The sequence below is a fragment of the Epibacterium ulvae genome, assembly GCF_018678075.1.
GTDB lineage: Bacteria > Pseudomonadota > Alphaproteobacteria > Rhodobacterales > Rhodobacteraceae > Epibacterium > Epibacterium ulvae_A.
The window spans coordinates 57,155-110,437 of sequence record NZ_JAHHIR010000037.1; the positions used below are offsets into that span (position 1 = coordinate 57,155).

The window sequence follows — 53,283 nt, forward strand, 5'->3', positions numbered from 1 at the left end:
AACGCGTTAGAGAAGGGTTAAACCTACTCCCCGTAGCCCGTCATCTCCAGATATCCGCGCCCGTTGTGGCTGCCAGTTACCTTTACTGGACCTTCCCAATAGGAAAACGAGGTCTCCATCCAGGCGTCAGGGTTCAGGGCGGTGACGGTGATGTCAACGGATCGCTCAGGTAACGTCACCTTCCAAGACGTTGGAATGTCGCCCGAAATCGAACTGTCGAACGCAACCGGAGCGGCCTGAAACGCGCCGGGTGGAAGCGGTGACACGCTGCCCTCGGGGTTAATCCAACTGCCGGAAGTGAAGGGGCCAGATGCGCCGCGCAAGACAAAACCCATCAGCTTGCTGTTGTCGTCAAAGTTCAATGAGAACCAGTCCCAACCGCTTTGATCATCTGCAAGGGGTTGGCTGGACCATTCGCGGTCAAGCCAGCCTGAGCCGTTCACATCGAAAACCTGTTCGTCCAGAGTGACTTGGCCCGTGATCTTGTAGTGCGGTTGCGAGTAGTAATAGCTCGCTTGTCCCGCCTCAGACTTTACGGAATACCCCAGATCGCCGTGAAAGACCAACTGCCCGTCGGCGCGAAGTTGCAGATCATAGGCAAAACCATCGCCAGATGCAGTCAACGACAGGTGATCGAGGCTGGCGTTTGTGCCCGCCATGCGCCAATCATCGATCCAAGCTTCAAACGGGGTTGCGATGACACCCGCTTGACCAATGCCTCCGCGAGACAGCTTTTCGGCGAAACGGTGGGTGTCGGCGGTGGTGACGGCTGCATGCGCGAGCCAGAGCTGTGGGCTTTGCCAATCATGTGTCTCTTGGGGTTCGCTGGCAGAGCGGAACAAGGTCCATTGAATTCCCAAATCTTGACCATCGTTGTCTTTAAGGTTGGCCGTTAAATACCACCACTCAATGCGAAAATCAGGATGCGCAGAATGGTCACGCGGGAACGAAAGGGATGTTCCGCGTTCTGGGACCTGAAACCCATCTGCTGCGCTTTGCCCCAGGCCGGCATACCCTTGGGCTTGCGTGATTGCCGGTGCCAGCAAGATGAGCGCGGTGAAGATCTGTTTAACGTTCATTGGCGAACACCTTGAGCAATTCTGAAGGAGCGATACGCAGCAGTCGAAATGCCGATGGTGCACAGGCCAAAAGTGCGGCCAACAGTGCCAAAAGAACGGTGCGCAACCAGCTGACAGGAAAGAGATAAAGCGGCAGTTTCCACCCGAACGCCAGGACATTGGTCACCGATAACAACACCCAAGCCAGCGCCAGGCCCAACGGTATGGCAAATAGGGCAGTCAGAAACGCCAGACCAAGACTGCGCGCCACCTCAAGCCGGGCGATCTGGTGCAGCGGTAATCCCATCGCCCAAATCGGCGCAATCTGCGGTAAACGCTGGTTCCACAGCGCTGCAAAGCTGGTGAGCAAAGCAAAACCAGCGATAGCGAGGGTCAATACGTTTAACGCGGCCGTGACCACAAAGGTTTGATCGAAGATCTTTAGCGATTGGTCGCGCAACTGAGGCTGGTCTAAAATCGCGCTGTCATCTAGATTGAATTGGTCCCGCAATGCGTTGCGAAGGCTGACTTTATCGGAAACGGCGACCGCGATATTGGTGAGCTGCGCGTCCACGGAGCTGCGCTCCAAAAGACCGTTGGACATTATGATCTGGTGATTTGGATTGCCGTAGTCCGAATAGGCGCCCAGGATCGGCACGGCCCCGATATTCTGCAAAGACAGCGTATCACCGGGCCACAGATCACGGGCCCGCGCCATTTGTTCGTTGATGACAACCCCGTCGCCTGCATGAAGGTTCGGCCAGGTCTCGTGCGCTTGCGCAACCATTGGCCAGTGGGTTTGGTAATAAGGATCATCCACAACGCCCCAAACTCGGGTCGGATGCGCCGCGCTCGGCAGATCAGCGGTTCGAAGAGGGCGCGCGGTGTGTCCTTGGCTTGATAAGTAGTCCAATATCGCAGGCGCCTGCGAAGGGTCATCCACACGAATATAAAGATCAGCTGCAAACCGCTGATTGATCCAATCGATAAACGTGAGCCTGAAGCTGGATGTCATTGTTTCAACGCCGATATTTGTCGCAATGGCCAGCGCCAAAGCCATCAGTGGGACGCCAAGCGTGTGCAACTGAACCCGCATGTCAGACCAGAGCCACTGCTGCAATCCGGGCCGTGCGGCCCCTTCGGCGAAACCAATAATCCACGAGGCAACGGCGGGCAGCAATAACACGCTTCCCAACATCAAGGAGCCCATCAACGCAAAGCCTGCAATCAAGTGCGGCACCAAGAGGAGGAGCGGGGTGACAATCAACAATAAGCCACCGACAATTAACCCTCGTTTGCGCATCCGTGCAGAGGTTGCTCCGCGCGCAGATGTTGCCGGCCCTTGCAGGATGGGCAAGCGATAGACTTGGAATAGGGAGCTTCCACCGGCAATCGCGGTGCCCAGCACAGTCATCGCGAGGCCGAGGAGCGCCCATGACAGCTCCATACTCAAAGCGCCGGAAACCTTTGCCCCGTAAAGCCCGCTCAAAGTGGCGTTGACCCCGGGCAGCAAAGCGCCGGCGACAAAAAAACCGAGTCCTAATCCCAGGCTACCCGCAAACAAAGCCAGCAACAGAAGTTCCGCGGCACAGAGAGATACGAGGGCGGTCAATGTCAAGCCAAGGCTGCGCAGCGTTCGCATCAATCCGCGCCGTTGTTCTACCGCCAATTTGATGGTGCTTTGCACGATGAAAAGGCCCACCACAAAGGCAAGCAGGCCAAAGGCTGTCAGGTTCAGGTGAAAGCTATCGGTTAATTGCCCAGGCGAGATTTGCGCCGCTTGGGCCCACCGAAACTTTGGCGGCAACGCAACGATTTCTTTCGCGTTCTCTTGTAAAACAACAAGGTACGAGAGGTTTTTCAAGTCAACGCTCAGGTCTAGCGCCACGGCAAAATCAGTCACCACAATGCCAATGGGAAGGTTGGGCACGACAGTAGTGCGTGTCGCCGGTATTTCCATCTCGTCCAGAGTTTGAGGGTGCGCAAAGAACGGCAGTTGATCCAGTTTCGGAGCCGCACTGGATGACGTGTCGGACGCGGACGCGTCGTTTGAGTTCAAAAGAGTGTCGACCATCGGGTGAGACAGAACATCGATGGCCATCAACGTCACCGCGCGGCCGCCCAGTGTCACTGTGCCTTCCCAAACTGGCGACACTAGCCACCCTTGGCGTCTGAGTGCGACGTAATCCGCCAGCGAAAGGTCTCCGTCAGCGACTGTAATACGGTCCGTCCCAAAGAGCGTGAGTTGGGATTCCGCCGTGGCATAGCTGCTGCGCGCGGTTGCATTGATTGCCTGCACCGCCGACCACAGCGCTGTCGACAACGCCAACCCGAAGACAATTGCCACCAATTGAACGGGTGCGTGGCGCCAATGAGACAGGAGCGCCAGGAGGCCCCAGTACATCATTCTATGCGCCCTTGGCTTAAATGAAGTCGCCGATCCGTGCGTGCCGCGATCGCTTGTGAATGGGTGACCAGCAACAGCGACGTTCCTTCCTGACGTGCGAGATCCAGGAGCAAATCCAGTACCTTATGGCTGGTCTCTTCATCCAGATTTCCGGTGGGCTCATCGGCGAGCAAAAGTTGCGGGCGCACCGCCATGGCCCGCGCAATCGCGACCCGTTGTTGTTGGCCGCCGGACAGTTGATCCGGATATCGTTCGCGCAGCTCATCCAAGCCGAGGTGCTGACACAGGTGCGTGGCCCAATCGGTCTCAAAGCGTTCAGCCAATCGAGCGTGCAGCGCGATGTTCTGCCAAACCGTGAGCGAGGGCACCAAGTTAAATTGCTGAAAGATCACCGCCACAGTATCACGCCGTAGTGCGGACCGTTTGGTTTCAGACATGTCTGTAACGGTTTGTCCGGCCACATAAATCTCTCCAACGTCGCAGTGATCCAGCGCGGCTGCCAGATGCAGAAGCGTGCTTTTCCCTGATCCGCTTTCACCGGTGAGCGCCAGCGTCTCACCCGCGTTCAGCTTTAGGGACACACCACGCAGGATTTCGCGCCGTCGCCCTTGTGCAACAAAGGCTTTGTCTACATTTTTCATCACCAGGGTCACAGTGGATCTCCCAAAGCGCGCGCCTGCAAAGGTCAGCAGCGTCACAGTTTCGATGTGATATACAACAGGGATAAGGCGTTGGTTTTGAAAAGAAAGCACGAATTTGCGAGCGACCCTGTTTTGCCGCAGGGATCGCTCAGCTGTGACGCGGTAGTGCAGAGGGACATCTGAATGGCGGTTCACATTTTTTTCAAAGCGCTAGTCCTGGCCACTAAGCAGTTCCGACTGAAAAACGGTTGGGTGTTGAGTTCCCATATTGCGATGTCGATGATGTTGGCGCTGTTTCCCTTTGCGCTGTTTACGGTCTCTTTAGCGGGGGCGGTTACGGAGGTTTCGGCGCAATCCATTGATATTGAATATGTTCTGGACCTGCTGTTCGGATCTTGGCCTGCGGCCGTTGCTGATCCGATCAAAGGAGAGGTGGTTGCGGTGCTGCAAAACTCGGGCCTGCGCTTGGTGACCTTCAGCGGTATCGTGACGCTTTATTTTGCCTCCAACGGTGTTGACGCGGTACGGTTGGCGATGGTCTCCGCCTATCGGGAGGAGGATCGCCGCCCGTATTGGAAAGCGCGCCTGATCTGCGTGGTTTTGGTGATCCTCGGCGGGCTTGGCCTTTTGGCAGCTGCCTTGTTCGAGGTGCTTTTGCCGCTGTCCATTCGATATCTTGCGGAGCAAATTCCGGGAATGAATGAGTGCTTTGTTGCGACTTGGGAAAATGGGTTGAACGGTATTTTGGTGCTGACCGTGCCTCTGGCCGCCGTTTTCGTCAGTCATCTGGCGTTACCGGATCGATTGCACAGGTTGACTGAGATCGGGGCAGGGGCCGTTTTTACCGTTGTTCTGTGGTGGGCTGCGGGCCTTGGCTTTGCCTATTATGTCGCGAGTTTTGCGCAGTATTCGGCGACCTATGCAGGCTTGGCTGGCGCTATGGTCGCGCTGGTGTTTCTGTATCTGAACGCGGCAATTCTGATCCTTGGAGCGGAATTGAACGGTGCTTTGATGTCGTTGCGCGAGGAGGCGCAGGGCTAGCTACTGTTTCCAAATTAACAACAATAAGGCAGCTATGCCACAATTGGGCCATAACTGGTCCACACTCGCCGCTTATCCCAGAAGCAGAGGCAAAAAAAAGCAGTTGGGATAAACCATGTCAATTCTCGCGCAGACCATCAAAGTCATCAAGACCGCCAAGGTCATCCGCAGTAAATCGCCATCCGAACAGGTCCGCATTTTACGCCTGACCGAAGATGAAGACATGCTGCCGCGCATCCAGCGTGAGATTGCCAGCCAGTCGCTTCAGGCGCGCGCGCCACTTTAAGTGCATCGCACGTGCAGATGGGGTGTAGCGTCAGCCGCGATACCCCATGGCCACCACAAATTTTTCAGAGCTGTCCGACCGGGAGGAGGGCGGCTTGACGTTCAGGACCTTGTCAAATTTGGTCTTGAGCAGTTTTTGCAATTCGCCTTCCGCGCCGCCAGCCAGAACTTTAGCAACGAATGTTCCACCAACTTCCAGAACATCGAATGCAAAATAAGCTGCTGTTTCACATAGCGAAATGATGCGCATGTGATCGGTCTGCTTGTGGCCTGAACTGGACGCGGCCATATCCGACATCACGACGTCCGCTTTGCCGCCAAGCCACTCTTTGACCTGATCGTCAGCGCCATCATCCATGAAGTCCAACTGGTGAAATTCAGCACCAGCAAGCGGCTCAATTTCTTGCAAATCCACGCCGACGATGCGGCCGACGGACTTGCCCTTTTTCTCACCCAATGAATTGACGCGTTTTACCGCGACTTGGCTCCAGCCACCGGGCGCGCAACCCAGATCGACAATAAGAGCACCAGGCACAAGGAACCGGAATTTGTCGTCGAGTTCCATGATCTTATACGCCGCGCGGCCGCGGTACCCTTCTAGCTGGGCACGCCGCACATAGGGGTCGTTCAATTGCCGCTGCAGCCAGCGAGTCGAGCTGAGCCGACGTCCGCGCGCGGATTTCACTTTGACCTTCAGGTCCCGTTGTCCACGGCCAGAAGTGTTTTTTCCAGTTGGCGTCTTTGCCATTTCATCACCATCACGAAAGCAGCGTCTTGGGCTACTTTATCACATCTATTTCAATATTGGAGCTTGGGTCAGAACGGCCCGTCTTCCAGAACACCATCCGCGCTCATCTGGGCATAAAGCAGCCCCTCGCGCAGTCCCCGATCCGCAACAGACAGGCGATCCGTGGGCCAGCACCGCAGTAACGTCTGCAAAATAGCTGAGCCTGACATGATCAACGCCTGCCGGTCATCGCCGATCCGGGGATCATGGCGGCGTCCGTTGGGACCGAGGTCTAGATACCCTCGTATCACTTTGTCAATCTGATCCGACGTCATCCGCAGCCCATCGACCTTGGTCCGGTCATAGCGTTTCAGCCCCAAATGGGATGCAGCCACGGTTGTTACGGTGCCGGATGTTCCAACGATCTGAAACCCTTCGCGAGTTTGTTCGTCCTTGTAGGGGGCAAATGTCGCCAGGTTTTCTTCGAAAAACCAGCTCATCAGGGCAAAGCGCGCGGAATCATCTTCGACGTCATTAAACTGATCGCGCAGGGTTGCCACGCCGAGGGGGACGCTGATCCAATCGACCACTTTTGCGGCCGGAAATGGGCTGTCCCCGGTGTGAAATCCGGCCTGCAACCGCATGATCGCGGTCGGGCGGTCGCGACGGCGCACGGATGAGAGGTCGATCCAGACCAGCTCGGTCGACCCACCACCGATATCGACCACCAACAATTGTTCGGTTTTTGTCGAGACCAAGGGCGCGCAAGAAATGACGGCCAGACGGGCTTCTTCTTCTGGTTTGATAATCTCCAGCTTCAACCCGGTTTCGCGCCGCACCTGATGGATGAAATCACGTGCGTTTTTCGCACGCCGACAGGCTTCGGTCGCAACCAGTCGCATGTTTTTGACGCGATGGCGTTTCAGCTTTTTCTGACAGATCCGCAGCGCTTGTATCGTGCGACTCATGGAGCTACGCGACAATCGGCCAGACTTCTCTAGGCCGGCGCCCAATTGCACCGACTTGGAGAAACTATCGACCACATGAAACCCGCTGCCCTTGGGTTGGGCAATGAGCATCCTGCAACTGTTTGTTCCCAAATCCAAAGCCGCATACAACGCGTCAGGATCTGGGCGGGCCGGTGCTGTCGTCTCTACCGCGACGGGAAACGTATGGGCACCTTTTGAACGCCTGGGCGCCATGATTCACGCCCTCCGATTATCGTGTTAAGTTTAGGATATGTCGCGCGTACCTCCGGCGCAAGCTTCCCGAGACAGAATGTGAGTAAATCTCAGGCAATTGTTCCAATCATGCTCATGAAGAGTGTGAATATTATGAGCGCCGCTTGTGCTGGATTTTTATGTGTGTTCCGCGTATCCCATGTTCCGCCAAAAGGTCGCTGAAAACGCATGTGGCGTCGAAAACCGACGAACGTGCCACACATGCTGCCAGTACAAACCATAAAGACCCAGACAATGAGGGGATCAGGAAAATGCCTGACGTCACAATCGTATATTGGCGAGATATTCCGGCTCAGGTCATTGTTGGCAAAGGCCGCCGTGGCAGCAAAAAAGTCCTGGATGAACGTTTTGAACAAGCGATCGACCGGGCTGCCATGAAAGTCGGTGCCAAGGATGCAGATGCCTATCTGGCTGAGTGGCGCAAAGCAGATCCTTATCCCGTGGACGGCGCGGCAGACGAGATCGTCGTGTCGGAAGCTCAACGTCTGGAACAGGAGTATGATCAGGACCGCCTAAAGGCGCTGATCGCGAATGACGGATGGGCGTAAGCCTTGGGATCTTTATGGGAGGCCGCGATGGCTTTGCTGAACTTTAAAAAACGGGACAATGGCGCGCAGCCTGTAAACCCAGAAGTCGAAGCCTTTCTAGAGGGTTATTCGATTGAAGTGATGCCGCGCACCGCGGCCAAAGTCGACGACTTTCGTGACCTTCTGCCCGCAGGCACGCGTGTGTACATTGCCCATATCGAGGGCACGCCAATCGAGGAAATGGTGGAAACAGCCAAGCGTATCAACGCCGAAGGCTATCCCGTCATGCCGCATTTCCCGGCCCGGATTATCAAGGACCAGGCGACGCTTGCCGATTGGATTGCCCGCTATCAGGGTGAGGCCGATGTCAAACAAGCGCTGCTGCTGGCCGGCGGTGTGAACACGCCGCATGGCGATTTCCACAGCTCGATGCAGTTGTTGGAAACCGGTCTTTTTGACAAAGCCGGGTTCACCAGCCTTCATGTGGCCGGTCACCCCGAGGGGAACAAAGATATCGACCCCGATGGGTCTGACAAGAACGTCTCCGAAGCGCTTTTGTGGAAGCAGAAATTCTCGGAAACCACCGATGCGCAGATGGCGCTGGCAACCCAGTTTGCCTTTGACGCCAAGCCGATCATTGCTTGGGCCGATGCGATCAAGGACGCGGGCGTGGACATTCCGGTTCATATTGGCATCGCAGGCCCAGCCAAGCTGCAGACGTTGATCAAATTCGCCATCGCATGTGGGGTAGGGCCGTCGCTGAAAGTGCTGCAGAAACGCGCGATGGATGTGAGCAAGCTGCTGCTGCCCTATGAGCCGACTGATGTTGTGGCCGAACTTGCCGCGCATAAAGCCGCGAACCCCGATTTCAACGTCACCAACGTGCATTTCTTCCCGCTGGGCGGGATCAAGACCAACGCGACTTGGGCCATTAACAATGGCGGTAAGTCGGCGAAACCTGTGAACACCTAAAGGATCAAGTATGACCCGTACTATTATTGAATCTAAATCGAAAACCACGATTATCGGGTTCGATCAGCCGTTCACAGTTATTGGTGAGCGCATTAACCCAACCGGTCGTAAGATTCTGAACGAAGAGCTGGAGCGCGGTGACTTTTCCCGCGTTGAAGCCGACGCACTGGCGCAGGTCGCGGCAGGTGCCACGGTGCTTGACATCAACTCTGGTGCGGTGTTTTCCAACAAAATGGCCGAAGACCCGCGTTACGCCGACAACAACTTTGTTGAGCCTGACCTGATGCGTCAGCTGGTGAAAACGGTTCAAGCTGTCACCGACACGCCGCTGTGTATCGACTCATCGGTGCCTGGCGCGCTGGAAGCCGGTCTGGAAGCGGCCGAAGGGCGTCCGTTGTTGAATTCGGTCACCGGTGAAGAAGAACGGCTCGAGCTTGTGCTGCCATTGGTCAAGAAATACAACGTGCCGGTGGTTGCGATCTCAAACGATGATACGGGCATTTCTGAGGACCCCGAAGTCCGCTTTGCTGTGGCGAAAAAGATCGTTGAACGTGCCGCCGATTTTGGCATTCCAGCGCATGACATCGTCGTTGATCCGCTGGTGATGCCAATTGGTGCGATGGGAACGGCTGGGCTGCAAGTCTTTGAATTGAATAACCGTTTGCGCAATGAGTTGGGTGTGAACACCACTTGTGGTGCATCCAATATTTCGTTCGGCCTGCCAAACCGTCACGGCATCAACAACGCGTTCTTGCCGATGGCGATGGCGACAGGGATGACCTCTGCGATTATGAACCCGATCGCGCTGCCGGTTGGCCCCAAAAAGATCGCTGCCAAAAAGGAAGAGATCGCGGCGGCCGGTATCATCCTGCCGGATGACATCGACGATGAGGTCTTTGTGAAACTCTTTGGCATGGGCTCGACCAAACCGCGGGCTGGCAAAGAGATGGAAGCGATCCGGGCTGCGAACTTTCTGACCAACAACGATGAAGGCGGCGCAGAATGGATCCGTTTCAATAAATCCGATGAGGATGGCGCGGCAGGCCGTGGGCGTCGTGGCGGTGGGCGTCGCCGTCGGGGCTAATTATACGGCTGACTGAGTTGAGATATGAGAAATTCGGGTCTTTGACCTGGCGGCGATGGGCAACATCATCCGGGCGGAACAGGATGCTTACATCACGGTCGAACTTAGGCTTCTAGCGCTTTCTGACCCGACGTGGACGACGCGCTTTGCGATGCTCGGGCAGATACCACCGCAGCTCTTGGTTCATGCCTTCCTTGGAGTAGTTGTAGCGATAGATCGTTTTCGGGCAGACACGCAGCGCCTTGTTAGATCATGCGGTTGCCGATCTGCTCGGGCGTCCATCCCAGTTTGATCTTCGCCACAACTGTCTTGCACAGCTCAGGATACCGGATCAGTTTGCGCTGCACAGATCGGCGCTTGCCCGTTTGCAGTTGAGCAGCATGACCGAAGTCGCCAGCATACTTCTTTGGGAATGCGTCATTCGCCCAGAAATTGCGTTTGATCTCGCGAATGATCGTGGTTGTATGGCGCTTGAGGACACGCGCCATCTCTCTGACGGGCACTTTTGCGTGCCACCAGTTCTCAATCTTGCGGGGTTCAGACAGTGATGGTTGCGTGTAAATGGCTCCTATGCCATGACCTCCTAGTAGATAACTCTTTGTTTTCTAAAAGGAGTTGCACTTCAGTGTAGCGCGTTCCTCTGTTAACTCAAATTAGGTTGCGGCATTTCTCTATCCCAGTTTTCTTAGTTCTTCGGCGAATGCCTCAGTCGGCGTTCTCCATCCCAAGCACTTCCTCGGTGTTCCATTCAAGCGGTCGCAAATCGCCTTCATGTCGCGCTCGCTTGTTCATGTTTTCGACGGATCCTTTTTGCCACGGAGCTTGCGGACCACAAAACCAAGCCTCGGTTCCGATCTCAGGTTTGAGTTTTCACCAACCTGAGAACTCAATCCCGTGGTCAAAGGTGATTGACTGACGTGCTGTCTGGGGCAGGGATATCCATGATATTCATCAGTCGTGTCATGAAGTGGTTCGAGCTGCGGTCATTGTTACGGAACAGCACCGCGTAGCGGGTCTTGCGTTCGACCAAAGATGTCACATTAGTCTTGCCGTGTTCACGCCGAAAGATCATAAGATCACCTTGCCATGCGCCAAAGGTCTCTCGGGTTTTGATATGCTCCGGCCTATTGTGAATTGATCTCTCCGGCGGAAAAGTCATGCCAGGCGGGGTTCGAGCATAGCTCGGTTTTCTCTTTTTGCAGCGATCTGGTAGGTACCGGGCCAACGCCTGCGACTCGCCATCTGGGCTGTAGGCATAGGCATAAATCGTCTCATGGCTGACAGTGGTTGCATGGCCTTCGAACTTCAACCGACCTGCAATCTGCTCTGGTGACCAGCCTTCTTGAAGCCGATCAATCACAGCTTCTCGGAGTTCTGGAATGCGCACTAGCTTGCGCCGTCTCGCACGTCGTTCAGCCGCGGACTTATGGGCGGTCATTCCGTAATAACCATTCAACTGCGGCAGTTCTTGGATTTGTGAAAGCATTGCATTTGGTTTCACGATACGCAGTGGCGCGGTGGCGATTGATCTGACGCGCAATCTCAGTCACTTTGATCTTACGACGCAAATGATCCTCAATGATACGGCGTTCGGTTAGATTCAACTCTCTGTGTTTCGTAAACTGTTCTCCTGACTTTCCAGTAGAATAGTGGAAAAGTCGCTTCACAGATTAGAAAATGCCAGCGGCTACGGCGTTTAGATGTGTAATATGTATTATGTTAATTATTTATGTTTAAACAGCCCGTAACAAGTGCTTTTAGCTCGGAACGCGACGGATATGCGCTGGATGGTAGAAGCTGCGTGAAGAATATCACCGATAGCTTTTGAACTGGATCGATCCAAAAATACGTCGACGCAATGCCACCCCAACTGAAATCCCCAACGGAACCCGCAGTTTGTGCACGTGTCTGGTCGAGCAGTACAGATCCTCCAAGTCCAAATCCCATTCCTTTCATCGGTTGTTCGGCAAAACTTGTTGGGCCCATGTCGGCAATCTCACCTGGCAAATGGTTCGCTCGCATCGCACGTGCTGTCGCAGGTGAGACCAAACTGTCACCGTCAACTTGACCATCGGCCAGCAACATGTTGGTAAACTTGGCATAATCGTCAATTGTTCCGACCAGACCACCGCCGCCGGAAAATAACGTCGTTCTGCTAAATGCCGAGTCTGCGCCCGTTTCCATTTCGTTTAGCTTTACCGCGCCCTTGTGGATTGGTGCGACATTGAACCCGGTATCGTCATGCGCTGAATACAACGTAGAGAGCTGCGGCTTTTGATCGTCACGCAGGCAGAAGCCGGTTTCTTGCATGTCGAGGACATCCAAAATCTCAGCCCGAAGAAACTGATCGAGGCTTTGACCTGTGACCTGTTCAATCACTGCGCCCAGTACATCAGTGGCTACTGAGTATTCCCATTTTCGACCGGGTTTGAAGGCCAGCGGCAATTCGGACAATTCGGACATACGCTGCTTGAGTGTTCCTTGGTCAGGTTTCATGCTGAAGTCGCGTACATTCATTTCATCCGGTAATAGACCGGAATTAAAGGAATAACTGAATCCAGCTTGATGCGTCAGAAGGTGTAGAATTGTAGGCGCATGGCAGGTTTCGGCCTGGTCGATACGCTCTGCATTTGGCGCCAGAGCCTGCATCCTATCAAAGTACGACAGAACCGCGTTCAATGGCGTATCAAGCGCCAAAAGCCCGCGTTCGATCAACATCAAGACCGCAAGTGACGTCACCGGTTTGGTCATTGAGTAGAGCCGCACCACGGTGTCGCGATTGAATTTTGCACCCGTTTCAATGTCACGCAGACCCACGGCCGAAAAGAACCGCTCCTCACAGTTTTGATGGATCAGAACAGAGCTGCCCGCATATCGGCCAGATTCGACATAGGAATTCTGCCATTTGGCGATCTGTTCAAATGGCGTCTTATCCAATGCCGTCGTCCTGTTATCTCGGTTTAGCCGCAGGCCGCCCGCATGGTTTCAAGGGTTTGCGCGCGCACCTTGGTCTTGGTCCGGGCGTAGTTTTCTGGTGAAATTGCGCAGAGCGCCTTTGCCTCGCGCAAGGCATACATCCACAAATCTTCCTGATCTTCCGCGACAATATCAATGATGCCATAATTTCGGGCAGCGACTGGTCCGATAGTCTGCCCAGTCAGGAACATGCGGCGCACCACATGGGACTCCAGCGTGTTTTTGATCAGAACGATCTCGGCCGCACTCAGCTCCAATGCGGTTTCGACGCCATTGAAGCTATAGCCGGATTTTGCAACACCGATGCGCGTGTCACAGGCCAGGATCAGGCTGAGGCCCGGCCCATGGATGTCACCGTTCACAACGGCCATGATTGGCGTTTTGCAGGCAAATATGGCAATGAGCGCGTGATCCAAAGCCTGCATGAAGTCCGCAGTGTTCTGCTCCGCCCCAGTACCGGTTGAAAAGTCATGGAACGGGCTTCCCAGAAGGATCACTTCTACGGCTTCCTCCTGATCCAGCGCAGTAACTTGAGCCGCGAGAGCGTCCAGAAATGGAGCGGATAGGGCGTTTGAGGGCCCATTTCCCAGCTGCAGTTCAACGATCCCTGCCCCGTGTTCTCTGCGATTTAGCCATTCTTGCGCAGTCATTGCGTCGTTCTCCGCTGATAGATCCATCTAGCGTGGCGCCGCCCCCTGGGTCGAGGATTTTGCGTTACGTAAAACCACGCTGCGGCATCAACATGCCTGTATAAAATGTTCAAAGCCTTACAGATTGCGCAAATCCTTCTGGAAATTTTCGGATTTATTCTAGTTTGATCAGACAATTGTCGCGCTACTATTCAAAGAAAGATCGTCGCGAGACTGGGCGTAGCTTTTCTTACGTGGTTAAACTTTGTAAGAGGTCACATTCTGCTGCAACTTGAAGGTGCACGTGACGTACCGCCTGCCGCAGAGACACAGATTGAAAGAACGGAAATACCCTATGACAAAGCTTCTGATCTTAAACGGTCCTAACCTCAATCTGTTGGGGACACGTCAGCCTGAGGTGTATGGAAGCGAAACTTTGGCCATGGTCGAAGAGAAGTGCCTGCAACACGCGACGAAGCTGGGTGCGAACGTCAGCTGCTTTCAGTCCAATCATGAGGGCGTGTTGATCGATCAAATCCACGCCGCCAAAGGCGCATATGATGGGATCATTCTGAACGCAGGTGCCTATACCCACACGTCGATTTCACTGATGGATGCGATTTTCTCGGTTGAGCTACCAGCGGTTGAAGTTCACCTGTCAAACATCCACGCCCGCGAGGAATTTCGGCACAGATCCTATATTTCTCGCGCAGTGATTGGCCAGGTTTGTGGCTTTGGCTCGTTGGGGTATCTCATGGCAATCGATGCCCTGTTGGCGCATTTGGGAGCCGAATAGACAATGGATTTGGTGGAATTCCTGGCCTTTGTCGCGGGATGTCGCAACCTTGAGCATTTGTGGAAAGCCTATCAGGAAAAAATGGCGGAATACGGTTTCGACCGGGTTCTATATGGGTATACCCGCCACAAGGTTGCCAATTCCCTTGGCGATCCCGATGATTTCCTGATCCTGTCCAATCACGGTCAGGCCTATATGGAAGGCTTCATTCGCAGCGGTCTCTACTTTCATGCGCCTATGGTGCGTTGGGCGCTGGAGAATGAAGGTGCCTGCAGTTGGAGCCACATTCAGGCGCTCTCGGATACGGGCGCGCTGGATGAACGGGCGTTGCAGGTGATTGAGTTCAATCGCAAAATGGCGATGACCGCAGGCTACACCATCAGCTTTTTTTCGTTCTCACCGCGCTTCAAAGGCGCAGTATCCTTGGCTGCGGCCGATATGACGCAGGACCAAGTTGACGCGCTGTGGCTGGCCCATGGCAGCGATATCGAGCTGATCAACAACATCGTCCACCTCAAGATCCTGACCCTGCCCTACGTGCAGCCAAATCGCAGCTTGACCAATCGCCAGCGTGAGGCATTGCAATGGGTTGGCGATGGCAAGACAACCCAGGATATCGCAACGATTATGGATCTTACCACTGCGACGATAGAAAAGCACCTGCGACTCGCTCGCGAAGCACTGGCGGTTGACACCAGTGCCCAAGCCGTTTTGAAGGCGGCAATGAGCAATCAGATTTATCAAATGGAATCCTGACGCCTCTGCAAGGCGTTAAAACCAAAGCAAAATTCGATTTCACTAAGGAATTGGCAAGGAATAGCCAATGGTACGGAAAACACTACTACAGCCCACGGTGATATAGTAACATACTATCCGTGTTCCGTGAGTGGTGGCTTTGGCCTAGGAGCATCGAGCTATAATCCCGGCAATTTCTGGGCTCTATGGCTTTTCTGGTCGTGGGTGCTTATTGATCCGTATTCCATCCAGAATTTATGAGGGGTCCCATACATCCCCATCAATGGGGCCCCTCTTTTTATTTCCCTGTATCATGTGCTGTTCCCCGCCTGCGATAACGTTTGACGTCTCTGTACAAACGTTGAGACCGCAGAATTCCGTCGGAAAAACAAAAAAAATCCGGCGCACCATGTTTCAGGTGCCCCGGATCTAAACAACTTGCGCCGTTTGGACGATTAACCGCCTTGTGCTGCTTTCGCAACTTCAGCTGCAAAGTCTTCTTTTTCGACTTCGATGCCTTCGCCAACTTCCAGACGCACAAACCCGGTGATGGTCGCGCCAGCTTCTTTTGCAGCGGCTTCAACAGTCAGGTCAGGGTTCACAACGAAGGATTGGTTCAGCAGAGTTGCTTCTGCAACAAACTTCTTCATGCGACCAACGATCATTTTTTCGATCACTTGCTCAGGCTTGCCGGACTCGCGCGCAATATCCATTTGGACTTGCTTTTCTTTTTCGACAACGGCCTGATCCAAATCGGCCTCGGACAGCGCGGCTGGGTTAACGGCTGCAATGTGCATTGCGACCTGTTTGCCGATTGTCTCGTCGCCGCCGTTCATGGCAACCAGAACACCGATTTTGCCCATGCCAGCGGTGGCCGCGTTGTGAACGTAAGCGACAACAGTTTCGCCTTCGATCTTTGCCATGCGACGCAGGTTCATGTTTTCGCCGATGGTGGCGATTTTGTCGGTGATCACGGTGGACACTGCTTTGCCGTCGATTTCAGCGGCTGCCAGTGCTTCGGTGTCTGCAACGCCCAATGCGGTGGTTGCGATGCTGGATACCATTTCCTGGAAATCCGCGTTTTTCGCAACAAAGTCGGTCTCGGAGTTGATTTCAACAGCAACACCGGTGCCGCCGTCAACAACAACAGCCACCAGGCCTTCTGCTGCGGTACGGCCGGATTTCTTGGCCGCTTTCGCCAGGCCTTTGGTGCGCAGCCAGTCGATAGCCGCTTCCATGTCGCCGTCAGTTTCGGTCAGCGCTTTTTTGGCGTCCATCATGCCGGCGCCGGTGCTGTCGCGCAGTTCTTTCACGAGTGCTGCTGTGATTGCCATCTTTGGCTCTCCTCAATTCGAAAGGGATTTGGGGCAGGTCTACCCTGCCCCATATGTCAATCATGTGACATGCGGGAAGATTAGGCTTGGACTTCCTCAGCCACAGCTTCTTCAACCGGAGCTTCTTCGAACTCGCCCAGATCAACACCTGCCGCGCCCAGTTGAGCGGACATGCCGTCCAGTGCCGCACGTGATACCAGGTCACAGTAAAGCGAGATCGCACGGGATGCATCGTCGTTGCCCGGGATGATGTAGTCAACGCCATCAGGGGAGCAGTTGGTATCGACGATTGCAACAACTGGGATACCCAGTTTGTTGGCTTCGGCGATGGCCAGTGCTTCTTTTTTCACGTCGATTACGAACAGCAGGTCAGGAACGCCGCCCATTTCGCGGATGCCGCCCAAAGATGCGTTCAGCTTCAGCTGGTCACGCTCCATGCCCAGACGCTCTTTCTTGGTCAGGCCTTCGGCGCCGGTTTCCATGCGCTCGTCAATTTCTTTCAGACGCTGGATCGACTGGGAAACGGTTTTCCAGTTGGTCAGCGTGCCACCCAGCCAGCGGTGGTTCATGTAGTATTGCGCGGATTTCTCAGCGGCGTCTGCGATCGGTTGGGCCGCTTGACGCTTAGTGCCAACGAACAGAACGCGGCCACCTTTGGCAACAGTTTCACGAACAGCCTGCAGAGCCTGGTCCAACAGAGGAACAGTCTGGGTCAGGTCCATGATGTGGATGCCGTTACGCGCGCCGTAAATGTATGGACCCATACGTGGGTTCCAGCGCTGTGTCTGGTGACCAAAGTGAACGCCAGCTTCTAGCAGCTGACGCATGGTGAACTCGGGAAGAGCCATGCTTGTATTCCTTTTCCGGTTTTAATCCTCAGCGGGGGTCTCAGACGCAATTGCGTCCAACCGGCGGTCTCTCAGGGATGTCTCCCCTGATCAGACCAAACCCCGCCTGCGGGTTCGAATGGCGCGCGTATAGTTGACTTGTCGGAGAATCACAACCACCCACGTGGCCAATTGTTGGATTTCTTTGGCCATCAGCCGGATCTATTTGCGGGCCTCAAATCCACCGCGCACCGCAGCTTCACAGGCCGCAGCCAGCGTTTTGCGGTTTTTGAAATCCTTGGCCATCAGGGGGTCGTGAAACACCACCTCGATCTGGCCCTGTTTAGAGGTTGCCAGAATTTTCAAAAGGTTCTCACCAAAGCTCATCGCAGCCCACCAACCATAGTAGCGATCAGCCTCGCCCGCGGGGGAATGATAGACAACCGTGACCGGTTGTATCGCAAGGGTGTCGCGGAGTTCGTCGCTCATAAAGGGTTGAAAGAGCGTGCTTTTAAACGGCAAGATCCGGCAGCCATCCGTCGAGGTCCCTTCGGGAAAGAACAACAGCTTATGTCCCGCCTGCAAACGATCTTTGATCAATTGCGTCTGTTCTTGGGCCTGGGCGCGGTCGCGTTCAATGAAAACCGTCCCCGTGGCTTTGGCAAGCCAGCCAATGGCGGGCCAGCTGGCCACTTCGGCTTTGGACACAAATGTAACGCGGTTGGCGGCATGCAACGTGAAGATATCGATCCAGGTTGAATGGTTCCCCACAACGGCGCCTGGAGTCTTCATGCTTTTTCCGGTGGTCTTATATTGAAACCCGATGACCCACAGCGAAAGTCGCCCGATCGTTTTGGCAATATGTCCGCTGACCGGCCGTTTGGCCCCGACCAACGGGCGCTCAACGACACGGACTAGCCATAGCAGAAGCAGGCAAGAGATATTGAGCGCCATCAAAGGCGGAACACGAAGCGCAATCAGCACCCACCCTTGGAAGGAAATGTGCACCGGATCGGGTGCGGTCTCGCTTTGCCAGCTCATCGACATAAATTAACGCTCACCTGTATAGATTTTTCGTTGTCGTTCGTTCATTCGCGCGGTGTCCAGGATCAAACAGACATCGGTGGTGTTAAAGGCGTCATCGACATAAGCGCCCTGCCCAACAAAGCCGCCCAGACGCAAATAGGCCTTTATTAGAGCCGGAATCTGCACCATGGCGGCCCGGCGATCCAAGTCTTCCAAGGGGATCAAATCCATGGATTGGTAAGTCTTGGCGCGCACCCGCAAGTCTTGTGGCGCAAGATGGTTGTGGTGCAGCATCGACAGAGGCGCCGCCAGCGCCGCGATGTCTGTTCCGTGAAAGCTCGCGGTGCCAAACAGGATCTCGATCTCATGCGTCAGGACGTATTGCGACAGGCCTTTCCACAAATGGTACATCGCCATGCCGCCGCGATAATCCGGATGCAGGCATGACCGTCCCAGTTCCAGAACCTTGCGGCCCGAGCTTTGCAAAACGCTCAGATCATATTCATCGTCTGAATAGAACTGGCCGACTTTGGTGGCCTGTTCACTGCGCAACAACCGGTAAACCCCCACGACCCGCCCCGTGGACGTGTCACTGGCAATCATATGGTCGAAATAGGGGTCAAACCGGTCGCGTTCCAAGCCAGCCACGTGGTCGACCAGCTCCCCGTCACCGCCCAATTCACGCACAAAAACCTCATATCGAAGCGCTTGTGCGGCGCGCAGTTCCTCCGCCGTTTCGGCGATTTTTACAGTAAAGTCTTGCGTGAGGGTGGCCATTGATCATCCGGGTCGGTTCTTACTTGCGCGCAGATATCCCATGAGGCACAGGTTGAGCAAGTTTAAGTCAAATCTTCTTGATAAAGTTAACGGTTCATCAACCGTTTTCACTGATCAAAAACGGGGATTAATGCGATCCGCGCACCGTCAAACACCAGCTTTCCCTGATCGGGAAAATTTACGGTGATTTTGCCGCCTGCGTTGGATTGGACCTGCCCCAAGCCCCAATCGGGGTGATCTGGATGTTTCACCAACATGCCAGGAGCAAGAACAGAGTTGAGGTCATTCATAACGGGTGGCTCACATCGGAGGAAAACATGGCCGTAGATAACGTTAATCTCGCCACTTTGATAGGGTCTCGTATCTGCCACGATCTGATTAGCCCTGTGGGCGCAATCAACAATGGGTTGGAGCTGTTGGGCATGGCGGGTGCCGTCGATGGGCCAGAGCTGGAATTGATTTCAGACAGTGTTGGCAACGCCAACGCGCGCATCCGGTTCTTTCGCATCGCATTTGGCGCCGCCGGCGAACAAGGGCTTGGAAAGGCTGAAGTTACCTCTGTTCTGGATGACCTGAGCAAGGGCGGACGTCTAAAGTACCAATGGCACCCGGCCGAGGCGATCCCGCGGGCAGAGGTGCGTGCGGTCTTCCTCGCCGCGCTCTGTCTGGAAAGCGCCCTGCCCTATGGTGGCGAAGTTGAAATGCGCAAAACCGGCGAAAGCTGGACGATCTCTGGCACCGGGCGCAAAGTGAACCTGGATCCCGGGTTGTGGAACTGGTTGACCGGTGTCGAAGGGGCAACAAAGATTTCCCCCGCATCGGTTCAATTTGCGCTTTTGCCTGAGCTCGCGAAAGAGCTTGCTCGCAATATTGCATATACGCATAGCGAAACCGGCGTTTCACTCAGTTTCTAAATGCAGGCCAAGGGAATGAGGAAAAAGCGCCGGTTGTCCCGGCGCTTTTTGTTTAGCTGCGTACGGTGCCGTTGCCGCGCACCAGATATTTGAAGCTGGTCAGCTGCGCCGCGCCCACGGGTCCGCGCGCATGCATTTTACCGGTCGCAATGCCGATCTCTGCACCCATGCCAAACTCACCACCATCGGCAAACTGGGTTGAAGCATTGTGCATCAGGATCGCGCTGTCCAATTGACCAAAGAACTGGGCAACCGCCGCGTCATCCTCGGTGATGATACAATCGGTGTGTTGCGAGTGATGGGCGCGCACAAAGGCAATCGCCTCATCAATGTCGGCCACGGGACGGGCGGCGATGATGGCGTCCAGATATTCCTTGCCCCAATCCTCATCCGTGGCGGTGACCATGCCCCGCGGACCTTTCAGCCCTTCGGCGGCATGAATTTCAATGCCGGCCTCTGACAATGCAGTCAGAATATCCGAGCCCAGACCATCAACGATATCCTGGTGGATCAGCAAACATTCCGCAGCGCCACAAATGCCGGTGCGGCGGGTTTTTGCATTCAAAACAACATCCAACGCCTTTTGGGGATCGGCGGATTTGTCGACATAGACGTGCACGATCCCTTCAAGGTGGGCAAAAACAGGCACCCGCGCTTCGCGTTGCACCAAGCCAACTAGCCCTTTGCCGCCACGCGGTACGATCACATCCACATAGTCGGTCATGGTCAGCAGTTCTTGCACCGCTGCGCGATCGCGCGTGGGGACCAGCTGCACTGCGTCTTTGGGCAGATCGGCGGCCTGCAGCCCTTCGACCAGGCAAGCATGGATCGCTTGTGAAGAATGGAAGCTTTCAGAGCCACCGCGCAGGATCACCGCATTGCCGGACTTCAGACACAGCGCCCCGGCATCTGCCGTGACATTGGGGCGGCTTTCATAGATCACGCCGATCACACCCAGCGGCGTGCGTACACGTTGGATATTGATACCCGAGGGTTGGTCCCATTCGGTCAAAACTTCGCCCACAGGGTCGTCTTGACCTGAGATTGCGCGCAGACCATCCGCGATGCTTTGGATGCGATCTTCGTTCAATTCCAGACGGTCCATCATCGCGGCTGTCAGGCCTTTTTCGCGACCAAACTCCAGATCCTTGGCATTGGCTTCGAAAATTGTCGCGCGATTGGCCCAGACGGCATCTGCTGCGGTCAGCAGGGCTTTGGTTTTGCATTCTGCACTGGCTGTGGCCAGGAGACCTGCTGCTGCCTTTGCGCGTTTGCCCAGATCATGCATCAGGGCGGGAATGTTTTCCAAGTCTTTCATATCTGCGGTGCCTTCTTCTGTGGCATGCCAGAGGGGCTCTGGCGAAAATTCGGAAATGGGCGCGAGGTGTTCTCCCCCTCAAAGCGCCATATCATCACGGTGGATCAGAGCCGCGCGGGCAGCATAGCCCAAGATGTCTTCGATCTCAGCAGATTTTCTACCCTGGATCGCTTTCGCCTCGGCTGCGGTGTAGCGCGCCAAACCCTGTCCCAATTTACGCCCGTCCGGGCCGCGGATGGCCAGCGGTTCCCCGCGACCAAAGTCACCCTCCACATGACGCACGCCTGCAGGCAGCAGGCTTTTCCCAGAGTTCAGGGCGCGCACGGCACCATCATCCACGGTGATTTCACCCTGGGGTTTCATCGTCGCAATCCAGCGTTTGCGCGCCGTATGCGGGTCACCATCAGCGGTGAACCAAGTGCAATTGGCACCGTTTTCCAATGATTTCAGCGGGTTCATAGCGGACCCTTCCGAAATCACCATGGCGCAACCCTCTGCTGTGGCCATTTTCGCCGCCAGCAATTTGGTGATCATACCGCCCTTTGACAGGCCAGAGATGCCCTCACCGGCCATTGCCTCAATCTCCGGCGTGATTTCGGTGATGGTCTCAAACCGTTTTGCGGTGGGATCAATGCCGGGGTTGGCGCTGTAAAACCCATCGACATCCGACAACAGCACCAGACAATCGGCCCCAACGGTCACGGCAACCTGCGCACCAAGGCGGTCGTTGTCACCATAGCGGATCTCATCCGTGGCGATCGTGTCGTTCTCATTCACAATGGGCACGACCCCCATGCGCAACAAGGTGCGCAGAGTCGAACGGGAATTGAGGTAACGACGACGGTTTGCACTGTCCTCGAGCGTCACCAAAACCTGCGCGGTAGTGATCTGATGCGGTGTCAACGCCTCTTCATAAGCGCGCGCCAGTTGGATTTGTCCAACGGCAGCAGCAGCTTGCGACTGTTCCAATGCAAGATCAGCCGCTGGCAGGCCCAGGACCCCACGCCCCAGCGCAATCGAGCCCGAGGACACAAGGATCACGTCCTTCCCCTGCCCTTTAAGCCAGGCGACGTCATCGGCCAGCGATTTTAACCAGTCAGATTTCAGCTTTCCAGTTGCGCGGTCGACCAAAAGAGCCGAGCCGATTTTGACCACAACCCGGTTGGCTGTGGTCAGGGTTGCCACGGCTTGGGTTCCTCAACAGGTTTTTGGCGGATGCGGTCGTCGTTGATCTCACCGCGCACGGCGCGCAGAACCTCATTCAGACCTTCGCGACTGACACCGGACATTGTCATGACCGGGCCACCAACCTCAGCCTCGAGCGTGGCTTGCGCCTCGGCGCGTTCTTCATCGTCCAAAGCGTCGATCTTGTTCAACGCGGTGATGCGTGGCTTGCCTCCGAGTTCGCCGCCATAAGCTTCCAACTCGTTGATAATGGTACGGTAATCCTCGGCAATGGTCTCTGACGTGCCGTCAATGAGGTGCAACAGGACCGAGCAACGCTCAACGTGACCAAGGAACAGATCGCCAAGGCCGCGCCCTTCATGGGCGCCTTCGATCAGGCCAGGAATATCGGCCATGACAAATTCCGCATTGTCGACACCCACAACGCCAAGGTTCGGGTGCAGCGTGGTGAACGGATAATCGGCGATTTTGGGACGCGCATTGGATGTCGCCGCCAGGAACGTCGATTTACCCGCATTGGGCAGACCCAGAAGCCCGGCGTCCGCAATCAGTTTCAGCCGCAGCCAGATGGTGCGGTCGATGCCTTCTTGCCCGGAATTCGCACGACGCGGTGCCTGGTTAGTGGCTGATTTGAAGTGAAGGTTGCCAAAGCCGCCGTTGCCGCCCTTGGCGAGCAGGACTTTTTCACCCAACTCCGTCATATCGGCCAAAACGGTTTCCTGATCCTCGTCGAGGATTTCGGTGCCAACTGGCACGCGCAGAATAATATCTTCGCCGTCCCGGCCCGTGCGTTGACGCCCCATGCCAGACTGGCCGTTCTGGGCAAAGAAGTGCTGCTGGTAGCGGAAATCGATCAGGGTGTTCAGACCGTCAACGGTTTCGGCAAAAACTGTGCCGCCCTTGCCGCCATCGCCGCCGTCAGGACCGCCGTATTCCATGAACTTTTCACGCCGAAAGCTCACACAGCCGTTCCCACCGCCGCCAGATCGTATGTAAACCTTTGTGAGGTCGAGGAATTTCATGTCAGCTCCTATGCGCCCAAACATGCGGGCGCGAAAACGTCGTAATGGGCAAAAGACCGGTGCCTTTTGCCCTTGGGTTAGGTTTTGCCTGCTTTAACGTAAAGTGACCCGAGGGCCAATCACAGTTTTCGGCTGTAGGTCCATGTCGGGACATTTGCGTCGCGCGCAACCGAGAATGTCTCGGCGTCGCCCAGGTATTCAAACCCGCAATGGGTCAACACCCGCGCCGAGGCCGGATTGTCCTGAAAGGCGGTTGCAAACAGCGCGCCATCGTCAAACGGGTTTGCATCGATCAAGGATTGCAGTGCTTCAGAGGCGACGCCCGTGTTCCAAAACGTCGGCGCAATCCAGAACCCAACCTCGGACTGGCTGCGATCCATCCGTTTGAGGGAGATCATCCCCATCAGTTCGGCTCCGCCATCCCGCGTGCCATCAATTGCCCAGACAAATTCATTCTGCTCGGCTTGCATGGCGCGTTCCACATAGGCTTCGGTCGCCCCCGGTGGCAAAGGATGCGGGATCGAGCTTGTCATGCGCGACACACGTTCATCCGCCGCATAATGCGAAATCAACCCCGCGTCGGATTTACGAACGGGACGCAATTCGAAACGTGTTGTCTCGATCGTGGGCTGTGCAACGATTTGATCCAAACTCATATCTACGCTCCTCCTGTGAACGCATTTTTCGTGGCGCGATGGCAAGATGTGCACCGCTTGGACATATGATCGAGATAGGAAGCGACCCGTGGTCGCGCAATGGTCATCCCCAACACATCTGCCGGAAACCGCCGGCAGTCGCGTCTCTCTCCCATAGGGGGAATTTCATTGTTACTTCGTAACTCAAACATGTACGCAACGTCAAAACGAAAAAGGGACCGGCTTAATAGCCGATCCCCCTGAATTTTTTACTAAGCTTTCAGGCTTCGGCTTACTCAGCGGCCTCCGCCACCGGGAGAACCGAAATGAAAGTGCGGCCTTTAAGGCCTTTTTGGAAGCTCACTGCGCCTTCGACAGTAGCAAAGATTGTGTGATCTTTGCCCATGCCAACGCCTTCGCCCGGCCAAAATCTGGTGCCGCGCTGACGCACGATGATGTTGCCTGCGATTGCAGCCTGGCCACCAAAAAGTTTTACGCCAAGACGACGACCGGCAGAGTCGCGACCGTTACGGGATGAACCGCCAGCTTTCTTATGTGCCATAAGTGTCTCTCCTTAGCCTTAGGCCAGCTCTTTGGCCTGTTCCACCCATTCGGGCTTCACTTTGATGGTGTCGATAGCAGCAATTGCGTCTTCGGACAAGGCTGCGATCTGTGCGAAGGTGCTCAGGCCTGCTTCTACCAATTTCTTGGCAGCTGCGGGACCAACGCCTGTCAGCTTGGTCAGATCGTCTGCGTCACCTGCGGCAGCAGCCGGAGCGGCCGTTGCAGCGGAGGTTTCGCCCTTGCCAGTAGCAGTTTTGATACCGGATTTATCTGCGCCAGACGCCAGGATCTCAGTGATCTTGACCAGGGTCAGCTTTTGACGGTGACCTTTGGTGCGTTTGGAGCTGTGTTTACGACGACGTTTGACAAAGTTGATAACCTTGTCGCCTTTGACCTGGTCGATCACTTCCGCTTGTACGGCAGCGCCGTCAACCAGAGGTGCACCAACAACCGGTGCGTCACCGCCCAGCATCAGGATGTCGTTGAATTGAACAGTTTCGCCAGCGTCAGCAGCCAGTTTTTCGACACGCAGGAGATCACCCGCCTGTACTTTGTACTGCTTGCCGCCGGTCTTGAGGACCGCGAACATTGCGTTTTCCTTTTGTTACCCGCGTCCTACGGTCCCCGTTAGGGTGTTTTTGGATGCCCGTTGGCGTCCACCTCGAACAGCGCGCCCCCTTGCGGGGCGTATGACAGAATAATCCCGGCGCAGACATAATCCGTGCCGGGATGCGGCCTTTTGCAGTCAAAGGCGGTGTTTGTCAACTGTGAGTTCGCGCCTGCGTTCAGATATCTTCACTCGGACCAATTTTTGCAAGCCGATGCGCCAGCGCTTCATAGCGGGACGCGGTGATTTCAAACTGGATCGCGTTCAGCAACTGATAGACTTTCTGCATCTCGGGCGTTTCCAGCGCGTCGGAATAGGTCTCAAGCTCTGCGTTGGTGAAATCTTGATAGGCATAGGCGGACGAGGTCAGCCCGCTGGTCTGAATACTTAGCCGCATTTCACCTTCCTGTGCTTCCAACCGTTCCTTCAAGTCCGCGGGGTCCAGCTGCAGTTCAACCATGCCAGCGGCGACCGCGGCCATAATGAAGCGGAACTGCACTTCCTGGATCGCTTTGACTGAGTTCTCGCCAGCTTCCACGGCGCGTCCCATCCGTTTCAGGACCTCGACGCGTTTATCGCCCTGCTGAACCAGGTCGGAAATGATCCGTTCACCAGCAATATGTTTGGTTTCACCATCAGCAACAAGGTGGGATGCATTTTCAGCTTTGACCAGCCGTTGCCCCAGCTCGGTTGCATAAAAGCCCTCGGCATGGGTCAAAACATCATCGGTGAGCGTTTGCTCCAGAAAATCAAGCGCTTCGCTGCGCATCGAACCAAGGGCAAAGATGTCCTCGGCGATCGTGTCCCAGGCGGGTCCAAAGTCGCGCGGATCAAGGCCAATAATGCCGGGCGCGTTTTCTGCCGAAAGCGCAATACTGTCCAAAGCCACGTCAAAACCGGTGACATTCAGAAAAGTCGCAATACGATCGCGGTCCGCAGCAGAGGTGATGGTCGCGTTCATGGTCAAAACCAGGACGGAGACCAGTAAAATTAGAGGGCGGAGAATGAATTTTTTTAGGGTCATGAACAAGAGCTTAAGCCAAAGATCACACCGGACAAGGAAAAATGCAGACTCCTCCAAAAAGTTTGATTTTCCGCTTGCACGCTGTGCACATGCCCTTTAAACGCCCCACCAATCACTCAAGCGCGGAGAGGTGCCGGAGTGGTCGAACGGGGCGGTCTCGAAAACCGTTGTCCCTTTACGGGGACCCAGGGTTCGAATCCCTGTCTCTCCGCCATTTTCATGTCCAGTATATGATTTCTACAAAGCCCTTTGATTGGCACTGACGAACTCGGGCCCTTTTGTAGCGGGGTAAATGATTTCCACTCAACAGGTATGACGTTCAATGGGTGCTTTCTGAGACGGCTATACTGAATTCGGTTACTAGCTCCATGGTGTTTGGGGGAACTCCAGAATGCCCCCAGCGCGGATCCATGAAGGTAGAGCTGGGGCATCCTTGCAGCCTCAACCCTGTTGAGAGCAAACTGGTCACTTGGCCGCAGGCAATGGGTGCGCGAAATGCAAGTTGCTTCTTCAATGCCATCTGCACCGTAAATGGCCCTGTTCACCGTAAGTGGGCCCGTCTCTCGAATGTGCCGTGTGATCAATGCTGATGACTAAGGCAGCTCTTCAAGCCGTTGGGGCGAACTGGCTGCTGTTTTCCAACACGTGAAGGAGAAGTTTGACAATTCGCTGCTCCAGCTTATCAAGCTAAAGCGTTACTCTTGGGGTAATCCCTTGTTAATTGGACATGTGTGCAAAGCGAGCCTGGATCGCGGGTAATGGCATCACTATTGATGCATATATGTTAACCATAAATCTCATCAAAGTTGTTCCTAAACGCCCTAGCGTGTAACCAGTCTTTAAGATTGTTTGTCTGCACCTTGAAGCGAATTTGCGTTGTCGCACAGGTTTGCGTTTTTGAAGTACATTGCGATAGTTTGCCCCAGTTAGTTTGCAGTTTTTGATGAATGACGTGGCGATGACACGGGATTTGTTGGAGGCTTAGCGCAGAAGCCCGGAAGCGGGTCCAAAGGTGGTGTGATTTCGCGTTTGCGGCCTTTGTGTATTTGCACGATTTGACGACGGAAATAGCTGGCGTGCAAAGCTAAATTGCAAAATAAGGCACTCTTTGCAGTTTCACAGTATCCGCTTTGCGAATTTGGCTGTACGGAGCGGCCGGTTAAGGATTTCCGCGCAGTAGAACTTTGTGCAACGCTCGAGAATGTGTTAAATAATGCAGATATGCAAAGAGGGTTTTGCACATCTGCATTGCAAAATGCTTAGTAGAAGGCCTGCAAACCCGTTTGGGACCGTCCCAAAATCAAAGCATGCACGTCATGAGTGCCTTCGTAGGTGTTCACAGTCTCGAGGTTGACCATATGGCGGATCACGCCGAATTCTAGGCTGATGCCGTTGCCGCCATGCATGTCGCGGGACATACGTGCGATGTCCAAAGCCTTGCCGCAATTGTTACGCTTGATCACCGAGATCATTTCCGGTGCTGCATTTGCGTCATCCATCAAACGGCCGACCCGCAGGGCGGCTTGTAATCCCAGGGCAACTTCGGTCTGCATATTTGCCAGTTTTAGCTGGAAAATCTGAGTGTTCGCCAAGGGGCGGCCAAATTGAACACGGTCCAGACCATATTGACGCGCCGCATGCCAGCAGAACTCAGCCGCACCCATTGTGCCCCAGGCAATGCCGTATCGCGCGCGGTTCAAACAGCCAAACGGCCCTTTGAGCCCTTCTACATGTGGCAGCAACGCGTCTTCGCCAACTTCGACATTGTCCAATACGATTTCGCCGGTGATGGAGGCGCGCAGCGAGGCTTTGTTGACGATTTTTGGCGCGCTTAAGCCTTTGGTGCCTTTGTCCAGAACAAACCCGCGGATCTTGCCGCCGTGGGCATCGGATTTCGCCCAAACCACAAAAACATCAGCAATCGGCGCGTTGGAAATCCACATTTTTGACCCGATCAACCGATAGCCGCCGTCGATCTTCTCGGCGCGGGTTTTCATCGAGGCGGGGTCCGATCCTGCATCCGGCTCTGTCAGGCCAAAACAGCCGATCCATTCGCCGCTGGCCAATTTCGGCAGATATTTTTGGCGCTGCTCTTCGCTGCCATAGGCGTAGATCGGGTAGATCACCAGCGAGCTTTGGACCGACATCATGGAACGATAGCCTGAATCCACCCGCTCAACCTCGCGTGCGACAAGGCCGTAGGTGACATAGCCAGCACCCAGCCCGCCATATTCTTCGGGCAAGGTTGTGCCCAACAGGCCCATTTCGCCCATTTCCGCAAAAATAGCCGGGTCGGTGTTTTCGTTCTCGTAAGCATCAAGAACGCGCGGTGCCAGTTTTTCTTGGGCATAGGCTTGGGCCGAGGCGGCTACCATGCGTTCATCTTCGGTCAACTGATCCGCAAGGCGGAAAGGGTCGTCCCATGAAAATCGGCCCAGGTCAGGGGCATCTTTGGCGCGCAGGGGTGGTTTGGTGTCGAGCATGGCAATGTTCCGGAATGAAATGGAAGTCTCAGACAGCATATCGATGTTCAAGGGTAAAGAAAAACGAGACTTTGGCGTATATTTATGAGTACATGGAATACATGGTGGCTCCACGACGATTTTTCCCATCTATCTCTTCCTTGCGCGCGCTAGAGGCGCTTGATCGGCACGGCAGCGCGTCGGCGGCGGCAATGGATTTGGATTTGGATTTGACCCAAGGCGCGGTCAGTCGACAGTTGCAATCGCTTGAGGCGCAATTGGGGGTGGAGCTGGCTGACCGCAGTCACAAGCAGCTGGCGCTGACAGAAAATGCGGTGGAATACGCCAGTGAAATTCGTCTGGCGCTGAACACCATTGCCCAGGCCAGCCTGCGGGTTCAACAGGAACCCATAGCCGGAACGCTCCACCTCGCGATTTTGCCTGCGTTTGGAATGCGTTGGCTGATGCCGCGTTTGCCGGATTTCTCGCGTCTTCATCCCGATGTGACCGTCAACATGGCCACGCGCTTGCGACCGTTTTCTTTGACGGGCGAAGGGTTTGATGCAGCCATACATTATGGAAAACCACAGGATTGGCCCGAGACGGAGGCGATGCTGTTGAAACACGAACAGCTCATCCCGGTCTGTTCTCCGGAATTTCAAGCCAGTCGCCGGATTGCAGGGCCCAAAGACATGTTGGCGTGCCCCCTCCTCCACATTCAGACCCGTCCAACGGCTTGGGCTGAGTGGTTCAGCGCGGTTGACGTCCAAACCGAGGGGCAATTGGAAGGCGCGACCTATGATCAATTTGCGACCATCAACCAAGCCGCGCAACATGGGCTGGGCGTTGCATTGATGCCGGATTATCTGGTGGAACAGGATCTCGCCACGGGGAAATTGGTGGCGCTTTATGACCGGGCGATTGAAACAGGCGGTGGCTATTACCTGGTCTGGGTCCGCGGACGTATCCGCAATGCCGGGTTGGTCAAATTTCGCGACTGGCTGGCACCACAAGCGCAAGCAGAGGATCCGTTGCCCCGTTGAGACGTGGCAACGGTTGTGTTTTAGCCCAAGGCGTAGCCGGCACCGCGCACCGTGCGCACGGGGTCAGCACCGCCATGTTGGGTCAAGGCTTTGCGAAGACGGCCGATATGGACGTCCACAGTGCGTGTATCGACGTAGATATCGCGCCCCCAAACCCGGTCCAGCAATTGTTCACGGCTCCAAACGCGGCCTGGTTTTTCCATGAACGTCGACAGCAAGCGAAACTCGGTCGGGCCCAGTTTCAATTGTTGTTCACTGCGGCTGACCTTGTGGGTCTCGGAATCCAGGATAATGTCCTCAAACTCTAGGCGCATGCCAACCGTAGCGGGCCGGACGCGACGCAGTTGGGTGCGTACACGTGCCATCAATTCGATCACGGAATAGGGTTTGACAACGTAGTCGTCAGCGCCTGTCTCCAACCCGCGCACCTTGTCGACTTCCTCAGAACGGGCAGACAACATGATGATGGGAATGGACCGTGTGTCGGGACGGGTTTTGAGCCGTCGGCAGACTTCGATGCCGCTGAGGTTGGGCATCATCCAGTCGAGCACAATGATGTCCGGGGTGTCTTCGTCGACGACCAGCAGCGCTTCTTCGCCGTTTTCCGCCTTGATCACCCGGAAGCCATCGGCTTCTAGGTTGTATGCAAGGACCTCACGCTGGGCGAGCTCGTCTTCGACGACCAGAACAGTAGGCTGATCGGCTGACATGACCTATGCCTCCTGCGGTGAAGAGGTGGTGTCCCCCTTGACCCGTTCGTCAGTGGGTTTTTCACCGGCGACAACATAGACAACCTGTTCGGCAATCGCCGTGACGTGGTCGCCCATGCGTTCGATGTTCTTGGCGATGAAATGCAGATGCATGCAGGGCGTGATGTTTTGCGCGTTTTCCATCATATAAGTCAGGAATTCACGGAACATCGCGTTGTACATCTGGTCAACGCCCAGGTCGCGGTTGATGACGTCACGCGCCAGCTCGGCGTCACGCTGCACATGTGCATCCAGCGCGTCTTTGAGCATCAGTTCAACTTCGCGTGCCATCCGGCGCAACGCCGGACCACTGTCGAGCACGTGACCCGTCTGGGCCAGAACATGGGTGCGTTTGGCGATGTTTTTTGCGTAATCGCCAATGCGCTCCAGGTTTGAGGCGATTTTCATCACCGACAGGATCAACCGCAGATCGCTTGCGGTTGGCGAGCGCAGTGCGATGACACGTGCGGCTTCGGCATCGATGATCTCTTCCAGACCATCGATGGCGACATCGTTTTCCTGAACCTTTTTCGCCAGTTCTTCGTCACGGGATTCCAGGGCACCCGCAGCTTCCATGATCGCAGCTTCAACCAGCCCGCCCATTTTCATGATCTGGGCTTGCATGGCTTCTAGGTCCCGGTCAAAGGCCGAAGCAATGTGTTGTTCTTCCATTTCGTGTCCTAACTTTAACCGATACGACCAGTAATATAGCTCTCGGTGCGCGGATCTTCTGGGTTGGTAAAGATCTGTCCGGTGTGACCGAACTCAACCAGCGTGCCGAGGTGGAAGAATGCAGTTTTCTGGCTCACACGTGCGGCCTGCTGCATTGAGTGGGTAACGATGACAACCGAATACTGTGTGCGCAGCTCGTCGATCAGCTCTTCGACCTGTGCGGTTGCAATCGGATCAAGGGCTGAGCATGGCTCATCCATCAACAGAACTTCCGGCTCGGTTGCGACGGCGCGTGCGATACACAGACGCTGTTGCTGACCACCGGACAGACCTGTGCCAGGCTTGTCCAAACGGTCTTTGACCTCGTCCCAGATCGCACCGCGACGCAGCGCTTTTTCGACAATCTCATCCATGTCGGCTTTGTTCTTGGCCAGACCGTGGATACGCGGGCCATAGGCCACGTTGTCATAGATCGTTTTGGGGAATGGGTTTGGCTTTTGGAACACCATACCCACTTTGGCGCGCAGCTGCACTGGATCGACTCGTTTGTCATAGATATCTTCGCCGTCCAGCAGGATGTTGCCGGTGACATTACAGATATCGATCGTGTCGTTCATCCGGTTCAGACAGCGCAGGAATGTGGACTTGCCACACCCCGACGGGCCAATGAACGCGGTCACTGTTTTGTCTTCGATTTCGACGTTTACGTCCTTGATGGCATGTGCTTCACCGTAGTGGACGTTTACACCATGGGCTGCGATTTTGGTTTCTTTTTGGTCCACGGCTCTATCCGTAAATTGCATGTCGTTCATAACAGTGTCCTCCAGTTACCAGCGGCGCTCAAAGCGACGACGCAGGATGACGGCGAGAGTGTTCATTGAGACAAGGAACACGAGCAAGATAATGATACCGCCCCAGGCACGTTCATAGAACGCAGGGTCGGCGCGTTTGGCCCATTCGTAGATCTGGGCAGGCATTGCAGAGTTCGGGGCCAGAAGGCCATCGGCCAGGGTCTCAGGCGCGTTTGACGCGATAAAGCCAACCATGCCAATCAGCAGCAGCGGCGCGGTTTCACCCAGTGCCTGTGCCAGACCAATGATAGTACCGGTCAGGATCCCAGGTGCCGCCAGAGGCAGAACATGGTGGAACACAGCCTGCATCTTGGACGCACCCACACCCAGAGCCGCATCGCGGATCGACGGTGGAACCGCCTTGAGCGCTGCGCGGGTTGAGATGATGATGGTGGGAAGCGTCATCAGCGTCAGAACCAGACCACCCACAAGTGGCGCAGAGGTCGGCAGGTGCAGATAGTTGATAAACACCGCAAGACCCAGAATACCAAACACAATCGACGGAACCGCCGCGAGGTTTGAGATATTCACTTCGATGATATCGGTCAGACGGTTCTTTGGTGCGAACTCTTCCAGATAGATCGAAGCCGCAACCCCAATTGGCAGGGCCAGGCCGAGGACCACAAACATCATGGACAAGGACCCAAGCATTGCGACACCGATACCGGCAGCTTCGGGGCGTTGGTCCGATGCATCCGCGCCAGTAATGAAGTCGATGTTGAACGTCTTTACAATCACACCGGCATCCACCAGCTGGTCAACCAGATCCAATTGCTCGGGAGAGATGGATTTGTCGTTGCCGATGCTTGCACGGTGCACACGACCCTTCAGGTATCCGTCCACGCGGCTTTGTGCGAGGAACCGGAACTCTATCGTTTCACCGATCCGATCCGGGTTTGCGATGACGAATTCACGCAGCTGGCCAACCGCATTTCTCGACAGGATACCTCCCAGATCTTTGGCTTTGAGGTCGGTTTGAATGCCAAGCTCTTCGACTTTGGCGACCACGGCGTCACGGATCAGCGGGTTATATCCAAAGGTGGTGACCTTCTTGATATCATCCAGATCGCGATTGCCTTTTTTGTCCAGCTTGCTTTCCAGCAGCTCAACATTCACAGTCATAAAGGTTTGCTGAAACGCACCAGTGCCACGGCTGAAGATGTTTGTTACAAGCACCATCAACATCATGAGACCGACAGCGATTGCAGCAATGCCGTAGGCGCGGAAGCGTTTTTCTGCGGCGTTGCGCTGCTTGGTGCGCGGCGTCAAGGCCAGCAGGGAAGTTTTGGATGTATCCGACATTATTCGTACTGCTCCCGGTATTTGCGCACGATATAAAGCGCGAGAACGTTCAGACCCAGTGTCAGAACAAAGAGCGACAAGCCCAGTGCAAAGGCCACCAGGGTTTCAGGTGAGGCAAAGTCAGTGTCACCTGTCAGCTGGCTCACGATACGAGTGGTGATTGTGGTCATGCTGTCCAGCGGATTGCCCGAGAACTTCGCAATAGCACCTGCGCCCATCACAACAATCATGGTTTCACCAATTGCACGCGACGCTGCGAGAAGTATCGCACCCACGATCCCCGGCAAAGCGGCGGGAAGCACAACTTGTCGGATGGTTTCCGAACGGGTCGCACCCAGTCCCAGCGAGCCATCGCGCATGGCCTGTGGCACCGCGTTGATGATGTCGTCGGACAAGGAAGACACAAATGGGATCAACATGATGCCCATGACAACACCGGCCGTCAGAACCGATGTCGCACCCGCCATCCACTCAACCCCAAGGAAACCACCTTTGCCGAATGTACCCACCAGCAACGGACCAACGGTCAGCAGTGCAAACAGACCGTAAACGATGGTTGGGATGCCGGCGAGAATTTCCAACAGCGGCTTGGCAAAGGCGCGCACAGTGTTGTTGGCATATTCCGAAAGGTAAACCGCAGCAAACAGACCAACAGGCACAGCAACCAGCAGCGCGATGACGGAGACATAGAGCGTGCCCCACAATAGTGGCAGGATCGAAAGCTCCGAGTCACCGCGGAAATTCGGCGCCCAAGTTCTGCCAAAGAAGAAGTCGGCGGCGTTGTGCAGTTTGAAGAAATTGATCGTCTCAAAGAACATCGACAAAACGATGCCGATTGTTGTCAGGATCGCCAAAGACGCTGCAAGGATCAGGAGCGACAGAATGCCCTTTTCCACTACGTTGCGCGCACGGAAATCCTTGTGTGTCTGCATGTAAGACCACGAAAACCCGCCAAGCGCCAGGACAGCAACAAAAACTGCCATCAGCACATTGCCGGTTTTGGACATAACACGATACTGTTGAGCGGCCTCCAGAACTTCCGGGCGCACATCAGCGCCCAAAGCAACGCCCACTTCGCCGAGGCGAGCGCGAACGTCTGTTAGTTCCGTGCGTAGCGATTTGGCTTCGTCGGCTGATAGGGCCCCTTTGGCAATAGCAACATCAAGCCCTTCGGCAACCCGACCAACGTCGCTCATGACCAAGCCAAGCGTTTGGCGATCAGGTGCAAGCTCTTCTGGGATCAGCTGGGAGATACGGGATTCGATGAACATCGGCTGAACAAGCAGCCAGATGGCGAGCGCCCCAAGGGCGGGAAGAAGTGTGGTGAATGCAACGTTGTGTCCATAGTAGGACGGCAGCGAATGCAGTTCTTTAGCATTTCCCTCGGCTGAGGACATCGCGCGTTGGCGTCCGAAGACAAAACCGGCAGCGGAAAGTACAAGCAGGGAAACGACGAGCCAGAGAGTAGGCATCAAGTGCTCCGTTTCGAAAAGGGCGAACTGTTTCGATCGTGTCTATAAATAGGAAGCCGGGGAAGGTCACCCCACCCCGGCTCATATACTCATTAGCGCGGAGCTATTAGGAGTTGCCGCCCATAACTGCTTCTGCAGAAACAGCTTCTTGAGTTTTAACCAGCTCAGGATCAGCAACCAGACCGTACTCGGACAGTGGGCCGTCAGGACCGGCTACTTCATCAGATACGAAGAACTCAGCATAGTCTTTCAGACCTGGGATCACGCCGATGTGTGCCTTCTTCACGTAGAAGAACAGCGGGCGGGATACAGGGTATTCACCGGTCGAGATGGACTCGGTGGAAGGAACGATGCCGCCCATAGTTGCAACTTGCAGCTTGTCGGTGTTGTTCTCATAGAAGGCCAGACCAAAGACGCCGATGCCGTCTTTGTTGCTTTCGATGCGTGCAAGGGTCTCGGTGTAGTCGCCGTCGATGTCAACGGAAACGCCGTCGGTGCGCAGAGAGATACATGCTTTTTCAGCAGCTTTCTTGTCGTCACCGTTTGCGTGCATCAGAGCTTCAAAAGCGCCTGTTTCTTCACAGCCAGCCAGGATCACTTTGTCTTCGAAAACTTCACGGGTGCCGTGCTTGGTACCTGGGATGAAGGCTTGCAGATCTTGCGCCGGGAACTTGGCATTTACGTCAGCCCAAGTTTTGTTCGGGTTCGCAACCAGCTTGCCGTCAACTACGATCTGGTCGGACAGAGCCAGGAACCAGTCAGAAGGTGTGTATTCAAAGCTGTTGCCAGCGATGTCGGACGCGAAAACGATGCCATCATAACCGATGCGAACTTCGATGATGTCTGTAACACCAGCTTCGGCACAAGCTTTGATTTCTTTTTCACGGATGGCGCGCGATGCGTTTGCAACGTCGATGGTGTTTTCGCCAACGCCTTCGCAGAAGCGCTTCAGGCCAGCGGAAGAACCACCGGACTCAACAACAGGTGTTGGGAAGTCAAAGTTTTCGCCGAATGCTTCTGCAACGATAGAAGCGTACGGCAGAACGGTGGACGAACCGGCAACTTGCACTTGGTCACGTGCTGTAGCAGCAGTTGCGGATACGGCGGCAATTGCCAGCGCAGAAGCGGTAAGTTTCACAAAGGACATTTGTCTCTCCACGAGTAAGTTTTTTTTCGATCACCCCCACGATGATCTGTGGCACGTCGTAAGCATGCCACGTGAGCCTTTTGTGACAGCAATGTAACAACCACATGACAATGCCCGAATTTATGACAAAAAAGACCATCAACGCGATCCCGTGGTGGTCTTGTCTAGCGTGATTCTCCAAGTCTAGATTTTATGATTAAGTCATTCAAAGCAAAGGTAAAATCACGGTGAAGACAGAGCCCTTGCCGAGGTCGCTTTCAACCCGCATCCGACCGCGATGACGGTTAACGATATGCTTTACAATTGCCAGTCCAAGCCCGGTTCCACCCATCTCACGCGATCTGTGACTGTCCGCCCGGTAAAACCGTTCGGTCAGGCGCGGCAGATGTACAGGGTCTATTCCGGAGCCATTGTCGATTACCTGGATACGGGCAGCAGCGGCGCGTACCGCCGGGTCACGTTCCGAGGCATGCAGACGGACCTCGACCCGGTCGCCCCCATATTTGATGGCATTCTCCACAAGGTTGGTGAAGACCTGCTGCAACTGATCCGGGTCACCTTTTACTTGGATGCTTTCTTCTGGCACATAAAGGTTGAGCTCGACCCCCTGCCCGTTTGCGACGGGTTCCAATGTTTTGATGGTCGAGGCCAAGCGTCCGTTCAGATCTACATCTTCCTTTGGGCGGACCCGTTCTTCGGTCTCAACACGGTTCAGCGACAGAAGATCACCGACCAAACGGTTCATCCGGTTCGCCTCACCGTCCATGATGTCCAGAAAGCGGTCTCGAGCTGAAGCATCGTCGCGGGCTGGTCCTCGCAATGTCTCAATGAACCCCATTAAGGCGGTCAGCGGGGTGCGCAGCTCGTGGCTGACGTTGGCGACAAAATCGCGCCGCATCTGGCTGGCCTGTTCACGGTCGGTCACATCCACAAAGCTGAGCAGCGCCGCGCCGCCGTTCACCGCACCGATGCCGGGCACATAGCGCAGCGTGACGTCAAAGCTGGTGTCCTGTGCGCCGTCATTCGACAAATGGCGCGCAGATTTTGGCCCCCGTTCATTGAGGCAGGCTTCAATCGCGGAAATTACCTGTGGCTGGCGCAGGATGGTGGCAAAGTGGCGTCCGACGATGGCATTCCCCAACAAGGCAACCGCAGGCGAGTTCGCACAGATCAGGCGTTCGCTTTGATCAATCAACAGGGCAGGTTGCGGAATAGCGTCAAGGAAACCGCGAATAAGCTCGTCAGACATGTCTTCGTATCCTGAATTGGGTGCAGCTCCCTAGCCCGCCAATGTAAACGCCACGTGGCAAATCCTTAACCCATCACAAAACCGTGTTGAGCCTCGGCTGTTATAGCGGACGCAGCCCGTCGCGGAACTTGCGCATGTTCTCTTGGTAATGCACCGCGCTTTGGGTCAGTTTCGCGGCCAGGGTCGAATCCACGTCCCGCACAACCTTGCCCGGAGCACCCATAACAAGTGAGTTGTCGGGAATTTCTTTGCCCTCGGTGATCAAAGCCCCTGCCCCGATCAGACAGTTGCGCCCGATCTTGGCCCCGTTAAGGATGGTGGCCCCCATGCCGATCAAAGAATTGTCGCCAATGGTACAGCCGTGCAGCATTGCCTTGTGACCAATGGTGCAATTGGTGCCGATGGTCAGCGGGTAGCCTTTGTCGATATGCATCACCACGTTTTCTTGCACGTTGGTGCCGGCTGAAATTCGGATCTCTTCATGGTCGGCGCGAATGGTGGTGCCAAACCAGACCGACGCTCCGGTCTCCAACACGACCTGCCCGATCAGATTGGCGTCCGGTGCGACCCAGGTGTCATCTGCGATCTGCGGTTCATATTCGCCCAACGCATAGAGGGTCATGACATCTCCTCAAACTCCGATTGCAGCGTGCGCACATGATCGACCAGTTGCGGCTGCTGGATACGGCGCAGGCGGGTTGCGGTGATAATGGTCTTGAGCGCCTCTTCGGTGGTATCCAGATCATCGTTCACCAGCACATGGTCATAAGAGCCCCAGTGGCTGATCTCGTCCCAGCTTTTCTGCATCCGGCGATCAATGGTCTCCGCATCATCCTGACCACGGCTTTCCAGACGGCGTTTCAGCTCATGAATGGAAGGTGGCAGCAGGAAAATCGACAGCGTGTGCTGGCCAAGGTCCGAGTTGCGGATCTGTTGCGCCCCTTGCCAGTCGATATCAAACAGAACATCGCGCCCCGCATCGATCGCCTGTTTCACGGGTCCCTTGGGGGAGCCATAAAAATTGCCAAAGACAAAAGCGTGCTCGAGCATTTCGCCTTCGGTCACAGCGCTTTTGAAATCATCAACGGTGGAGAAATGGTAATCCTTACCGTCTTCTTCGCCGGGACGTGGGTTGCGGGTTGTGGCCGAAACCGAAAACGAGATCGTGGGATCCCATGTGCGCAGGCGTTTTGCCAAGGTTGACTTCCCTGCCCCGGATGGAGAGCTGAGGATGATCAGAAGGCCGCGACGGTCGCTCATGGGGATATCCCTTTCGTGTCTTTAGTTACTCGATGTTCTGAACCTGCTCGCGCATTTGGTCAATGACTGCTTTCATCTCTAATCCAACGGAGGTCAGCGCGCTGTGTTGTGACTTAGAACACAATGTATTGGCCTCTCGGTTGAATTCTTGCATCAAAAAGTCAAATCGGCGTCCGACGGCGCCGCCTTTGGACAGCAGATCATGGGCGGCGGCGATATGCGCCTCCAGCCGGTCCAGTTCTTCGGTGATATCCGCTTTGACCGCCAACAGTGCCAGTTCCTGTGCAACACGGTCCGCATCCAGCCCGTCCACATTATCTATGACACGCGACAAAGCCGCCTTGAACGCGGTTGCGGCGCCTTCTTGGCGGGCCGCGACACAGGCTACAGCTTGTCTGCGCAGGTCATCCATATGCTGCAGCTGAGAGGTTAATACTTTCTCCAGGGCACGCCCCTCGTCGCCACGCATTTGGACGAATTCCGCCAAAAGTGTTTCGAAATCCTTTTTGAGGGCAGCAACCAACGGGGCCGGATCGGTCTCGTTTTGCTCCTGTTCCAATACACCACGGATCGACAACAGATCCGCCACGCTGGACCGGTCCAGATCGACACCTGCGCTTTTGGCGGCGGTCTCAGCCTTGGCCATGGCATGCAGCACAGAATTCAATGCGGTGGCGTTGACAGAAAACCGCTGCCCTTCGGCGGCTTCGCTTGAAATACGAAGCGCCAGCGATACATTCCCCCGAGAGAGACCCTTGTCCAATTGACCACGCAGGTGTTTTTCCAACCCATCCAACCAATCAGGTACCCGAAGGCGCAAATCTAATCCTTTTGCGTTAACTGAGCGGATTTCCCAACTCCAGGCATGGGTGTCAAGCGTGCCTTGAGAAGAGGCAAAACCAGTCATGGAGCAAATGGACATGTGTGATCTCCGTAGAAAAACAAGGATGTAGACCACAACTACCCATATGGTCAGGGTAAGGAAAGAGCCTGAAGGTCAGGTGACTATACTAAAGCGTTAACCATTGCTTAAAGAAGTCGTCCAAATTTGATTCATAATATGGCATGTTAACTTCAAGGTAACCAAAATAGAGCTAAGCCTGAGGATGCGATGGGGCATCTGCCAGGCCAAGTTCTGAACGGATGCAATAAGGATAACAGATATGTTTTTCGGCGGTCGCAAAGGGTCCAAGCAAGGGACCGAGCAGGACAAGGTGGTTTCTATGGGTCGCTTTCGTGATCGGGTGTCGCTGACACCTATGCGCCAAGCTGAGGCATATTGGACGGCTCTGCGTCGCGGTGACGATGTGCCGAACCGCTCGCAGGTTGATCCGCGCGGTTTGGAAAACATCCTCAGCCAGACCTTTATCGTTGAACGTATCGCACCCGGTATTGCGCGGTTCCGCCTGGCCGGTCAGCAAGTGAACGAGATGGCCGGCATGGAAGTGCGCGGCATGCCGCTCAGCGCGTTTTTCACACCGGACGCCCGGAAACAACTGGGCGCGGCGATGGAACATATGTTCGACACGCCTGCGATCATCGAATTGACGCTGCAGACAGAATCCACCCGCACCCGCGGCGCACGTGAAGCACATATGCTGTTGCTGCCGCTGCGCAGTGACCTGGGTGACATCAGCCGCGCATTGGGTGTCTTTATCTCCGAAGGCAATCCAACCGGCGCGTCGCAGCGTTTCACCATCTCCAACATCGACATGCGTGCGGTATCAGATAACCCAGCCAAGAACGCGGAGTTCAAAGCCAAGGACCGTCCAGAACCGGTTCAAGCCAAGACAGACAGCAATGTTGTCAATCCCGGCTTTGCCGAGACGCAGGAACGCTTCAAAGCAGAGCCCAGCATCATGGATGAGGCCCGCAACCTGTTGAAGCGCCGCCGTGAAGAGGCTGAAAAGCAAAGCACGGCTGGGGCAGCTGGTGTCGCCAGTGAAGCCGAAGAACCGGTTCAGCCGAAATCGGCACGCGGCTCGCATCTGCGTCTTGTGGTCAGCAAGGATTGACCCCACCCCGATAGTGAAAATTTATCCCGCTTTTAGGACGAATTGGTCATCGTCTTTAAAGCATCAAGCGCCCCAGAGCAGAACGCTCGGGGCGTTTCCCTTTTGTGGCCCCCGGTTCAGGGGGGACATCAAAAAAGGCGCACCGAATGGCGCGCCTCTTTCCAATTCTATGGTCTGGCTAGCTTAGCTTGCGACGCGCGCCGGTGCGGTTCCGCGTTGCTTGGTGATCTCTTCCGCCACTAGGAAGGCCAGTTCCAGAGACTGGCTGGCGTTCAGACGCGGATCACATGCGGTGTGGTAGCGCGCGGACAGGTCTTCTTCGGTCACCGCACGTACACCACCGGTGCATTCGGTCACATCCTGGCCGGTCATTTCGAAGTGCACACCGCCGGGGATGGTGCCTTCGGCTTTGTGCACATCAAAGAAGTCGCGCACTTCGCCCAGAACCCGTTCAAACGGACGCGTTTTATATCCGGTTGCCGATTTGATGGTATTGCCGTGCATCGGATCGCAAACCCAGGTGACCTTGGCCCCCTCTTCTTTGACGGCATTGATCAGACGCGGCAGGTGATCGCCCGCCTTGCCTGCACCAAAACGCGCGATCAGGGTCAGCTTACCCTCTTCGTTCTCGGGGTTCAGCTTGCTCATCAGAACTTTGAGATCACCGGCGGTGGTGGTTGGGCCACATTTCAGACCAATTGGGTTCAACACGCCGCGGCAGAATTCAACATGTGCGCCATCCGGCTGGCGGGTGCGGTCGCCGATCCAGATCATGTGACCGGATCCTGCCAGCCATTTGCCTGAGGTGGAATCGTTGCGCGTCAACGCTTCTTCATATTCCAGCAGCAGACCTTCGTGGCTGGTGTAGAAATCCACCGACTGCAAGGTATGCGCAACATCCGCGTTCACACCGGCCGCTTTCATAAAGTCCAGCGCATCGGTGATCCGGTTCGCCATCTCACGATAGGCTTCGGCTTTGTTGGTCTCAGTAAAGTCCAGTATCCAGGCGTGCACCTGGTTCAGATCCGCATAACCGCCGGTCGAAAACGCGCGCAGCAGGTTCAACGTGGCCGAAGACTGCGTATAGGCCTGCAACATCTTCTGCGGATTCGGAATCCGCGCCTCAGAGGTAAAGGCGAGATCGTTGATGATGTCACCCCGATAGCTGGGCAGTTCCAGACCATCCAATGTCTCGGTCGGCGCAGAGCGCGGCTTGGCAAACTGCCCGGCCATACGGCCCACTTTGACCACCGGCACTTTGGCGGCATAGGTCAGAACCAGCGCCATCTGCAGCATGACCTTGAACGTGTCGCGGATCGCGTCGGCGCTAAATTGATCAAAGCTTTCAGCGCAGTCGCCGCCTTGGAGCAAAAATGCCTCACCGCGTCCGGCGGCACCCAGATGCTCTTTCAACCGGCGCGCTTCGCCCGCAAACACCAGTGGCGGAAACTTTGACAGCTTCGCTTCCACGGCCTCAAGGGCGGCTGCGTCGGTATAATCCGGCATTTGAACTCGTGGCTTGTTGCGCCATTTCGATTTTTGCCACTCACTCATCGCTCATTCTCCGTGATCGCGAAATGGGATCGTTGGAGGCAAGCTATACAAAACTGCACCCTTGCTGGCCAGTTCCGATTTGCGAAGGCTTGACCAAATCGAAAACCTATGAGCAGGGTTCTCGTCAGGATTTGACGCGACAGGTAAAAAACTGTCTGATTCAATGATATATAAACATCGACAGGTGCAGGCCATGAATACGCAGCGCGTTCAAACGAAACCGCCAACCCGGTTTGTTTTTGTGTTGTTAGATAACTTTACCTTGCTTCCCTTCGCTTCGGCGGTGGATGCGTTGCGTTTGGCCAATAAAATGGCCGGTCAGGCCGTTTTTGAATGGGTCTTGATGGGGGAAGGTGGCGAAGAGGCGCGGTGCTCGGCCGGACTGTCCTTTTATCTGGACGGTGATCTGGGTGAGATCGCACGTGATGATACGGTGTTGATTTGCGGCGGTGTGAATGTGCGCGACGGCACGACTCCCCGGCTCATCAGCTGGTTGCGCCGCGAGGCGCGCAAAGGGGCAACCATGGGCGCGCTGTGCACCGGGTCCTATGCGCTGGCCAAATCCGGTCTGCTGGATGGCAAACGCTCGACCATCCACTGGGAGAATATCGATAGCTTCACCGAAGAATTCATGGATGTCGATTTGACCAAATCGGTCTATGTGATGGATGGCAAACGCGTCACGGCGGCGGGCGGCACATCGACGATCGATTTGATGCTAAAGCTGATTGCCTCTTACGAGAACGAAGATCTGGCTAATGCTGTGGCCGACCAGATGATCTATTCCAACATTCGCACCGAACAGGACACCCAACGTCTCTCGGTTCCGACCCGCATCGGTGTGCGGCACCCGAAATTGTCGATGGTGATCCAGAAGATGGAAGCCAATCTGGAAGAGCCGATCAGCCCGGCCATTCTCGCGCAAGATGTAGGCATGTCTACTCGGCAGTTGGAGCGTCTGTTCCGCCGCTATCTGAACCGCTCCCCCAAACGCTATTACATGGAGCTGCGACTGCAAAAGGCGCGCAACCTGTTGATGCAAACAGATCTGAGCGTGATCAACGTGGCCTTGGCCTGTGGTTTTGCATCACCCTCGCATTTTTCAAAATGCTACCGGTCGCATTACGACACCACGCCCTACCGCGAACGTGGCTCACGCGCGGGGGCTCCGCATTAAGGCGCGGGCGTCAGGCGGAACAAGGCCCCCTCATACTCTGAGGCAAACCAGATACTGCCATCCGGCGCCTCGCGGATGTCGCGAATGCGCCCGGTGGTTTCATGGCGCAGCTGCTCCTGCTCGGACTTTGGCGTGCCATCCAGACGCGCGATATAGTCGAATTTGAGCGATCCGATAAACATATCACCGCGCCACGCGGGCCAGAGCTTGCCCGAATAGATCATCATGCCCGACGGCGCGATGGAGGGATCCCAGAAGAACGCGGGCTGTTCCAGGCCGTCTTTGGCGGTGCCGATGCCGATCTTTGTGCCGGAATAATTGCGACCATAGGCGATCACGGGCCAGCCATAGTTCGCGCCTTTCTCGATCTTGTTGATCTCATCCCCGCCGCGTGCGCCATGTTCCACCGCCCAGACCTGACCGGTGCGATCAATCGCCAGACCTTGCGGGTTGCGATGGCCATAGGACCAGATTTCAGGCATGACGCCGGCCTGCCCGATAAACGGGTTGTTCGCATGGGGGGAGCCATCGCGGTTCACGCGCAAAATCGCACCTTGCCGATTGGATAGATCCTGCGCGCTGTCGCGGTCACCGCGTTCGCCTGACGTCAGATACAGGGAGCCGTCTTTGGCTTCGCGCACGCGGGAGCCAAAATGGCGCCCACCGTCAGTGCCCCGGACTTGTAACAGGACCTTTGATTGGGTGATCTCGGTGAAATCGGGTGACAGCGTCGCACTGACCAGCGCGGTTCCGGCCCCACGGTTGTCTTGGCGTGACAGCGTCAACAGGATTTCGCCGGATGTCGCAATATCACGCGGGACCAAGACATCCAGCAAGCCACCCTGCCCGACCGCTGCGACCTCCGGCACGCCAGAGACCGAGGTTTTGGCACCATCGCGCACCAGATACAAAAGCCCCTCGCGATCCGTGATCAACACCGATCCATCCGGCAAGAAGCCAAATCCCCATGGGATATCAAACCCATCGGCCATCTTGGTGATTTTCAACGCGCCTGCGCTGCTGCCCATCACTTGCGCCGCGAGTGACGATGCGCCGGACGCCAGCATGCCGGTGACCACGCAGGCCAAAACCCGTGAATAACCCATTGGCTTAACTCCTCTTTAGTCGCGGCTTGGGGCGTTTCCGCTGGTCAGTATGCGCGCAAACCCCGGTGGTTGAGATCACAATCGCGCGGGGTCAGCGCCCTTTGAACAAACCGCCGAGGATACCGCGCACGATCCGGCGTCCGGTGGTGCCTTTTAACTCTTTGATCACCGCTTGCGACATGGCAGAGGCAAACGTGTCCTGCTTGCGATAGCTGCGGGATGTGGACCTGCCAATGCGGCCACCCGAATATCTGCGGGCGGTACTGAATTCGCGTGCCACAGGTGACGGGTCTTCTTCGGCTTGTTCCTCAGCTTTTTCGGCGGCTTTAGCGGCATCGCCCGCGCGTTTTTGCAAAATCTCAAAGGCGGATCGGCGATCAATCCGTGTATTATACTTGGACGACAGGTCAGACTGGGACAAAATTCCCGCTCTCTCACTTTGGGTGATCGGGCCCAATTGGCTGCTGGGCGGACGGATAAGGGTGCGTTGGACAACACCGGGAATACCCTTTTTCTCCAAGAGCGAGGTCACAGCCTCCCCGACCCCAACCTCGCGAATGGCGTCCTCGGTCGAAAAGGCCGGGTTCTCGCGATAGGTCTCGGCCGCAAGTTTCAGGTTACGGCGATCGCGCGCGGTAAAGGCGCGCAGGGCATGTTGGATCCGGTTCCCCAATTGGCCAAGGATATCTTCGGGCACATCCGCCGGCGACTGGGTTATGAAATAGACGCCGACCCCTTTGGAGCGGATCAGCCGCGCGACTTGCTCGACCTTGTCGATCAGGACTTTGGGGGCGTCGTCAAACAGCAGATGCGCCTCGTCAAAGAAGAACACCAGGCGGGGTTTTTCGGGATCGCCCACTTCGGGCAGCTCCTCAAACAGCTCGCTCAGCAGCCACAAAAGGAAGGTCGAATAGAGGCGCGGCGCGGCCATCAGCTTGTCCGCCGCCAGAATATTGACCATGCCGCGCCCATCCGCAGTGGTCCGCATCAAGTCAGTCAACGCCAAGGCCGGTTCGCCAAAAAAACCATTGCCGCCCTGGTTCTCCAACACCAACAACCGTCGCTGAATAGCACCGATGGACGCGGTTGAGACATTGCCATAGCGCAACGACAGGTCCGCGCGGTTTTCGCCGACCCAGACCAGCAGCGCTTGCAGGTCCTTCAGATCAAGCAGCGGCATCCCCTGTTCGTCCGCCAGGCGGAAAGCAATGTTCAGGATCCCTTCCTGAGTTTCGCTCAGCTCCAACAGGCGCGATAACAACAAAGGCCCCATTTCTGCCACAGTTGTGCGCACCGGGTGCCCTTGTTCGCCAAACAGGTCCCAGAACGTGACCGGGCAGTTGTGATAGTTGTAATCGTCAAAGCCAATTTGCGCCGCGCGGCTGTAAAACGCATCGTGCAATTTATGGTCAGGACTGCCGGATTTTGCGAGGCCAGACAGGTCGCCTTTGATGTCAGTCAGAATCACCGGCACGCCAAGATTGGAAAAATTCTCGGCGAGAATTTGCAATGTTACAGTCTTGCCCGTTCCCGTTGCGCCTGCAATGAGGCCATGCCGGTTCGCGTATTTGGGGTTAAGGTTTTGCTTTTGCGAGTAATTCTCGCCACCACCGCCGATGAAAATGTCGTTAACCATGCGCGTCTCCGGGCCCTTCGTGAACTGAAATCCTTGGAAACACATGATTAACGAATTCTGCTTATGGTTAAAGGTGACCAACGAAACATATGCGGATGTGTCGCTGGTCATTTCCTCCCTGTCAGACTGGCCGTGCCTAGTGCACGGCCTTTTTTTCGCCAGAAACATACGTTTGCAGTCCCAAGCGTCCGACATGCAACTGGGTAAGAGATTCTGACCGAGCGGTGGAAAACTGTCATTTTCTTGTCATTGACAGTTGACCGGGGCGCTCCCCTCTCGTACGGTTTCGTCAATAACTAAGTCGGCCAGTCCGACGGGGAGAACCAATTCAAAAGGAAACCTTCGGGTTTCCTTTTATTTTTTGGTGACTTGCCCTCTCAAAAACCTCTCTTTTTTGGCATTTGCAAAAGATCCATCAACGGCGGATAGTCCGCTGACACGCGTTTCATTGCATGTTAAACCCCGTCCCGAGAGACCTTAAAATTAAAGAGGCATTCATGTTTAAGTCCCTGACGCCGATTTCCCTGGCAGTGGTATTGGCAACAGCAGCGCCCGTATTTGCGCAAGACGCAGCGACAGCGGCGCCTGACGTTGCAGCGGAGCAAGCCCCTCAGGCTGAGGCGCCCATCACCGGCCCTGCGCTGGATTTGGGTGAACCCGTTCAAGAAGGCCCCCGCCTGGGTGAGCGTTATTCCAAAGCGCAACATGGCGATTGGGATCTTGCCTGTGTCAAAACAGAAGAAGAGCAAGATCCATGTTCTTTGCTGCAGATCGTCGTAGATTCACAAAACAACCCGCTGGCAGAAATGTCGCTGTTCCGTCTTGAGCAAGAAGGCAGCCCCGCAGTCGCCGGTGCAACTGTTATCGTCCCGCTTGAGACGCTGTTGCCCGCTGGTTTGACCATTTCGATCGATGGCGCACCTGCGAAACGCTATAATTATTCCTTCTGTAACCCATTGGGCTGCGTTGCGCAGATCGGTCTGACACAGGAAGACATTGACGGCTATAAGCGCGGCAAAGAGGCGATCTTGACCCTGCGTCCGGCCCCTGCTCCCGATCAGGTTTTGAACATGAAGCTTTCGTTGTCTGGCTTTACCGCTGGTTTCAACGTTGTGGATGTCGTCAAACAGTAACGAACGCTACCTTACGAAATGAAAAAGGCCGCGTCTGAATGTCAGCGCGGCCTTTTGCATTTGTCGTTCAGCGTATTAGACGGCGCGCAAAGCCAAGACTGCGTTCAAACCGCCAAAGGCAAACGCGTTGCTCAGAACCACGTCGACTTTGGCGTCGCGGGCTTCATTGGGCACGATATCCAGCGCGCATTCGGGGTCGTGTTCTTCATAGCCGATGGTCGGAGCGATCACCCCGTCGCGCAACGCCATGATACAGGCGAGAAGTTCGACGCCACCGGTGCCTCCGATCAAATGGCCGTGCATGGATTTTGTCGACGAAATCATCAGGTTATCCGCATGCGGGCCAAAGACATCGGCGACCGCCGCGCATTCGGTTTTGTCATTCGCGGCCGTGCCTGTACCATGGGCGTTGATGTAGCCTACGTCTGATGGGGCGACTTTGGCATCAGCCAAGGCACCGGATATGGCGCGCGCGGCCCCTTGTTTGCTGGGCATGACAATGTCTGAGGCGTCAGAAGACATCGCGCAACCAATGACTTCGCACAGGATTTCAGCCCCGCGCGCCTTGGCATGTTGGTATTCTTCGAACACAAAAATACCCGCACCTTCGCCCTGGACCATGCCGTTGCGATTGGCACTGAACGGGCGGCAGGCGTCTTTGGACATAACCCGCAAGCCTTCCCAGGCCTTCACGCCGCCAAAACACAGCATCGATTCAGATCCACCGGTGACCATCGCCGGGCTCATACCCGAACGCACCATCTGGAACGCTTGGGACATCGCGTGATTGGAGGAGGCACAGGCCGTGGACACCGTAAAGCTTGGCCCTTTGAGGTTGTATTCCATCGACACATGGCTGGCTGCGGCATTGTTCATCAGCTTTGGAACAACAAACGGGTGCACCCGGTTTTTACCGTCTTCATAGACCGAGCGATAATTGGCATCCCACGTGGAGACCCCACCGCCGGCGGTGCCAAGCACAACGCCAGAGCGGGCCGCTAGGTCGCCAATGAATTCGAGGCCGGATTGCGCGATGGCTTCCTTTGCCGCGATCAAGGTGAACTGGGTGAAACGATCATACAGCGCCATTTGCTGGCGGTTAAACCGGCCTTCGGCCTCAAACCCGCGCACCTGTCCGCCGATCTGGATCGACAGGCGTTCAACGTCCTGAAACTCAAGCGGGCCGATGCCGCAGCGTCCCTCGCGCATTGCGTCAAGTGTTTCGGGCACCGAGTGACCCAACGAGTTTATGGTTCCGGCCCCGGTGATAACAACGCGTTTCATGCTATTGAAAATACTTACTTTTGAGCGATGAGCTTTTCGATGCCAGCAATGATTGCGGCAACGTTGGAGATGTCGAAATCGCTTTGATCCGGCTCATTGGCGTTGAAAGGTACGGTGACGTCAAACGCTTCTTCGATGGCAAAGATGCTTTCAACCAGACCTAGGCTATCGATGCCAAGATCTTCGAGGGTGCTGTCCAGTTTGACGTCGGAGGGTTCCAGGACCGCCTGTTCGGCGATGATTTCGATGACCTGATCCTGAATGCTCATGTAGCCTCTCCAATCTTTGGTGTTTGAGGTGATGTAACGGCAGACTGTTTATTTGAAAACAGCCTTTTTCAGCGCATCAATGTCGCGCATCAACCTGGGCAAACGCCGTTGTGCCTTATACATCTCAGTATGTGTCTCCATTTTGACAGCCGGGTATCCAAGAACCACCCGACCCGCCGGAACGTTGGACAAAATGATCGAACTGCCACCGGCAATCACACCATCGCCAATAAAGATATTGTCGTTGACGCCGGTTTTTCCACCCAGGACCACGTTATTTCCGATCTCGACCGACCCGGAAACGCCAGATTGGCCGCACAGCAGACAATCGCGCCCGATGCGAGTGTTGTGGCCAATGTGAACTTGGTTATCCAGTTTGGTGCCGTCCCCGATCACGGTGTCGCGGATGGTGCCATTGTCGATTGTGACGTTCGCGCCCAGCTCCACATCATCGCCAATCGACACAGCGCCAAGAGAATGAATGCGTTCCCAAGATTGCGCACGCGCCTCACCCTGATCACCAAGGGTTTCACGCGCCTTTTCCACGCCAGAGACTTCGGGGGTAACATAGGAAAACCCATCGCCGCCCACCCGTGCACCGGGTTGCGAGCGGAACCGCGCGCCAATTGTTGCACGCGCTCCGATGGTCACGGCTTCGCGCAGCTCAGCGCCTTCGCCGATGGTGACGTCGGCGCCAACAAAACATTGCGGACCGATCACCGAGCCTTTGCCAATTTTCGCACGTGGGCCGATCACCGTCAGGGGGCCGACAGACACGTCGTCGGCCAGCTCAGCGGTTGGATCAATAACGGCAGATGGGTGAATGCCAGTGCCAAAATGCTGACCGGGGTCAAGTTTGGCTGTGACGCCAGACATCGCCATACGGGTGCGTTTGGCAAAAATGGCGGCCTTTAACCCCATCTCTTGCCACTCAGCGCCATCCCACAAAAGGGCAACTTCGGCCTGACCTGCTTGTAGCTTTTCGGCGTATTTGGGGTCCATTGCCATCGCCAGCAAACCCGGCACGCCATCTTGGGGCTCTGCTGCGCCTGAAATCACAAGATCCAGATCACCAGCAGCGTCTGCCCCAAGGGCCTGTGCAATCTCTCGAACAGTGAACATTGGGGCCTCTCCTTAACCTATTGGATTGGCCCCGACGTTTACCCTTGAACGCCGGGCAGCGCCACCCCTGCCCGCTCCAAAGCAGCCCAAACTTTTGCGTCACGACCATAGACATCACGACGGAACTCAGCCTGGCCTTTGTTTGGCACAAAGGCGGTACGGTAGATGATATGAACCGGCACGTGCTGTTCCAGATTGACCCTGGTTTCCTTGCCGGATTTCAAAATTCGTTGGAAAAACGCCTCGGGGTCTTCGGTCTGTTTTGCCAGCAAAGCATAGGCAAACTCAAACGGTTGGTGCAGACGGATACAGCCATGGGAATAGGCCCGCACTTCGCGTGAGAACAGATGCTTTTCCGGCGTGTCGTGGAGGTAGATATTGTATTTGTTTGGGAACATGAATTTTACCAAACCCAACGCATTGCGGGTGCTGGGCGGTTGTTTCATGGCATAGGGGAATGTCCGCGCTGTGTACTGAGAAAAGTCAACCGACCCCCGGTTCACCACACGGCCGCGATTGTCAGTGACCTGCAGATGCGACACCGCATGTGGGTTGGCACGCAGTTTTGGCAGATATTCCTTGGTGATGATCGAGCGTGGCACATACCAGCTTGGGTTAATCACCATATGTTCCATCACATCCGAAAACTCGGGCGAACGACGATCGCCGGTGTTTTTACCGATAACCGATCGGGTCTGGAATGTAATGTCGCCGTGATCGACGATTTTCGCGCTAAAGTCGGTCTGGTTCACCAAGACATGGCGCTCACCACGTTCGGGGGTGAGCCAACGTTCACGTTCCATCGCCACGATGACGGATTTCAAACGTTCCCGCGCAGTGACGTTGATTTCTTTGATTGTGCCTTCACCGGCCACACCGTCCTGCTCCAAACCATGTGCGGCCTGGAAATTCAAAACTGCATTGGCGAGTGCGGCATCATAGGTCGCAGAGGCGCTGCGTTCCATATACCCCATAGAGACCAGGCGATTGCGCAAAGCAACCACCCCTGCTCCGCTGTCACCGGGCTCATACTTGCCATTTGGAACAGATACACCCCAGCCGCCGTATGTCGCGATTTGCTCGAGCCGCAGTTTTTCGCGCATCAAGGCACGGTACTGGGTCGAGTTGGGAACCAGGGCGCGCAAATAGGCGCCGGGTTGCGTGTCTTCCAAACCGGCCAGCAAAACATCCGCGTCCAGTTTGGTCTTCTTGCGGACGATACCATCGTCGATGCGCGACGGGATGAGGATCCCGGTCTTCATATCGCGGGCGTATTCGACAAAAGCCTTGCTCATCGCGGCTTCGACTTCGCCGAGATCACGTGTGGTTTTCACGGATTTCAGCTGCGCCATCAGGCCTGAGATCACATCGGATTGGTCGGGAAGACCATGCACCGAGGCCTCTTCCAATGCGCGGAACAATGCTTTGCGGCGTAGCTTGGACTGATCGTCCGAGCCGGTCCAGATCGCGTTATAGCCGTTTTTTCGGTAAAATGACGATACGGCTGAATTGTCGGAGGCGGCTTCTGCAATGGCCTGCTTGTAAGCGGTAACCTGAGCTGTTGCAGGCATCGCGCCAAGTGCAAACCCGCCCATGGACAATGCAAAAAGTCCTGCTTTAATCAATTTTGAAGTCGAAGACACAGCAACTTGTGACATAGATAGGTCCTTGAGAATAAAGGTATCTGCTACGGTAATTAGAGTTCGTTATCGGCTATTTTGGGGAATTCCAATCCCTGGTCCACTCACTTTTCGTAATATAAGGCAATTAAGTTATCAGGTGGTGCATCCGCACAGCAGCCCATTTGCGCGCCTTTGATTTAGGGGGAAAACAAGGGGCTTCGTCCCCGTTTGCGCAATTTTTCGCCTAAATTTAGCCAGATTAAAGCTTCGTGGTAAACAAATGTTGGCAGATGATTCTGGCTGTGCAATAGCTTTTGACATCGCAACGGCACGTGATAACGGGTTCGTAACATCGGACCTAAGGCAGGAATTCTAATACGCTACGGGACGGCGCAGTGAAATGGTAGAAACCAAAAACAACGGGATTTCCCGTAGGGCAGTTTTGGGCGCGTTTGCGGCAACAGCCGTGGCAGCAGCCCCGACATTCTCCAATGCGGCTGGGCTCTTACGCGGTGCAGGCGACATTCGCCGCATTCGCATGTACTCCGGCCGTACCGGTGAGCGTCTGGATATGATCTACTGGATCGAAGGCCAGTACATCAAAGACGCCGTGAAGGAAGTGAACCACTTCATGCGCGATTGGCGCAGCGACGACGTGATCTCCATTGACACCCGCACCATCGATATTATGGCGGCCTCGCACAACCTTCTGGATGTGAGCGAGCCCTATTTGCTTCTGTCAGGCTATCGCAGCCCACAGACAAATGCGATGTTGCGCCGCCGGTCCCGCGGTGTTGCGAAGAACTCGCTCCACATGCAGGGCAAAGCCGCCGACCTGCGTTTGTCCTCCCGCAGTGTATCACAAATGGCCGCCGCAGCACAGTCCTGCCGCGCCGGTGGTGTCGGTAAATACTACGGATCCAACTTTGTGCACATGGATTGCGGAGTGGTACGCAGCTGGCGCGGCTAACCACTCGCTTTCATCTGCTCTCTCATGCCCTGCCCCTTTTGCGGCAGGGTTTTGTTTTTATAACAATGTGTTGGTGGGCAGTGCTCTGGGCGCGTTTTCGCGCCTTGTTTGCACTATTTTCCCATTGCAGTGTCCTTCTGCGGCAGATATACCCGCGCCATAGGCACCCGTAGCTCAGCTGGATAGAGCGCCGCCCTCCGAAGGCGGAGGCCAGAGGTTCGAATCCTCTCGGGTGCACCATTTCGTTTCTATCTGTTGAAAACTCCCCTAACACCTTGAAAGGGGATGAAGTATCAAGGGTTCGAACACCCTGATTTCGACAGTATGCCACAAGGCGCAAAAAAGCCAGTCTAAGCACTGTCTTCTGCCCTGCTAAATCTGAATTATTCAATATTTTCCAAAGGCTTGACAGAAACCTAATCGCGAGTTTGAACGACTCCTCAAAGGTATGCTTGGGTTTGCGCGCATGCTTGATTTCTTCCAGAGCCAGTGCGCGCTCTTTTTCCAGATTCGCTATTTTACGGTCAAGAGCCGCAATGACGGACGATGGCTTCGCCCTTACCTCGACCACGCCATCTTGGAGCTGGACAACAACACCGCAGCCGTGCCATGCGCGTCAGGGCATAGCGGATTGCACCTGCCAGCGGCGATTTGCCAGAGGTGCTTGGCAGTGGGGCGTGGAGCCAGGTTTCCAGATCATCGAAGATCGGCCCTGCCTGTGCTGGTCTGAGAGCGGCGCGTCGATCTGGTGGTGACCTGCGTGCCTCTTTCTCTACCGCATAGAGCTGCGCGATGCGCTGTATGGCTTCGTCGGCGATGGCAGAACCTTGGGCGCG

General features: G+C 55.5%; 51 protein-coding genes, 2 tRNA genes and 2 pseudogenes. 15 read left to right on the forward strand and 40 right to left on the reverse strand.

What is annotated here, in order from left to right:
* Positions 1-23: 23 nt before the first annotated feature.
* From KMP13_RS11020 to KMP13_RS11030, 3 genes are read right to left on the reverse strand one after another with little or no spacing between them, the layout of a single operon-like run.
* Entirely contained in the window at positions 24-1,079 is a 1,056-nt protein-coding gene (locus KMP13_RS11020; protein ID WP_215265912.1) for a lipocalin-like domain-containing protein, read from the reverse strand.
* On the reverse strand, positions 1,069-3,465 hold the full coding sequence (locus tag KMP13_RS11025) for an ABC transporter permease (protein ID WP_215265913.1): 2,397 nt from the start codon (positions 3,463-3,465) through the stop codon (positions 1,069-1,071). Before KMP13_RS11025 ends, KMP13_RS11020 begins: the two co-directional genes overlap by 11 nt.
* Complete coding sequence (locus KMP13_RS11030; RefSeq protein WP_215265914.1) at positions 3,462-4,106, reverse strand: ABC transporter ATP-binding protein; 645 nt, start codon at positions 4,104-4,106, stop codon at positions 3,462-3,464. Before KMP13_RS11030 ends, KMP13_RS11025 begins: the two co-directional genes overlap by 4 nt.
* Before the next feature lie 183 nt (positions 4,107-4,289).
* Between KMP13_RS11030 and KMP13_RS11035 the strand changes: the two genes are divergently transcribed.
* Positions 4,290-5,147, forward strand: a complete 858-nt coding sequence (locus KMP13_RS11035) for a YihY/virulence factor BrkB family protein (RefSeq protein ID WP_215265915.1) — start codon at positions 4,290-4,292, stop codon at positions 5,145-5,147.
* A 115-nt stretch (positions 5,148-5,262) separates the two neighbouring features.
* Positions 5,263-5,433 carry a hypothetical protein gene (locus tag KMP13_RS11040; protein ID WP_215265916.1) on the forward strand — a complete coding sequence of 57 codons (171 nt, stop codon included), beginning with the start codon at positions 5,263-5,265 and terminating at the stop codon, positions 5,431-5,433.
* Between the two features lie 30 nt (positions 5,434-5,463).
* Here KMP13_RS11040 and KMP13_RS11045 read toward each other — a convergent pair whose 3' ends face one another.
* Positions 5,464-6,180 carry an RlmE family RNA methyltransferase gene (locus tag KMP13_RS11045; protein WP_215265917.1) on the reverse strand — a complete coding sequence of 239 codons (717 nt, stop codon included), beginning with the start codon at positions 6,178-6,180 and terminating at the stop codon, positions 5,464-5,466.
* A 68-nt stretch (positions 6,181-6,248) separates the two neighbouring features.
* Positions 6,249-7,361, reverse strand: a complete 1,113-nt coding sequence (locus KMP13_RS11050) for a Ppx/GppA phosphatase family protein (protein WP_215265918.1) — start codon at positions 7,359-7,361, stop codon at positions 6,249-6,251.
* A 290-nt stretch (positions 7,362-7,651) separates the two neighbouring features.
* Here KMP13_RS11050 and KMP13_RS11055 point away from each other — a divergent pair, with 290 nt between their 5' ends.
* From KMP13_RS11055 to KMP13_RS11065, 3 genes are read left to right on the forward strand one after another with little or no spacing between them, the layout of a single operon-like run.
* Entirely contained in the window at positions 7,652-7,948 is a 297-nt protein-coding gene (locus KMP13_RS11055; RefSeq protein ID WP_215265919.1) for a virulence factor, read from the forward strand.
* A 27-nt stretch (positions 7,949-7,975) separates the two neighbouring features.
* Positions 7,976-8,899: a methylenetetrahydrofolate reductase gene (locus KMP13_RS11060; protein WP_215265920.1), complete on the forward strand. Its 924-nt coding sequence runs from the start codon at positions 7,976-7,978 to the stop codon at positions 8,897-8,899.
* A gap of 10 nt (positions 8,900-8,909) precedes the next feature.
* The gene (locus KMP13_RS11065; protein WP_215265921.1) at positions 8,910-9,983 is read left to right on the forward strand and encodes a methyltetrahydrofolate cobalamin methyltransferase; all 1,074 of its coding nucleotides are present in this window, start codon (positions 8,910-8,912) and stop codon (positions 9,981-9,983) included.
* Positions 9,984-10,029: 46 nt separating this feature from the next.
* Here the strand turns inward: KMP13_RS11065 and KMP13_RS21075 are convergent.
* The 4 genes and pseudogenes from KMP13_RS21075 to KMP13_RS11085 all read right to left on the reverse strand — a co-directional run.
* Positions 10,030-10,555, reverse strand: a pseudogene (locus KMP13_RS21075) (transposase); the annotation flags it as partial.
* Between the two features lie 99 nt (positions 10,556-10,654).
* Positions 10,655-11,650, reverse strand: a pseudogene (locus tag KMP13_RS21080) (IS30 family transposase).
* Between the two features lie 52 nt (positions 11,651-11,702).
* On the reverse strand, positions 11,703-12,920 hold the full coding sequence (locus tag KMP13_RS11080; protein ID WP_215265922.1) for a serine hydrolase domain-containing protein: 1,218 nt from the start codon (positions 12,918-12,920) through the stop codon (positions 11,703-11,705).
* A 23-nt stretch (positions 12,921-12,943) separates the two neighbouring features.
* A complete protein-coding gene (locus KMP13_RS11085; RefSeq protein WP_215265923.1) occupies positions 12,944-13,609 on the reverse strand; it encodes an enoyl-CoA hydratase/isomerase family protein in 666 nt (221 codons plus the stop codon).
* Between the two features lie 334 nt (positions 13,610-13,943).
* Here KMP13_RS11085 and aroQ point away from each other — a divergent pair, with 334 nt between their 5' ends.
* Both aroQ and KMP13_RS11095 read left to right on the forward strand, forming a co-directional pair.
* Positions 13,944-14,384 (forward strand): type II 3-dehydroquinate dehydratase, encoded by a 441-nt coding sequence (gene aroQ / locus KMP13_RS11090; RefSeq protein WP_215265924.1) that lies wholly within the window; start codon positions 13,944-13,946, stop codon positions 14,382-14,384.
* A 3-nt stretch (positions 14,385-14,387) separates the two neighbouring features.
* Complete coding sequence (locus KMP13_RS11095; protein WP_215265925.1) at positions 14,388-15,140, forward strand: LuxR family transcriptional regulator; 753 nt, start codon at positions 14,388-14,390, stop codon at positions 15,138-15,140.
* A 434-nt stretch (positions 15,141-15,574) separates the two neighbouring features.
* On the opposite strand, the gene tsf is transcribed toward KMP13_RS11095, so the two are convergent.
* From tsf to KMP13_RS11120, 5 genes are all read right to left on the reverse strand, one after another.
* Positions 15,575-16,453 carry a translation elongation factor Ts gene (gene tsf / locus KMP13_RS11100; RefSeq protein WP_215265926.1) on the reverse strand — a complete coding sequence of 293 codons (879 nt, stop codon included), beginning with the start codon at positions 16,451-16,453 and terminating at the stop codon, positions 15,575-15,577.
* A gap of 80 nt (positions 16,454-16,533) precedes the next feature.
* Positions 16,534-17,301, reverse strand: a complete 768-nt coding sequence (gene rpsB / locus KMP13_RS11105) for a 30S ribosomal protein S2 (protein ID WP_215265927.1) — start codon at positions 17,299-17,301, stop codon at positions 16,534-16,536.
* Positions 17,302-17,502: 201 nt separating this feature from the next.
* The gene (locus KMP13_RS11110; RefSeq protein ID WP_215265928.1) at positions 17,503-18,327 is read right to left on the reverse strand and encodes a lysophospholipid acyltransferase family protein; all 825 of its coding nucleotides are present in this window, start codon (positions 18,325-18,327) and stop codon (positions 17,503-17,505) included.
* 3 nt (positions 18,328-18,330) lie between these two features.
* Entirely contained in the window at positions 18,331-19,083 is a 753-nt protein-coding gene (locus KMP13_RS11115) for a GNAT family N-acetyltransferase (protein ID WP_215265929.1), read from the reverse strand.
* A gap of 107 nt (positions 19,084-19,190) precedes the next feature.
* A complete protein-coding gene (locus KMP13_RS11120; RefSeq protein WP_215265930.1) occupies positions 19,191-19,373 on the reverse strand; it encodes a DUF3553 domain-containing protein in 183 nt (60 codons plus the stop codon).
* A 27-nt stretch (positions 19,374-19,400) separates the two neighbouring features.
* On the opposite strand from KMP13_RS11120, the gene KMP13_RS11125 reads away from it, so the two are divergent.
* On the forward strand, positions 19,401-19,997 hold the full coding sequence (locus KMP13_RS11125; protein ID WP_215265931.1) for a histidine phosphotransferase family protein: 597 nt from the start codon (positions 19,401-19,403) through the stop codon (positions 19,995-19,997).
* A gap of 52 nt (positions 19,998-20,049) precedes the next feature.
* Here KMP13_RS11125 and KMP13_RS11130 read toward each other — a convergent pair whose 3' ends face one another.
* From KMP13_RS11130 to KMP13_RS11160, 7 genes are all read right to left on the reverse strand, one after another.
* Positions 20,050-21,315: a glutamate-5-semialdehyde dehydrogenase gene (locus KMP13_RS11130; RefSeq protein WP_215265932.1), complete on the reverse strand. Its 1,266-nt coding sequence runs from the start codon at positions 21,313-21,315 to the stop codon at positions 20,050-20,052.
* Positions 21,316-21,393: 78 nt separating this feature from the next.
* Positions 21,394-22,500: a glutamate 5-kinase gene (proB, locus tag KMP13_RS11135; protein ID WP_215265933.1), complete on the reverse strand. Its 1,107-nt coding sequence runs from the start codon at positions 22,498-22,500 to the stop codon at positions 21,394-21,396.
* Positions 22,488-23,522 (reverse strand): GTPase ObgE, encoded by a 1,035-nt coding sequence (obgE, locus tag KMP13_RS11140; protein WP_215265934.1) that lies wholly within the window; start codon positions 23,520-23,522, stop codon positions 22,488-22,490. The genes proB and obgE overlap by 13 nt, the downstream gene beginning before the upstream one ends.
* 119 nt (positions 23,523-23,641) lie before the next feature.
* Positions 23,642-24,178 (reverse strand): GNAT family N-acetyltransferase, encoded by a 537-nt coding sequence (locus KMP13_RS11145; RefSeq protein WP_215265935.1) that lies wholly within the window; start codon positions 24,176-24,178, stop codon positions 23,642-23,644.
* A 271-nt stretch (positions 24,179-24,449) separates the two neighbouring features.
* On the reverse strand, positions 24,450-24,719 hold the full coding sequence (gene rpmA, locus KMP13_RS11150; protein ID WP_215265936.1) for a 50S ribosomal protein L27: 270 nt from the start codon (positions 24,717-24,719) through the stop codon (positions 24,450-24,452).
* Positions 24,720-24,737: 18 nt separating this feature from the next.
* On the reverse strand, positions 24,738-25,310 hold the full coding sequence (locus tag KMP13_RS11155; RefSeq protein ID WP_215265937.1) for a 50S ribosomal protein L21: 573 nt from the start codon (positions 25,308-25,310) through the stop codon (positions 24,738-24,740).
* A 196-nt stretch (positions 25,311-25,506) separates the two neighbouring features.
* On the reverse strand, positions 25,507-26,289 hold the full coding sequence (locus tag KMP13_RS11160) for a DUF2059 domain-containing protein (RefSeq protein WP_215265938.1): 783 nt from the start codon (positions 26,287-26,289) through the stop codon (positions 25,507-25,509).
* Positions 26,290-26,476: 187 nt separating this feature from the next.
* Between KMP13_RS11160 and KMP13_RS11165 the strand changes: the two genes are divergently transcribed.
* A tRNA-Ser gene (locus tag KMP13_RS11165) sits at positions 26,477-26,566 on the forward strand.
* A gap of 1,045 nt (positions 26,567-27,611) precedes the next feature.
* Here KMP13_RS11165 and KMP13_RS11170 read toward each other — a convergent pair.
* The gene (locus KMP13_RS11170; RefSeq protein ID WP_215265939.1) at positions 27,612-28,835 is read right to left on the reverse strand and encodes an acyl-CoA dehydrogenase; all 1,224 of its coding nucleotides are present in this window, start codon (positions 28,833-28,835) and stop codon (positions 27,612-27,614) included.
* Between the two features lie 101 nt (positions 28,836-28,936).
* Here KMP13_RS11170 and KMP13_RS11175 point away from each other — a divergent pair, with 101 nt between their 5' ends.
* Positions 28,937-29,857, forward strand: a complete 921-nt coding sequence (locus KMP13_RS11175) for a LysR family transcriptional regulator (RefSeq protein ID WP_215265964.1) — start codon at positions 28,937-28,939, stop codon at positions 29,855-29,857.
* A gap of 20 nt (positions 29,858-29,877) precedes the next feature.
* Here the strand turns inward: KMP13_RS11175 and phoB are convergent, their stop codons facing one another.
* The 10 genes from phoB to KMP13_RS11225 form a co-directional block, all read right to left on the reverse strand.
* Positions 29,878-30,567: a phosphate regulon transcriptional regulator PhoB gene (gene phoB / locus KMP13_RS11180; RefSeq protein ID WP_215265940.1), complete on the reverse strand. Its 690-nt coding sequence runs from the start codon at positions 30,565-30,567 to the stop codon at positions 29,878-29,880.
* 3 nt (positions 30,568-30,570) lie between these two features.
* On the reverse strand, positions 30,571-31,278 hold the full coding sequence (gene phoU / locus KMP13_RS11185; RefSeq protein WP_215265941.1) for a phosphate signaling complex protein PhoU: 708 nt from the start codon (positions 31,276-31,278) through the stop codon (positions 30,571-30,573).
* A 14-nt stretch (positions 31,279-31,292) separates the two neighbouring features.
* Entirely contained in the window at positions 31,293-32,090 is a 798-nt protein-coding gene (pstB, locus tag KMP13_RS11190) for a phosphate ABC transporter ATP-binding protein PstB (RefSeq protein ID WP_215265942.1), read from the reverse strand.
* 15 nt (positions 32,091-32,105) lie between these two features.
* Positions 32,106-33,431, reverse strand: coding sequence for a phosphate ABC transporter permease PstA (gene pstA / locus KMP13_RS11195; RefSeq protein ID WP_215265943.1), 1,326 nt, complete (start codon positions 33,429-33,431; stop codon positions 32,106-32,108).
* Complete coding sequence (pstC, locus tag KMP13_RS11200; protein WP_215265944.1) at positions 33,431-34,903, reverse strand: phosphate ABC transporter permease subunit PstC; 1,473 nt, start codon at positions 34,901-34,903, stop codon at positions 33,431-33,433. The genes pstA and pstC overlap by 1 nt, the downstream gene beginning before the upstream one ends.
* A gap of 106 nt (positions 34,904-35,009) precedes the next feature.
* Entirely contained in the window at positions 35,010-36,050 is a 1,041-nt protein-coding gene (locus KMP13_RS11205) for a substrate-binding domain-containing protein (RefSeq protein ID WP_215265945.1), read from the reverse strand.
* A gap of 205 nt (positions 36,051-36,255) precedes the next feature.
* The gene (locus tag KMP13_RS11210; RefSeq protein WP_215265946.1) at positions 36,256-37,299 is read right to left on the reverse strand and encodes a sensor histidine kinase; all 1,044 of its coding nucleotides are present in this window, start codon (positions 37,297-37,299) and stop codon (positions 36,256-36,258) included.
* Positions 37,300-37,399: 100 nt separating this feature from the next.
* On the reverse strand, positions 37,400-37,921 hold the full coding sequence (locus KMP13_RS11215; RefSeq protein WP_215265947.1) for a gamma carbonic anhydrase family protein: 522 nt from the start codon (positions 37,919-37,921) through the stop codon (positions 37,400-37,402).
* Complete coding sequence (gmk, locus tag KMP13_RS11220; protein WP_215265948.1) at positions 37,918-38,559, reverse strand: guanylate kinase; 642 nt, start codon at positions 38,557-38,559, stop codon at positions 37,918-37,920. Before gmk ends, KMP13_RS11215 begins: the two co-directional genes overlap by 4 nt.
* 25 nt (positions 38,560-38,584) lie before the next feature.
* Positions 38,585-39,481: a YicC/YloC family endoribonuclease gene (locus tag KMP13_RS11225; protein ID WP_215265949.1), complete on the reverse strand. Its 897-nt coding sequence runs from the start codon at positions 39,479-39,481 to the stop codon at positions 38,585-38,587.
* Between the two features lie 241 nt (positions 39,482-39,722).
* Between KMP13_RS11225 and KMP13_RS11230 the strand changes: the two genes are divergently transcribed.
* The gene (locus KMP13_RS11230) at positions 39,723-40,574 is read left to right on the forward strand and encodes a PAS domain-containing protein (RefSeq protein ID WP_215265950.1); all 852 of its coding nucleotides are present in this window, start codon (positions 39,723-39,725) and stop codon (positions 40,572-40,574) included.
* Positions 40,575-40,757: 183 nt separating this feature from the next.
* Here the strand turns inward: KMP13_RS11230 and KMP13_RS11235 are convergent, their stop codons facing one another.
* A complete protein-coding gene (locus KMP13_RS11235; RefSeq protein WP_215265951.1) occupies positions 40,758-42,128 on the reverse strand; it encodes a class II 3-deoxy-7-phosphoheptulonate synthase in 1,371 nt (456 codons plus the stop codon).
* 193 nt (positions 42,129-42,321) lie between these two features.
* On the opposite strand from KMP13_RS11235, the gene KMP13_RS11240 reads away from it, so the two are divergent.
* Positions 42,322-43,305, forward strand: coding sequence for a GlxA family transcriptional regulator (locus KMP13_RS11240; RefSeq protein ID WP_215265952.1), 984 nt, complete (start codon positions 42,322-42,324; stop codon positions 43,303-43,305).
* Here the strand turns inward: KMP13_RS11240 and KMP13_RS11245 are convergent.
* Both KMP13_RS11245 and KMP13_RS11250 read right to left on the reverse strand, forming a co-directional pair.
* A complete protein-coding gene (locus KMP13_RS11245; RefSeq protein WP_215265953.1) occupies positions 43,302-44,411 on the reverse strand; it encodes a PQQ-dependent sugar dehydrogenase in 1,110 nt (369 codons plus the stop codon). The two genes, KMP13_RS11240 and KMP13_RS11245, sit on opposite strands and share 4 nt — an antisense overlap.
* 91 nt (positions 44,412-44,502) lie before the next feature.
* Positions 44,503-46,047 (reverse strand): helicase HerA-like domain-containing protein, encoded by a 1,545-nt coding sequence (locus tag KMP13_RS11250; RefSeq protein WP_215265954.1) that lies wholly within the window; start codon positions 46,045-46,047, stop codon positions 44,503-44,505.
* Positions 46,048-46,544: 497 nt separating this feature from the next.
* Between KMP13_RS11250 and KMP13_RS11255 the strand changes: the two genes are divergently transcribed.
* On the forward strand, positions 46,545-47,180 hold the full coding sequence (locus KMP13_RS11255; protein ID WP_215265955.1) for an invasion associated locus B family protein: 636 nt from the start codon (positions 46,545-46,547) through the stop codon (positions 47,178-47,180).
* 75 nt (positions 47,181-47,255) lie between these two features.
* On the opposite strand, the gene KMP13_RS11260 is transcribed toward KMP13_RS11255, so the two are convergent.
* The 4 genes from KMP13_RS11260 to KMP13_RS11275 are packed head-to-tail and all read right to left on the reverse strand — an operon-like array spanning position 47,256 to position 51,513.
* Positions 47,256-48,464: a beta-ketoacyl-[acyl-carrier-protein] synthase family protein gene (locus KMP13_RS11260; protein ID WP_215265956.1), complete on the reverse strand. Its 1,209-nt coding sequence runs from the start codon at positions 48,462-48,464 to the stop codon at positions 47,256-47,258.
* Between the two features lie 14 nt (positions 48,465-48,478).
* On the reverse strand, positions 48,479-48,733 hold the full coding sequence (locus KMP13_RS11265; RefSeq protein ID WP_215265957.1) for an acyl carrier protein: 255 nt from the start codon (positions 48,731-48,733) through the stop codon (positions 48,479-48,481).
* 48 nt (positions 48,734-48,781) lie between these two features.
* Entirely contained in the window at positions 48,782-49,855 is a 1,074-nt protein-coding gene (gene lpxD, locus KMP13_RS11270; protein WP_215265958.1) for a UDP-3-O-(3-hydroxymyristoyl)glucosamine N-acyltransferase, read from the reverse strand.
* A 38-nt stretch (positions 49,856-49,893) separates the two neighbouring features.
* The gene (locus tag KMP13_RS11275) at positions 49,894-51,513 is read right to left on the reverse strand and encodes a L,D-transpeptidase family protein (RefSeq protein WP_215265959.1); all 1,620 of its coding nucleotides are present in this window, start codon (positions 51,511-51,513) and stop codon (positions 49,894-49,896) included.
* Between the two features lie 364 nt (positions 51,514-51,877).
* On the opposite strand from KMP13_RS11275, the gene KMP13_RS11280 reads away from it, so the two are divergent.
* Positions 51,878-52,447 carry a YcbK family protein gene (locus tag KMP13_RS11280; protein WP_215265960.1) on the forward strand — a complete coding sequence of 190 codons (570 nt, stop codon included), beginning with the start codon at positions 51,878-51,880 and terminating at the stop codon, positions 52,445-52,447.
* Positions 52,448-52,610: 163 nt separating this feature from the next.
* Positions 52,611-52,687, forward strand: a tRNA-Arg gene (locus KMP13_RS11285).
* A gap of 284 nt (positions 52,688-52,971) precedes the next feature.
* Here the strand turns inward: KMP13_RS11285 and KMP13_RS11290 are convergent.
* The coding region (locus KMP13_RS11290) for an IS66 family transposase (RefSeq protein WP_215265961.1) at positions 52,972-53,283 on the reverse strand (312 nt) is incomplete at its 5' end.

Coding starts and splice junctions, on each gene's coding strand:
- KMP13_RS11020 (WP_215265912.1), bottom strand. CDS start 1,079: ATGAACGTTAAACAGATCTTCACCGCGCTCATCTTGCTGGCACCGGCA.
- KMP13_RS11235 (WP_215265951.1), bottom strand. CDS start 42,128: ATGAGTGAGTGGCAAAAATCGAAATGGCGCAACAAGCCACGAGTTCAA.
- aroQ (WP_215265924.1), top strand. CDS start 13,944: ATGACAAAGCTTCTGATCTTAAACGGTCCTAACCTCAATCTGTTGGGG.
- KMP13_RS11130 (WP_215265932.1), bottom strand. CDS start 21,315: ATGAAAGACTTGGAAAACATTCCCGCCCTGATGCATGATCTGGGCAAA.
- KMP13_RS11060 (WP_215265920.1), top strand. CDS start 7,976: ATGGCTTTGCTGAACTTTAAAAAACGGGACAATGGCGCGCAGCCTGTA.
- KMP13_RS11160 (WP_215265938.1), bottom strand. CDS start 26,289: ATGAACGCGACCATCACCTCTGCTGCGGACCGCGATCGTATTGCGACT.
- KMP13_RS11225 (WP_215265949.1), bottom strand. CDS start 39,481: ATGTCCATTTGCTCCATGACTGGTTTTGCCTCTTCTCAAGGCACGCTT.
- rpmA (WP_215265936.1), bottom strand. CDS start 24,719: ATGGCACATAAGAAAGCTGGCGGTTCATCCCGTAACGGTCGCGACTCT.
- KMP13_RS11205 (WP_215265945.1), bottom strand. CDS start 36,050: ATGTCCTTTGTGAAACTTACCGCTTCTGCGCTGGCAATTGCCGCCGTA.
- KMP13_RS11240 (WP_215265952.1), top strand. CDS start 42,322: ATGAATACGCAGCGCGTTCAAACGAAACCGCCAACCCGGTTTGTTTTT.
- KMP13_RS11245 (WP_215265953.1), bottom strand. CDS start 44,411: ATGGGTTATTCACGGGTTTTGGCCTGCGTGGTCACCGGCATGCTGGCG.
- obgE (WP_215265934.1), bottom strand. CDS start 23,522: ATGAAATTCCTCGACCTCACAAAGGTTTACATACGATCTGGCGGCGGT.
- KMP13_RS11155 (WP_215265937.1), bottom strand. CDS start 25,310: ATGTTCGCGGTCCTCAAGACCGGCGGCAAGCAGTACAAAGTACAGGCG.
- tsf (WP_215265926.1), bottom strand. CDS start 16,453: ATGGCAATCACAGCAGCACTCGTGAAAGAACTGCGCGACAGCACCGGC.
- KMP13_RS11170 (WP_215265939.1), bottom strand. CDS start 28,835: ATGCTCGACACCAAACCACCCCTGCGCGCCAAAGATGCCCCTGACCTG.
- KMP13_RS11210 (WP_215265946.1), bottom strand. CDS start 37,299: ATGTCTGACGAGCTTATTCGCGGTTTCCTTGACGCTATTCCGCAACCT.
- KMP13_RS11230 (WP_215265950.1), top strand. CDS start 39,723: ATGTTTTTCGGCGGTCGCAAAGGGTCCAAGCAAGGGACCGAGCAGGAC.
- KMP13_RS11275 (WP_215265959.1), bottom strand. CDS start 51,513: ATGTCACAAGTTGCTGTGTCTTCGACTTCAAAATTGATTAAAGCAGGA.
- KMP13_RS11085 (WP_215265923.1), bottom strand. CDS start 13,609: ATGACTGCGCAAGAATGGCTAAATCGCAGAGAACACGGGGCAGGGATC.
- pstC (WP_215265944.1), bottom strand. CDS start 34,903: ATGCCTACTCTCTGGCTCGTCGTTTCCCTGCTTGTACTTTCCGCTGCC.
- KMP13_RS11255 (WP_215265955.1), top strand. CDS start 46,545: ATGTTTAAGTCCCTGACGCCGATTTCCCTGGCAGTGGTATTGGCAACA.
- KMP13_RS11250 (WP_215265954.1), bottom strand. CDS start 46,047: ATGGTTAACGACATTTTCATCGGCGGTGGTGGCGAGAATTACTCGCAA.
- KMP13_RS11095 (WP_215265925.1), top strand. CDS start 14,388: ATGGATTTGGTGGAATTCCTGGCCTTTGTCGCGGGATGTCGCAACCTT.
- KMP13_RS11260 (WP_215265956.1), bottom strand. CDS start 48,464: ATGAAACGCGTTGTTATCACCGGGGCCGGAACCATAAACTCGTTGGGT.
- KMP13_RS11040 (WP_215265916.1), top strand. CDS start 5,263: ATGTCAATTCTCGCGCAGACCATCAAAGTCATCAAGACCGCCAAGGTC.
- KMP13_RS11280 (WP_215265960.1), top strand. CDS start 51,878: ATGGTAGAAACCAAAAACAACGGGATTTCCCGTAGGGCAGTTTTGGGC.
- KMP13_RS11065 (WP_215265921.1), top strand. CDS start 8,910: ATGACCCGTACTATTATTGAATCTAAATCGAAAACCACGATTATCGGG.
- KMP13_RS11110 (WP_215265928.1), bottom strand. CDS start 18,327: ATGTCGATGAGCTGGCAAAGCGAGACCGCACCCGATCCGGTGCACATT.
- KMP13_RS11120 (WP_215265930.1), bottom strand. CDS start 19,373: ATGAATGACCTCAACTCTGTTCTTGCTCCTGGCATGTTGGTGAAACAT.
- pstA (WP_215265943.1), bottom strand. CDS start 33,431: ATGTCGGATACATCCAAAACTTCCCTGCTGGCCTTGACGCCGCGCACC.
- KMP13_RS11050 (WP_215265918.1), bottom strand. CDS start 7,361: ATGGCGCCCAGGCGTTCAAAAGGTGCCCATACGTTTCCCGTCGCGGTA.
- phoU (WP_215265941.1), bottom strand. CDS start 31,278: ATGGAAGAACAACACATTGCTTCGGCCTTTGACCGGGACCTAGAAGCC.
- KMP13_RS11115 (WP_215265929.1), bottom strand. CDS start 19,083: ATGGCCACCCTCACGCAAGACTTTACTGTAAAAATCGCCGAAACGGCG.
- KMP13_RS11045 (WP_215265917.1), bottom strand. CDS start 6,180: ATGGCAAAGACGCCAACTGGAAAAAACACTTCTGGCCGTGGACAACGG.
- KMP13_RS11025 (WP_215265913.1), bottom strand. CDS start 3,465: ATGATGTACTGGGGCCTCCTGGCGCTCCTGTCTCATTGGCGCCACGCA.
- KMP13_RS11055 (WP_215265919.1), top strand. CDS start 7,652: ATGCCTGACGTCACAATCGTATATTGGCGAGATATTCCGGCTCAGGTC.
- KMP13_RS11175 (WP_215265964.1), top strand. CDS start 28,937: ATGGTGGCTCCACGACGATTTTTCCCATCTATCTCTTCCTTGCGCGCG.
- KMP13_RS11265 (WP_215265957.1), bottom strand. CDS start 48,733: ATGAGCATTCAGGATCAGGTCATCGAAATCATCGCCGAACAGGCGGTC.
- rpsB (WP_215265927.1), bottom strand. CDS start 17,301: ATGGCTCTTCCCGAGTTCACCATGCGTCAGCTGCTAGAAGCTGGCGTT.
- KMP13_RS11125 (WP_215265931.1), top strand. CDS start 19,401: ATGGCCGTAGATAACGTTAATCTCGCCACTTTGATAGGGTCTCGTATC.
- gmk (WP_215265948.1), bottom strand. CDS start 38,559: ATGAGCGACCGTCGCGGCCTTCTGATCATCCTCAGCTCTCCATCCGGG.
- KMP13_RS11145 (WP_215265935.1), bottom strand. CDS start 24,178: ATGAGTTTGGATCAAATCGTTGCACAGCCCACGATCGAGACAACACGT.
- KMP13_RS11030 (WP_215265914.1), bottom strand. CDS start 4,106: ATGAAAAATGTAGACAAAGCCTTTGTTGCACAAGGGCGACGGCGCGAA.
- phoB (WP_215265940.1), bottom strand. CDS start 30,567: ATGTCAGCCGATCAGCCTACTGTTCTGGTCGTCGAAGACGAGCTCGCC.
- KMP13_RS11035 (WP_215265915.1), top strand. CDS start 4,290: ATGGCGGTTCACATTTTTTTCAAAGCGCTAGTCCTGGCCACTAAGCAG.
- KMP13_RS11215 (WP_215265947.1), bottom strand. CDS start 37,921: ATGACCCTCTATGCGTTGGGCGAATATGAACCGCAGATCGCAGATGAC.
- pstB (WP_215265942.1), bottom strand. CDS start 32,090: ATGAACGACATGCAATTTACGGATAGAGCCGTGGACCAAAAAGAAACC.
- lpxD (WP_215265958.1), bottom strand. CDS start 49,855: ATGTTCACTGTTCGAGAGATTGCACAGGCCCTTGGGGCAGACGCTGCT.